44 protein-coding genes and 1 pseudogene are annotated in these 43,361 nt (G+C 58.9%); 27 read left to right on the top strand and 18 right to left on the bottom strand.

From position 1 onward, the window contains the following. Nucleotides 1-119 precede the first annotated feature (119 nt). The 5 genes from HMPREF3153_RS04985 to HMPREF3153_RS04965 all read left to right on the top strand — a co-directional run bounded on the left by HMPREF3153_RS04985 (nucleotide 120) and on the right by HMPREF3153_RS04965 (nucleotide 6,248). The gene (locus HMPREF3153_RS04985) at nucleotides 120-500 is read left to right on the top strand and encodes a zinc ribbon domain-containing protein YjdM (protein ID WP_034657306.1); all 381 of its coding nucleotides are present in this window, start codon (nucleotides 120-122) and stop codon (nucleotides 498-500) included. A gap of 57 nt (nucleotides 501-557) precedes the next feature. Continuing rightward, nucleotides 558-785 carry a FitA-like ribbon-helix-helix domain-containing protein gene (locus tag HMPREF3153_RS04980; protein ID WP_034657307.1) on the top strand — a complete coding sequence of 76 codons (228 nt, stop codon included), beginning with the start codon at nucleotides 558-560 and terminating at the stop codon, nucleotides 783-785. Beyond that, the gene (locus HMPREF3153_RS04975; protein WP_005530848.1) at nucleotides 782-1,186 is read left to right on the top strand and encodes a type II toxin-antitoxin system VapC family toxin; all 405 of its coding nucleotides are present in this window, start codon (nucleotides 782-784) and stop codon (nucleotides 1,184-1,186) included. The genes HMPREF3153_RS04980 and HMPREF3153_RS04975 overlap by 4 nt, the downstream gene beginning before the upstream one ends. Before the next feature lie 149 nt (nucleotides 1,187-1,335). Continuing rightward, complete coding sequence (leuS, locus tag HMPREF3153_RS04970) at nucleotides 1,336-4,191, top strand: leucine--tRNA ligase (protein WP_070420199.1); 2,856 nt, start codon at nucleotides 1,336-1,338, stop codon at nucleotides 4,189-4,191. Nucleotides 4,192-4,433: 242 nt separating this feature from the next. Continuing rightward, on the top strand, nucleotides 4,434-6,248 hold the full coding sequence (locus tag HMPREF3153_RS04965; protein ID WP_070420198.1) for a DUF2339 domain-containing protein: 1,815 nt from the start codon (nucleotides 4,434-4,436) through the stop codon (nucleotides 6,246-6,248). Here the strand turns inward: HMPREF3153_RS04965 and HMPREF3153_RS04960 are convergent. Further along, nucleotides 6,245-6,850 (bottom strand): hypothetical protein, encoded by a 606-nt coding sequence (locus tag HMPREF3153_RS04960; protein ID WP_070420197.1) that lies wholly within the window; start codon nucleotides 6,848-6,850, stop codon nucleotides 6,245-6,247. The two genes, HMPREF3153_RS04965 and HMPREF3153_RS04960, sit on opposite strands and share 4 nt — an antisense overlap. Before the next feature lie 35 nt (nucleotides 6,851-6,885). Further along, a pseudogene (locus HMPREF3153_RS04955) lies at nucleotides 6,886-7,180 on the bottom strand (phenylacetic acid degradation bifunctional protein PaaZ); the annotation flags it as partial. Between HMPREF3153_RS04955 and HMPREF3153_RS04950 the strand changes: the two are divergent. Next, a complete protein-coding gene (locus tag HMPREF3153_RS04950) occupies nucleotides 7,172-7,462 on the top strand; it encodes a hypothetical protein (RefSeq protein ID WP_070420195.1) in 291 nt (96 codons plus the stop codon). The pseudogene HMPREF3153_RS04955 and the gene HMPREF3153_RS04950 overlap by 9 nt on opposite strands. A 20-nt stretch (nucleotides 7,463-7,482) precedes the next feature. Here the strand turns inward: HMPREF3153_RS04950 and HMPREF3153_RS04945 are convergent, their stop codons facing one another. Both HMPREF3153_RS04945 and HMPREF3153_RS04940 read right to left on the bottom strand, forming a co-directional pair. Continuing rightward, a complete protein-coding gene (locus HMPREF3153_RS04945; RefSeq protein WP_070420194.1) occupies nucleotides 7,483-8,355 on the bottom strand; it encodes a hypothetical protein in 873 nt (290 codons plus the stop codon). Between the two features lie 59 nt (nucleotides 8,356-8,414). Beyond that, a complete protein-coding gene (locus HMPREF3153_RS04940; protein ID WP_070420202.1) occupies nucleotides 8,415-9,383 on the bottom strand; it encodes an acrylyl-CoA reductase family protein in 969 nt (322 codons plus the stop codon). A gap of 87 nt (nucleotides 9,384-9,470) precedes the next feature. Here HMPREF3153_RS04940 and HMPREF3153_RS04935 point away from each other — a divergent pair, with 87 nt between their 5' ends. Beyond that, a complete protein-coding gene (locus tag HMPREF3153_RS04935) occupies nucleotides 9,471-10,058 on the top strand; it encodes a VanZ family protein (protein WP_049146716.1) in 588 nt (195 codons plus the stop codon). Between the two features lie 18 nt (nucleotides 10,059-10,076). On the opposite strand, the gene HMPREF3153_RS04930 is transcribed toward HMPREF3153_RS04935, so the two are convergent. After that, the gene (locus HMPREF3153_RS04930) at nucleotides 10,077-11,090 is read right to left on the bottom strand and encodes an ABC transporter permease (protein WP_070420193.1); all 1,014 of its coding nucleotides are present in this window, start codon (nucleotides 11,088-11,090) and stop codon (nucleotides 10,077-10,079) included. Between the two features lie 110 nt (nucleotides 11,091-11,200). On the opposite strand from HMPREF3153_RS04930, the gene HMPREF3153_RS04925 reads away from it, so the two are divergent. Next, entirely contained in the window at nucleotides 11,201-11,857 is a 657-nt protein-coding gene (locus HMPREF3153_RS04925; protein WP_070420192.1) for a TetR/AcrR family transcriptional regulator, read from the top strand. On the opposite strand, the gene HMPREF3153_RS04920 is transcribed toward HMPREF3153_RS04925, so the two are convergent. Genes HMPREF3153_RS04920 through HMPREF3153_RS04910 form a run of 3 tightly spaced genes read right to left on the bottom strand, consistent with a single transcriptional unit; the run spans nucleotide 11,854 to nucleotide 14,617 of the window. Further along, nucleotides 11,854-12,852, bottom strand: a complete 999-nt coding sequence (locus tag HMPREF3153_RS04920; RefSeq protein WP_070420191.1) for an NAD(P)-binding domain-containing protein — start codon at nucleotides 12,850-12,852, stop codon at nucleotides 11,854-11,856. The genes HMPREF3153_RS04925 and HMPREF3153_RS04920 overlap by 4 nt on opposite strands. After that, nucleotides 12,853-13,470, bottom strand: coding sequence for a response regulator (locus HMPREF3153_RS04915; RefSeq protein ID WP_049146724.1), 618 nt, complete (start codon nucleotides 13,468-13,470; stop codon nucleotides 12,853-12,855). Next, nucleotides 13,463-14,617 carry a sensor histidine kinase gene (locus tag HMPREF3153_RS04910; protein WP_246817166.1) on the bottom strand — a complete coding sequence of 385 codons (1,155 nt, stop codon included), beginning with the start codon at nucleotides 14,615-14,617 and terminating at the stop codon, nucleotides 13,463-13,465. The genes HMPREF3153_RS04915 and HMPREF3153_RS04910 overlap by 8 nt, the downstream gene beginning before the upstream one ends. 121 nt (nucleotides 14,618-14,738) lie before the next feature. Here HMPREF3153_RS04910 and HMPREF3153_RS04905 point away from each other — a divergent pair, with 121 nt between their 5' ends. Genes HMPREF3153_RS04905 through HMPREF3153_RS12615 form a run of 3 tightly spaced genes read left to right on the top strand, consistent with a single transcriptional unit; the run spans nucleotide 14,739 to nucleotide 16,579 of the window. After that, nucleotides 14,739-15,734 (top strand): ABC transporter permease, encoded by a 996-nt coding sequence (locus tag HMPREF3153_RS04905; RefSeq protein WP_070420190.1) that lies wholly within the window; start codon nucleotides 14,739-14,741, stop codon nucleotides 15,732-15,734. Then, nucleotides 15,734-16,348 (top strand): ABC transporter ATP-binding protein, encoded by a 615-nt coding sequence (locus tag HMPREF3153_RS04900; protein ID WP_046646718.1) that lies wholly within the window; start codon nucleotides 15,734-15,736, stop codon nucleotides 16,346-16,348. Before HMPREF3153_RS04905 ends, HMPREF3153_RS04900 begins: the two co-directional genes overlap by 1 nt. Before the next feature lie 54 nt (nucleotides 16,349-16,402). Beyond that, nucleotides 16,403-16,579, top strand: coding sequence for a hypothetical protein (locus HMPREF3153_RS12615; protein WP_236081528.1), 177 nt, complete (start codon nucleotides 16,403-16,405; stop codon nucleotides 16,577-16,579). Here the strand turns inward: HMPREF3153_RS12615 and HMPREF3153_RS04895 are convergent. After that, complete coding sequence (locus HMPREF3153_RS04895; RefSeq protein ID WP_070420189.1) at nucleotides 16,576-18,192, bottom strand: bifunctional ADP-dependent NAD(P)H-hydrate dehydratase/NAD(P)H-hydrate epimerase; 1,617 nt, start codon at nucleotides 18,190-18,192, stop codon at nucleotides 16,576-16,578. The genes HMPREF3153_RS12615 and HMPREF3153_RS04895 overlap by 4 nt on opposite strands. A gap of 22 nt (nucleotides 18,193-18,214) precedes the next feature. Next, the gene (locus HMPREF3153_RS04890; protein WP_046646722.1) at nucleotides 18,215-19,033 is read right to left on the bottom strand and encodes an Fpg/Nei family DNA glycosylase; all 819 of its coding nucleotides are present in this window, start codon (nucleotides 19,031-19,033) and stop codon (nucleotides 18,215-18,217) included. 711 nt (nucleotides 19,034-19,744) lie between these two features. Between HMPREF3153_RS04890 and HMPREF3153_RS04885 the strand changes: the two genes are divergently transcribed. After that, nucleotides 19,745-21,241 (top strand): DUF1846 domain-containing protein, encoded by a 1,497-nt coding sequence (locus HMPREF3153_RS04885; protein WP_070420188.1) that lies wholly within the window; start codon nucleotides 19,745-19,747, stop codon nucleotides 21,239-21,241. Between the two features lie 58 nt (nucleotides 21,242-21,299). Next, nucleotides 21,300-22,235, top strand: coding sequence for an oxygen-dependent tRNA uridine(34) hydroxylase TrhO (locus tag HMPREF3153_RS04880; RefSeq protein ID WP_049146732.1), 936 nt, complete (start codon nucleotides 21,300-21,302; stop codon nucleotides 22,233-22,235). A gap of 78 nt (nucleotides 22,236-22,313) precedes the next feature. Here the strand turns inward: HMPREF3153_RS04880 and HMPREF3153_RS04875 are convergent, their stop codons facing one another. The 3 genes from HMPREF3153_RS04875 to HMPREF3153_RS04865 all read right to left on the bottom strand — a co-directional run bounded on the left by HMPREF3153_RS04875 (nucleotide 22,314) and on the right by HMPREF3153_RS04865 (nucleotide 24,401). After that, the gene (locus HMPREF3153_RS04875) at nucleotides 22,314-22,790 is read right to left on the bottom strand and encodes a hypothetical protein (protein ID WP_005530916.1); all 477 of its coding nucleotides are present in this window, start codon (nucleotides 22,788-22,790) and stop codon (nucleotides 22,314-22,316) included. Between the two features lie 10 nt (nucleotides 22,791-22,800). Further along, complete coding sequence (locus HMPREF3153_RS04870) at nucleotides 22,801-23,787, bottom strand: universal stress protein (RefSeq protein WP_049146734.1); 987 nt, start codon at nucleotides 23,785-23,787, stop codon at nucleotides 22,801-22,803. Between the two features lie 140 nt (nucleotides 23,788-23,927). Then, on the bottom strand, nucleotides 23,928-24,401 hold the full coding sequence (locus tag HMPREF3153_RS04865; RefSeq protein ID WP_046646728.1) for a MarR family winged helix-turn-helix transcriptional regulator: 474 nt from the start codon (nucleotides 24,399-24,401) through the stop codon (nucleotides 23,928-23,930). A 195-nt stretch (nucleotides 24,402-24,596) separates the two neighbouring features. On the opposite strand from HMPREF3153_RS04865, the gene HMPREF3153_RS12405 reads away from it, so the two are divergent. From HMPREF3153_RS12405 to HMPREF3153_RS04820, 9 genes are all read left to right on the top strand, one after another. After that, on the top strand, nucleotides 24,597-24,962 hold the full coding sequence (locus tag HMPREF3153_RS12405) for a DUF5318 family protein (RefSeq protein ID WP_049062545.1): 366 nt from the start codon (nucleotides 24,597-24,599) through the stop codon (nucleotides 24,960-24,962). Nucleotides 24,963-25,039: 77 nt separating this feature from the next. Continuing rightward, the gene (locus HMPREF3153_RS04855; RefSeq protein WP_070420187.1) at nucleotides 25,040-27,250 is read left to right on the top strand and encodes a transglycosylase domain-containing protein; all 2,211 of its coding nucleotides are present in this window, start codon (nucleotides 25,040-25,042) and stop codon (nucleotides 27,248-27,250) included. Between the two features lie 63 nt (nucleotides 27,251-27,313). Next, nucleotides 27,314-28,714 (top strand): glycosyltransferase family 87 protein, encoded by a 1,401-nt coding sequence (locus HMPREF3153_RS04850; protein WP_070420200.1) that lies wholly within the window; start codon nucleotides 27,314-27,316, stop codon nucleotides 28,712-28,714. Then, a complete protein-coding gene (locus tag HMPREF3153_RS04845) occupies nucleotides 28,714-28,902 on the top strand; it encodes a hypothetical protein (RefSeq protein WP_046646734.1) in 189 nt (62 codons plus the stop codon). Before HMPREF3153_RS04850 ends, HMPREF3153_RS04845 begins: the two co-directional genes overlap by 1 nt. A gap of 208 nt (nucleotides 28,903-29,110) precedes the next feature. Further along, nucleotides 29,111-29,401: a 30S ribosomal protein S6 gene (rpsF, locus tag HMPREF3153_RS04840; protein ID WP_115340964.1), complete on the top strand. Its 291-nt coding sequence runs from the start codon at nucleotides 29,111-29,113 to the stop codon at nucleotides 29,399-29,401. 55 nt (nucleotides 29,402-29,456) lie between these two features. Continuing rightward, nucleotides 29,457-30,032, top strand: a complete 576-nt coding sequence (locus HMPREF3153_RS04835; protein WP_070420186.1) for a single-stranded DNA-binding protein — start codon at nucleotides 29,457-29,459, stop codon at nucleotides 30,030-30,032. Nucleotides 30,033-30,079: 47 nt separating this feature from the next. Next, a complete protein-coding gene (gene rplI / locus HMPREF3153_RS04830) occupies nucleotides 30,080-30,532 on the top strand; it encodes a 50S ribosomal protein L9 (protein ID WP_005530934.1) in 453 nt (150 codons plus the stop codon). Between the two features lie 669 nt (nucleotides 30,533-31,201). Further along, complete coding sequence (dnaB, locus tag HMPREF3153_RS04825) at nucleotides 31,202-32,638, top strand: replicative DNA helicase (RefSeq protein WP_046646735.1); 1,437 nt, start codon at nucleotides 31,202-31,204, stop codon at nucleotides 32,636-32,638. Between the two features lie 13 nt (nucleotides 32,639-32,651). After that, entirely contained in the window at nucleotides 32,652-33,623 is a 972-nt protein-coding gene (locus HMPREF3153_RS04820; protein ID WP_083280950.1) for an alpha/beta hydrolase family protein, read from the top strand. Here the strand turns inward: HMPREF3153_RS04820 and HMPREF3153_RS04815 are convergent. The 4 genes from HMPREF3153_RS04815 to HMPREF3153_RS04800 are packed head-to-tail and all read right to left on the bottom strand — an operon-like array spanning nucleotide 33,613 to nucleotide 38,046. Further along, nucleotides 33,613-34,176, bottom strand: coding sequence for a VanZ family protein (locus HMPREF3153_RS04815; RefSeq protein WP_070420184.1), 564 nt, complete (start codon nucleotides 34,174-34,176; stop codon nucleotides 33,613-33,615). The two genes, HMPREF3153_RS04820 and HMPREF3153_RS04815, sit on opposite strands and share 11 nt — an antisense overlap. Beyond that, nucleotides 34,177-35,514, bottom strand: coding sequence for an MFS transporter (locus tag HMPREF3153_RS04810; protein ID WP_070420183.1), 1,338 nt, complete (start codon nucleotides 35,512-35,514; stop codon nucleotides 34,177-34,179). A gap of 42 nt (nucleotides 35,515-35,556) precedes the next feature. Further along, nucleotides 35,557-37,791: a heavy metal translocating P-type ATPase gene (locus HMPREF3153_RS04805; protein WP_070420182.1), complete on the bottom strand. Its 2,235-nt coding sequence runs from the start codon at nucleotides 37,789-37,791 to the stop codon at nucleotides 35,557-35,559. Between the two features lie 51 nt (nucleotides 37,792-37,842). Further along, nucleotides 37,843-38,046: a heavy-metal-associated domain-containing protein gene (locus HMPREF3153_RS04800; protein WP_070420181.1), complete on the bottom strand. Its 204-nt coding sequence runs from the start codon at nucleotides 38,044-38,046 to the stop codon at nucleotides 37,843-37,845. Nucleotides 38,047-38,176: 130 nt separating this feature from the next. Between HMPREF3153_RS04800 and trxA the strand changes: the two genes are divergently transcribed. Both trxA and HMPREF3153_RS04790 read left to right on the top strand, forming a co-directional pair. Continuing rightward, nucleotides 38,177-38,551 (top strand): thioredoxin, encoded by a 375-nt coding sequence (gene trxA, locus HMPREF3153_RS04795; protein ID WP_005532202.1) that lies wholly within the window; start codon nucleotides 38,177-38,179, stop codon nucleotides 38,549-38,551. A 107-nt stretch (nucleotides 38,552-38,658) separates the two neighbouring features. Further along, entirely contained in the window at nucleotides 38,659-39,402 is a 744-nt protein-coding gene (locus HMPREF3153_RS04790) for a PspA/IM30 family protein (protein ID WP_046646740.1), read from the top strand. A gap of 120 nt (nucleotides 39,403-39,522) precedes the next feature. Here HMPREF3153_RS04790 and HMPREF3153_RS04785 read toward each other — a convergent pair whose 3' ends face one another. Continuing rightward, nucleotides 39,523-40,788 carry an NYN domain-containing protein gene (locus tag HMPREF3153_RS04785; protein WP_070420180.1) on the bottom strand — a complete coding sequence of 422 codons (1,266 nt, stop codon included), beginning with the start codon at nucleotides 40,786-40,788 and terminating at the stop codon, nucleotides 39,523-39,525. Between the two features lie 214 nt (nucleotides 40,789-41,002). Between HMPREF3153_RS04785 and HMPREF3153_RS04780 the strand changes: the two genes are divergently transcribed. The 3 genes from HMPREF3153_RS04780 (at nucleotide 41,003) to HMPREF3153_RS04770 (ending at nucleotide 43,291) form a co-directional block, all read left to right on the top strand. Beyond that, nucleotides 41,003-41,377, top strand: coding sequence for a GntR family transcriptional regulator (locus tag HMPREF3153_RS04780; protein WP_062036714.1), 375 nt, complete (start codon nucleotides 41,003-41,005; stop codon nucleotides 41,375-41,377). A 79-nt stretch (nucleotides 41,378-41,456) separates the two neighbouring features. After that, nucleotides 41,457-42,293: an AAA family ATPase gene (locus tag HMPREF3153_RS04775; RefSeq protein ID WP_200896713.1), complete on the top strand. Its 837-nt coding sequence runs from the start codon at nucleotides 41,457-41,459 to the stop codon at nucleotides 42,291-42,293. Further along, nucleotides 42,290-43,291: a hypothetical protein gene (locus HMPREF3153_RS04770; RefSeq protein ID WP_070420179.1), complete on the top strand. Its 1,002-nt coding sequence runs from the start codon at nucleotides 42,290-42,292 to the stop codon at nucleotides 43,289-43,291. Before HMPREF3153_RS04775 ends, HMPREF3153_RS04770 begins: the two co-directional genes overlap by 4 nt. Nucleotides 43,292-43,361: the final 70 nt, after the last annotated feature.

The following is a 43,361-nucleotide window of genomic DNA, read 5'->3' as shown; positions in this document are numbered from 1 at the left end:
CATAGCTAACCCCCGACCTGTCCACTTTCCGGGGGTCAGGCCCGTCGGTGGTCAGGGCGGTAGTGGCTACTGCGGCCACGCTAACGCGCAGAGCGCGAGCACAGATTAGAATCCCTCTCATGACTGAAAATGCAGCTGCCACGTTGCCGCCATGCCCTGAATGTTCCTCCGAATACACCTACGAGATGCCGCCGCTCATCGTCTGCCCGGAGTGCGCGCACGAGTTCGAAGCCACCGCCGCTGGTGCGGACACCGACTCCGCTGAGCCCCAGGTAATCGTTGATTCTGTGGGCAACACGCTTGCCGACGGCGACACAGTCACCGTCACCAAGACCCTCAAGGTCAAGAGCGCGCAGCAGCCGCTGAAGTCCGGCACTAAGGTCCGCGGCATCCGTCTGAACTTTGATGCTGGAACGGGTCAGGAAGACCACAACATCGACTGCAAGATTGATGGCTTCGGTGCCATGACGTTGAAGCCGGCGGTGGTCAAGAAGGTCTAGAGGGGTTTGCCCGAAAGTGATATCGTTACTGATATCAACGGGAAGGTGGGCAGTGCGATGGCCTCATTGGTAGTAAGAAACCTTGACGACGCGATAAAAGAAGCGCTCGTGGCTCGTGCGCAGGAGAATGGCCGCTCAATGGAAGCGGAGGTGCGCGCAATTCTTATTGACGTTGTGCAACCGAAGAACATTGGGATTGCTCTTTATGAAGCAAGCAGAGATGCCGCGGTTGAATTGGAAACTCCACCACGTGATGACGAAGCGCGGGCGGTGCTTTTTAAATGATCGTACTGGACACAAATGTCGTATCTGAGGTGCTTAAACCGCGTCCGGATGACAAAGTGTTGAGTTGGATGAAAAGCATCGAGGTCCGCACATCTGTCACTGCCATGACTGTTTCGGAGCTTTATGCTGGCGTGGCTATCTTGCCAGAGGGAAAGAAGAAGGCCACGTTGCGCAAGGTCTTAGATCGCGTCCTGAGTATGTACCCAATTCTTTCCTTTGATTTTCTGGCTGCGCAGGAATACGCCGAAGTCGTTTCTAGGCGGAGACAGTCCGGGCAGCCAATTTCTACTGTCGATGCGCAGATAGCAGCGGTATGCCGAGCCAATAATGCTGTATGCGCCACCCGTAATGTCAAGGATTTTGAGAATACTGGAGTTCGACTCATTAACCCATGGGATTAGTCAAGGTGGCGCAGGCGATGTCAAAGCCAGATGATGAGGAAGCCCGCACCGCTATGTATTTCGCCCGCACCGCGGAGCGGCCGAATAAATTGAAGTTTTATCCGCCCTGACGTGCTCCGGAGCTTGTTAGGGCGCTAGACTGTGGAGCCATGACTAACCCGAGTGATTCCACCGCGCACCGCTATACCCCGGAGCTCGCGGCCCAGATCGAGTCGACCTGGCAGCAGTACTGGAAAGACAATGGCACGTTTAACGCGCCGAACCCCGTCGGCGACCTAGCCACGGAGGGCGAGGGCGCCCTTCCGAAGGAAAAGCTCAACATCCAGGACATGTTCCCGTACCCATCTGGTGCGGGCCTGCACGTGGGCCACCCGCTGGGCTATATCGCCACCGATACCTATGCCCGCTACAACCGCATGCTGGGCAAGAACGTCCTGCACACCCTGGGTTATGACGCCTTTGGCTTGCCGGCCGAGCAGTACGCCATCCAGACCGGAACCCACCCGCGCACCACCACGATGGCCAACATCGAGAACATGCGCCGCCAGCTGGGCCTGCTGGGCTTGGGTCACGATCCGCGCCGCTCCGTGGCGTCGACGGACCCAGAGTTTTATAAGTGGACTCAGTGGATCTTCCTGCAGATTTACAACTCCTGGTTCGACGAGGAGCAGCAGAAGGCGCGCCCAATCGCTGAGCTGGTAAAGGAGCTCGAGGTAGGCAAGCGCAAGACCAAGGATGGCCGTTACTACTCCGATCTGACTGCAGCCGAACAGGCCGCAGCCCTGGACGAGTTCCGCCTGGTCTACCTGTCTAACTCCACCGTCAACTGGTGCCCTGGCCTGGGTACCGTGCTGGCAAACGAGGAGGTCACGGCAGAGGGTAAGTCCGAACGCGGCAACTTCCCGGTCTTCCGCAAGAACCTGTCTCAGTGGATGATGCGCATTACCGCTTACTCCGATCGCCTGCTGGACGATCTGGAGCTTCTGGATTGGCCGGAGAAGGTCAAGTCCATGCAGCGCAATTGGATTGGTCGCTCCCGCGGCGCCGAGGTGGACTTCACCGCTGAGGGCCACAAGATCACCGTCTTCACCACTCGCCCTGACACCCTGTTCGGCGCTGAGTACGTGGTGCTGGCTCCAGAGCACGAGCTTGTCGACGCCCTGCTCTCCCCCGTCCCGTATGACGACGACGTCGACAGCCGCTGGACCTTTGGCCACGATGATCCAAAGGAGGCCGTGGAGGCCTACCGTGAGTCCATCGCCGCAAAGTCTGACCTGGAGCGCCAGGAGAACAAGGAAAAGACCGGCGTCTTCTTGGGCACCTATGCTGTTAACCCGGTCAACGGCAAGCAGGTTCCGATCTTTATTGCTGACTATGTTCTGACCGGCTACGGTACCGGCGCCATCATGGCGGTGCCGGCGCACGATACGCGTGACTACGAGTTCGCCACCGAATTTGGCCTGCCAATTACGGAGGTTGTCTCTGGTGGTGACATCAGCAAGGAGGCGTTTACTGAGTCCGGCAAGGCCGTTAACTCCGCTAATGATTCCATCGACCTGAACGGCAAGTCCAAGGAAGAGGCAATCGCGGCCATCATCCCGTGGCTGGAGGAGCAGGGCATCGGCCGCGAAAAGATCCAGTACAAGCTACGCGACTGGCTGTTTGCACGCCAGCGTTACTGGGGCGAGCCCTTCCCCATCGTCTATGACGCTGAAGGCCAGGCTCACCCGCTGCCAGAGTCCATGTTGCCGGTCGAGCTGCCGGAGGTAGAAGACTACAAGCCGGTCTCCTTCGACCCAGACGATTCCGATTCCTCCCCGCAGCCGCCGCTGGCCAAGGCCCGCGAATGGGTGGAGGTGGAACTCGACCTCGGCCAGGGCACCCAGACGTATTATCGTGACACCAACGTCATGCCGCAGTGGGCAGGTTCTTCCTGGTACCAGCTGCGCTACATCGATCCGCAGAATTCGGAAGAATTCTGCAGCTTGGAGAACGAGCGTTACTGGACGGGACCTCGTCCTGCGGACTTCGGTCCCGAAGATCCAGGAGGAGTTGACCTCTACGTCGGCGGCGTCGAGCACGCGGTGTTGCACCTGCTCTACGCCCGTTTCTGGCACAAGGTCCTCTTCGACCTCGGTCACGTTTCCTCCAAGGAGCCGTACCGCCGCCTGTTCAATCAGGGCTACATCCAGGCTTATGCCTACACCGATTCCCGTGGCGTTTACGTCCCGGCTGCCGAGGTAGAGGAAAAGGACGGCAAGTTCTACTACAACGGTGAAGAGGTTAACCAGGAGTACGGCAAGATGGGCAAGTCCCTGAAGAATGCCGTGGCTCCGGATGACATCTGCCGCGACTACGGTGCCGATACCCTGCGCGTTTATGAGATGTCCATGGGTCCGCTGGATACCTCCCGTCCGTGGGCAACCAAGGATGTCGTCGGTTCCCAGCGCTTCCTGCAGCGTCTGTGGCGCCTGGCCGTCGACGAGCAGACCGGCGAGCTTGCTACTAGCGATGCCGAGCTCACCGAGGATGATCTCAAGGCCCTGCACCGCGCCATCGCCGGTGTGCGTGATGATTACGAGAACCTGCGTCTGAACACCGTGGTGGCTAAGCTCATCGAGTACGTCAACTACCTGACGCGCACCTACGGCAACTCCGCCGAAGGCGCTCCGCGTGCTGCGGTCGAGCCGATTGCGCAGTTGGTCTCCCCGATTGCTCCGCACATCGCGGAGGAGCTGTGGAAGCGCTTCGGCCACACCGAGACCATCACCTACTCCTCCTTCCCCACCTTCGAGGAGAAGTACCTGGTAGATGACGAGATTGAGATTCCAGTCCAGATCAACGGCAAGGTTAAGGCACGCGTCAACGTGCCTGCCGACGCCGACGAGGACACCGTGGTTTCCGCCGCGCTTGCCGACGCCCGCATCGTCGAGCTGACCGAGGGCAAGAACGTGTTCAAGAAGATCTACGTCCCTGGCCGCATGGTCAACCTGGTGGTTAAGTAAGCGCTAAATCATCACAAACCGAGGGCCTGCGCCACGTCTAGGAGCAGGCCCTCTCCCCTATCTGTGCTGCTTGCCGAGGCCACGAGCTGCACGCTCGCAGGTGATCCTTTCCAGCTTCGGAGCCATGCTGCAGGGCATGCTCGCGCCATTGGGTGATATCCCAGCCGGTGAAAGGTTTCAAAGGCATAACGAAATACTAGGTGCGCTGGTGGACACGGGGGTTTAGCGGTAAGCCATAAAGCATGAATCCAAACCAAGAGCTGCTCAGGGACGCTTTGCGTCGGCTCGACATTGCCGAGCAAGCACTTAGCGACGCCCGCGCCCGCCTCCGTGATTTCGAACGTCAGACGGCCGACGTGCCCGAGGTGCAGCCAATTTCCACCCCACCCCAGCAGGCCCCTGCGCCACCTCCAGTGCAGCAGCAAGCGCAACCGTCGGCGCAGCCCCAGCCGCACGCGGCACCGCCTCCCTACCCGCGGCAGGCACCGCGGCCGCGTGCCCCGCGGGACCGCGAGAAGACGCTCATTGGTGCGGTGGCCGTGGGTGGCGCGCTTATCACGCTGGCGGGCGTGGCCTTCCTTGTGGGACTTGCCATTCAGGCGGGCCTCCTGGGGCCGGTGGGCCGCGTCGTTCTGGCTTACATCGTGGCGGGTGCGCTGCTCGGGGCCGGATGGTGGTTCCGCAACAAAGCTGCCCCGGCCGGTGTGACCGCCTTGGTGGCCACTTCCCTATTTGCGGCGCTGGCCACGACGTTCCTGGTGGTCATGTGGCTGGGCTGGTGGCCGGCATGGCTGGGAGCGGTGCTCATGGCTCTCATCTATGGCGGATTCGTGGGTTATGCCCATCGTTTCCGTCAGGGCTCATTCACGCAAGAGTGGATGGCCGCAGGCGCAAGCCTAGCCGCACTCTCCTACCCCAGCGCAGTGGCACCCGCGCACGTCGGCGGTGCCATGCTCGTGGTCGTGCTCCCTTTGGTTACCGCCACCTACAGCGTCTTGTGCCGCAGTGAGCGCATGGCCGAGGTGCTGCGCGCTATCGCCGGCATCGGGCTTGCCGTGGTCATGGTGGAAGTCGCCGCCCGCAGCACCCCTTTCAGTCTGCCCTCGTTGTGGATTGCCATCGCGTGCAGCTTGCTCGCCATCGCGGCTGTAGCCATAGTGGTCTACTTCCCCACCGTCAAGGCGGAATTTGGCTTTGCGTTCTTGGGGCTGCTCGCCCCGGGCTTCCTGCTGGTCACTGCCCTCCTTCGCGCGGACACCATCCTCGCAGAGTGGATGGCCGTTGCTGCCTTGGCTGTCATCGTGGGTATCGCCTGGCTTGGCAACTCCGTCATCAAGGATTGCGCACTTGGTGCTATCCCCGTGGTCTATGCCCTGGTCATGCTGGACACCATGGCGGGCTGGACTGGCACAGCCCCCACAGGGACCATGGCGGTAGTCCTGACGTTTGTCCTAAGCGGGCTCTTCTTCGCAGCATTCGTGCTGCTCCTCCATGCGATGAGCAATGCTTTCGTCCTGGCCGCCTGGTACCTGGGTTCGCTCATAGTGCTCACCCCGCTTCTCGGTGGTGTGCTCTTTGATCCGCCTGCCCTCGCTGGCATGGAGCCACTTGCCGAGGGCATCGTCCTCACCGTGGCTCTCATCGCGGGCTACCTGTTGCGCCAGCGTGTCCCCCACTACGAGCACCGCGGAGTTGCAGCCGCACTGTTACTCTTTGTACTCCTGCTCAGTCTTCTTGCCACGGTAGGCACAATCGCCTCGGCAGCCGCGATCGTGGCGGGAGCCGCGGGCCTCAAGACTGCCTACCTGGCTTCGCACGCCCTGGTTTCAGTGGCGTGGATGGTCCTTGCTGCCCGCCTGCTTCTTGCCGCGGAGCAGCGCTTTACCGCCGTCGGCGTGCTGCTTGCCATTGTGGCGGTGGCCAAGCTGACCTTCTTCGATCTCGCGGCCACAAGCGGAATCTTCCGCGCGCTCGCCTTCCTGCTCAGCGGCATTATCTTGCTGACCATCGCGGTGCGTCGCCGCGGCGTCGACAAGTCGCGCCGCGAACAGGTCTAGGCCTCGTCCCAGAAAGGAGTAGCGCAGACGGCCACGGCGTCGATTGCCGCGTGCGCGGGCGGATTCTCCTCGAAGACCACCGCAAACCCGGCCACGTGGCCCACCCAGAATTCATTTTCGGTGAGCTCATGCACGTGCTTCGCGACGTCCTTTACCTCACCCGTCACCCGCACCCGCGGCGTGAGCATGCTGGGCTTGTAATTGCTGTAGAAGCGTTCCGTGTCGGGGGCCTCGAAGTCCGCGGTAACGTGGTGACCTGCGGGTTCCACGTGCGTGGCCAAGAGTGCGGGGTACAGCGTGCCCTGCAAAGCCTCGCCACCGGCAGGGTTGCCGGCGGGGAGGGAAAAGGGGGCGTCGACAAGCGCGGCGAAGCGCTTACCTGCAGTTTCTACCACCCCGATGAAAGGCGTGGCCCTGTAGATGGTGCCCTGCTGGGCCGGGCCGCGGTAGGTGACCACGGCGGTCTGCTCATCTTCGTAGGTCATCGCAGTGATGCAGATGCCTGAAGGATCGCGGTGATAGAGGACCTCGTCAAACGCGGGGTCCTCATGGGAGCGCGCGACCTCGTGGAGCTCGTCGACGGTTTCCAAAAAGATGTCCATGGTCAGCCAGTTTAGCGGCGAACAAGGCCGCCTTCTTAGTGCTGCGCGTAGATGGTGTCGACCTTCTCCACCAGGGGCAGGACGTCGTAGGACGCAACCAGTTCGTCGTGCTGGTTGCAGAAGGCAGCATCCCAGCAGACCTCGCCATAGTCGTCGGTCACGCGCGGGGTGATTCGCTTCGCTGTGAGCCCGATGCGGATGGAATCAGCGTAGGTGACCGGGGTGATAAAGCGTAGGTTCTCCAAGCCGTAGTTGGCCAGGACTGGGCCCGGAGCAGGCTCGACGAAGGGGCCCGCTTGCCCAGGAAACCAGGAGGTAGCCGTGGGCTACTTCGTCATTCTCGGCTACATCGTCCTTGCGGCACTGTCTATCTCCTCGTGGATTGCCGTGGATTCTGGCCGTCTGCCACTGTTTGGCGCTTCGGTTCTCATCCTGGTCACGGTGCTGGGCACGACCTATGACCCGCAGTCTGCGCTATATGCGGAGATTCTTTTCAGCAAGTCCCAGACTTCGATGGCGGTCGCGGCCTACGCCATCGTTATTTTCGGCATCTCGCTTATCGGTGTTCTCCTGGTTCCGAAGAGAATCCAGGACCGTGACCCGCACGTTTAGAAGTATCTCGCTCCCGAAAACTAGGCGCATAAGTGCGAAGAGCCCGCCTGGGCGGCCAAGGCACAGAACTGTAGCTGGGCGTTAGCCACTGAATCTTCGGCACCGCGGATTGCCTGGCGGGCTGGGTCGTGGAACTGCACCGGCACGAAGTTAAGGATTTGCTGCTCCAGCGGGGAAGGCTGGCGGCCCGAATTGCGGATGCCGTCAGCGGTGATGCGAACGGCACCCAAGATGTCGCCGGTGAGCTGGGAGGCCGCGCCATAAGTATTCGCGGCGATGGTAAAACCATTGCCAAAGGAGGCGGTGGCATGGACGTTGCGGTTATCGTCCCAGCCGAACTTCGTGCCCACAACACCCGGCACGCGTGAGGTGCCAAAGTCTTGCTTATAGCCGTCAGCGGCAACGGGGGAAGCGGTGCGCATGCCATTGATAATTGGCGTGGCTAGTGGGTCGCCCACAATCGCGGAGGTAAAGCGCGCAAGGTCCTCAGTAGAGGTAGTGGTGTTGCCCCAGAATCCAGGGTAGTGGGTCTCATGCAGGCCAAACTGGCCGATGACCTCAGGGATTGCCTGCGGGTAGCGGCGGTCCAAGTCTGTGGCCGTGCCGTCCTCGCTCAAACGAATCATGTTCTCCACGCGGGCTTTGTCCGCCGGAGCACCGTGCTGCAGCACCCAATAGGCCAAGTAGAGCTTGACCAAGGAAAGCGCCGGGCGAGATTCGTGGGAATTAGCAGTAGAGACTACTGCGCCATTGCTGTAGCGCAGCGTGACCTGAGTACGCCCGGGCACAGCGTTAGGGTCGATGGTGATGCCAGCCTGGGCAACGGGCGTGACGAGGCCGGCGGCGAGGGTGCCAACCAGCGCGGCAGCAGAGATAGAGAGACGGGAACGCATAGGAAAATAGTAACAGCGCTGGGAAAACTAATCGTCCCCAGCGCTGCTAAATAGTTTGTCTAGATTTCTACGATCGTGCGGCCATGGTGGGTGCCGGCGAGCAGCTCCTTGGCGGCGTCTGCGACATCGTCGAGCGCAACGGTGCTGGAAATAGAATGCAGCATCTCAAGATCGAGATGCTCGTCCAGCAGCTTCCAGGCGTCCTCGCGGACCTTGAGCGGTGCGTCAACGGAGTTGCCGCCTGCCAGGACGATGCCGCGCAGGATGAATGGCAGTACCGAAGCCGGGAGGTCAGGACCAGCGGCCATGCCGGTTGCTGCTACGACGCCGCCCCACTTGATCTGCGCCAAGACGTTGGCCAGGACGGTGGAGCCAGCGGTGTCTACCGCGCCGTCGTAAAGCGCCTTCTGCAGCGGACGGCCGGTCTCCGAGAGCTCGGAACGATCAATGATGTGGTCTGCGCCCAGGGCCTGCAAGTACTCGCTTTCGCTATCAACGCGGCCGGTAACGGCGGTGACCTCGAAGCCCAGGGACTTGAGCAATTGGACGGCGATGGAGCCCACGCCGCCCGTGGCGCCAGTGACCAGCACATGGCCCTCGCGCGTGCCGTGGGTGAGCAGCTGGTTGACGCAGATGGCGGCGGTGTAGCCCGCGGTGCCGATTGCGGCGGCGTCGGCAGCAGTGAAGCGCTCTGGAACCACGAGGGTGGCGTTGGCATTCACGCGCTGCTTAGTGGTGTAGCCGCCGTGGCGGAATTCTCCCAAGCCGTCGCCGAAAGCGGCCACCAGGGCGCCCTCAGGTAGACGTTCATCGTTTGACTCCGCAACGTTGCCCACGACGTCGATGCCCGGCACCAGCGGGTTGATGCGCATGACGCCCTTGTTACCGTCGAGTGCCATTGCATCCTTGTAGTTCAACGAAGAATGGGAAACGTTAACCAGTACGTCGCCCTCGGCCAGAATCGGCTCATCCTCGAAAGCGTGAGAGATGGAACCGTCTTCGTTTCGCGTGACTTTGAGTGTGCTCATGCCCACGATGGTACGCCCATTATGAATCAGTGTTTTGCCAGCGAAGTACACGGCAAAAGTACAGCTTTTGTTGTTAGATTCTCGGACATGCTCGTTACCGAACAAACCACTCATTCGCGCAGCCGTATTCCGGCGGCCCCGCGCCGCCACCAAACGCTGCGCCGTGACTCACTTCTAGTCACGGCGCTCGTGCTGCTCGTTGTTGGTGTGGCGACGTTGGGTAAATCCTTCATTGAGATCCCCGGCGTGGTCAATGCCTCCGCGCATGCGGTGCGAAGCTTAGATCTGCAAATGTTCAACGGTTTTGATCATCCGACCATCTGGTACGGGCCTTGGACCAACACCATCGGCAATTTCTTGTTGTTTATGCCACTCGGCGCAAGCCTTATCGTGATGGGCCAGAATCTGCGCCGCGTGCGCTTTGGCCTCGGCGGAACCATCCTGGCCGGCTTGGCGCTGAGCTTGAGCATCGAAACCCTCCAGTACCTCTTCGCCCTCGGCTTCAGCGACGTTGATGACCTTGTGTTCAACACCTTGGGCACCGCCGTGGGCGCATTCTTTTTGGCCCGGATAAGCAAAGAGCTGCAGTCCAAAGTCCTACACCGTATGGGATTCATTGCAGCGACCGCGCTAACCGTTTTGGGCTGCGCGCTAGTCACGGGGTTTGTTGCTTAATCTTCTGCTCTGAGTTTTCTACGCGGCCTTCTTTGCGGAGCGCGACTCTCGCACAATTCCACTGCCGAGAAGGACTAGTCCGAAGGCTACCCATGCGAGCAGAGTCCATACCTGGGTGGCGATACTTGCTGCAGGGAAGTAGTTAACCAGGCGCAGCAGCGTAGCTGTGGCGCCGTTAGGCAGGAACTGGCCGAAGTATCCCCAGCTGCCGGACACGAATTCCTTGGGGGCCATGGTACCGGCCAGTGGGTTGCCCACCAGCATGATGGTCAGTGCGCCGAGACCAAAGCCGGGGGCGCCAAGCAGCGCCCTTAGGCCTAGGATGAAGCTGGAGACTGCGGCGATGCCTAGTGTGAATACGCCGGTCGATGCCCAGAAACTATCTGGCAGTAATCCGAATACTCCGCCGATTACTGCGGTGGTGAGCAGTCCGGCAATGGGGGCAAAGATTGCTAGGGCGAGGAGACGCTGCGAGTTTCGCTTCAGGAGGAAGGAAGGAATCGCTGCACCGAGCATGCCGCCGATGGCAACGGGGATAATAGCCATATTCATGGCGAGGCCCTGCGGGTCTTCGCTGCTGGTGGGCACAACGTCGGTGGTCTTGACGGTGACGTTAGGGAGTGCGTCAGCCGGGATGCCCTTCGCGGCAGCCATCGCCTGAGCTTGCTGGTTTGCCATTGCCTCTACTGGTTGCGCGAGGTTCTTCACGATGTTGCCTTGTGCGGCGCCGGCAGCGCTTGCGGTGAGGACCTCTGGTTCTTGGCCCAGCACGATGGCGCCGTAAGCCTCGTGTTCTTCGATGAGGGATACCGCGGCTGCGCGGTCTTCTACAGGTGTTATCTCGAAGAGTCTGGGTTGCTTCTGCTCAAAGGCTTCAGAAACCTTGCTCACTTGTTCTTGGGTTCCAACTACTGCGAGTGGGAGGTCTTTGGGGGTCATCGTGGCCATGGGCCACAAGAAGGCAGTTACGAAGAGGCACACTGCGAGAGGTGCCAAGAATCCAACGGCGATTGCCTTGGTCCAGTCTTTCATGTCGTTCCTTTGCTTGATTTTCAACGCTTGTTGAATAAGATATTTCAACAGTTGTTGAAAGTCAACACGTGATGAATTCTTCGAGGGTTCGAGGAAGTAAGGTTGAAGCCATGGCAGCTAAAGGCAAGGTCGAAGAATCCGGTGACGGTGCTCAGCCAGGGGCTGAGCATAAAAAGGCAGAGCGCAAGAAAGCTGGACGTCGTCCAGGCGCCCCAGAAGCGCGCGAGAAAATTCTGGAAGCCGCCTGCATGAGGTTTAGCGAGGTGGGCTTCGAAGCCACCACCATCCGCGCGGTCGCCAAAGAAGCCGACGTCGATCCCGCTCTCGTCATGCATTACTTCAAGAACAAGGACGGCTTGTTCGATGCGGTAATCGCGGACCTAAAAATGCTTCCGGCTCAGTTGGGGGCGTCTACTGACCTTCGAGGATTCATCGCGAACTATCTGCGCCTGTGGGAAAGCGAGGACATGGGTCCGCGTTTGCGTGCTGTGGTTCGCGGCGGCATTGGCTCTTCACATGCATCAGCTATCCTCCGTGAATCGATCATGGACAGCTTCGTAACGGACCTTTTAGAAACAGAGTTCGCCCAAAGTACGATTAGTGAAGGTAATCTCCTGGGCAAGATCGCGTATTTGGGTCCTATTCTCATTGGAACGGCGATTGCTCGCTACGTCGTGGAGGTTCCGCTGATGACGGAGAAGAGCATCGACGACATAGTGGAGGACATGTATCCCGCTATCGAGACGCTCCTATCTAACCAAGGCTAAGGCTTGAGGTTTTTCACGAACTCCGCGACATCGGTAGCCGCCTGCTTGGCAAAGGGGCTAACACCCGTGATGGTGGCTGAGCCCGGGCCAGTCCACGTGCCGTATCCCACGAGGAAGAGCCCCGGCACGGTGGGCTGGCGGTCTACCAGGAGGCGAGAAATGGGGCGAAGTGCGGGCCGGAAGCCGGTGGCCCAAATCAGGTGATCCGCGTCGATGTCGTCGAGGGAATCCGGCATCGGGGTGGCGCGCAGGAGCCCTTCATCACGCGCCTTGAGCACCGGCGGGACCATGACGATATCGCCCAGGTTCGTATCCGCGCCGGGGTCAGGCTCGCCACGATTGATGGCGTTGAGGCGCTCGCGGTTGCGCCGGAAGAGCACGCGTCCGTCGACGTCGTCAGGCATCCAGCGCGGCTCGCCCCTTGTTAGCCAGGTGGTGGTAATACCTTCAAGCAGCAGATCCGCCGCGATCTGTGCGCCGGAATTGGCCGCGCCCACCACTGCCACGCGGGAGCCGCTGAACTCCGCGACGCCGGGATAAAAGGCCGAATGCCATTGTGTCCCCGCAAACTTACCGGGGTAGTACGGGATGAAGGGCGCACGCCAGGTACCCGTGGCCGCCACCACGGTGCGGGCCATCAAGCGTTCCGTGCTCGAGTAGACGTGGAAGAACTCCCCATCGTGCTCCACGGACTCAACCATGAAGGGACGTCGCACCGGCAGCTCATAGCGCTCTTCGTAACGAGTTAGATAATCCACCACGTGGCTCGCCGGCGGGAAACCTTCATAAAAAGGCATGGGCCAGCCCGGTAGGTTGGAGGCGCTCGTGGTGCTAAATAAAGTCAGCGAGGGCCAGGTGTGCAGCCATGCACCACCGGGGCGTGATTCCGCATCCAAGATGGCGAAGTTCAAGCCCTTTCTGCGCAGGTAATAGCCCGTGGCCAGCCCTGCTTGGCCGCCACCTAAAACGAGGCAATCATAAACCTGCGCGGACACTTAAATGAGCTTCCTTTCTCGGGCCACGGTGACAGCCGCTGTGCGGGTATCCACGCCCAGCTTCTGATAGATGTGAATCAAGTGCGTCTTCACTGTAGCTTCCGAGATGAACAGGCGCTGGGCAAGCTCCTTATTCGATTTGCCCGTGGCCAGGGCTTCTAGGATCTCCAGCTCGCGGCCGGAAAGTGCCACCTCGGGGCGGGTGATGCGCTCGGCCAAAAGTGCTGCCACCTCGGGCGCTAGGGTGCGTTTGCCGGCGGCCGTGGCCAGGACGGCGTCGTGAAGCGCCTGCTCCGGCGCATCCTTTAGGAGATAGCCCAGGGCGCCTGCCTCCACGGCGGAAACGATGTCGGATTGGGTGTCATAGGTGGTGAGGATGAGCACCGGCGGGCCGCCAGCCTGGGCGAGCTGGGAAGTGGCCGCAATGCCATCGGTGCCGGGCATCTGGATATCGCAAATGACCACGTCAACATGTGGAGCATCGGGAGCTGCAAGCTTGGCGACGTCCGCCCCATCCGCGCCTTCTAACACCACATCGATGTCGGGGAAAGCGTTCAAAATGGCCCGCAGGCCGGCGCGCACCACGGGATGATCATCGATGAGCATGACGTTAAGCATCCTGGTCCTCCACTTTTTGCGGCATACGGATAGCAAGGGCGGTTCCCTGGCCCGGGGAAGATTCCACCGTGAGCGTACCGCCGTGGCTTTCCACGCGCTGGCGCAGGCCCCGCAGCCCGAAGCCACCCTGCGAAGGCGAAGCAGGGTCCATGCCTTCTCCGTCGTCGACGATGTCGAGCGTGGTCTCGCCTTCAAAACAGCCTAAAGTGACCACCGCGCGCCGGGCGCCAGAATGCTTGAGCATGTTGTTGAGCCCCTCTTGCGCCGCACGCAGCAGGTCCTGGCGGTGAGCTTCGGGCACCGTGCTTTCTCCCGAAACAACCAGGTCGATGACGGTATCTTTACCCAGCGCCGCGGCTTGCGCGGCAGCCGAATCTACTACCTGCTGGAGGGCCTCTTCCAAGGAGGCGGCGGGAGATGCTAGCTCGCTGACGAAGCGGCGGGCCTCGCTTAAGTTCTCGCTGGCCACCTTTTCAATCAGCGCCAGTGTCTCTGGGGAAGGATCTTTTTGAGCCGCGCGCGAGAGCAGAACGATGGAGGAAAGGCCTTGGGCCACGGTGTCGTGGATTTCCCGGGAGAGCCGTTCGCGCTCTTCCAGGCGGCCTGCTTGGTGCTCGCTCGCGGCAAGTTCGGCCTGGGTGGCGCGCAGCTGCCGGGCAACCTCAGCATGGTGCGCCGCCTCAGACTGCACCATGCGCCCGGCATGGAAGGAGCCGATGGCAAAGGCCGTGCCGATGAAGGGGCCGATGGCCGCCGCGATGGTCCATTCCGCCGGATGCTGCCAGGCGGGCAGGAAGGCCGCCAGTGCCCATAACAATCCGCTGCAGGCGATGCCCGGCCAGCGGGGAAGCGAGCTTAGAAAAGCAAAGACCAGCGGGAATTCCAGCCACATGAAGTCCTGGGCATGCACCATGAGCCCGCACCACAGCACGCACAGGCCCACCAGCCACAGGGCGCGGGGGAGTACGCGCCGCAGTGCGTAGACCACGGCCAATGCGACTGCCAGACCAAGAGCGCGGGCATCGAGGCGCCCGTCGATCCCGGCGCGCAGCAGGCCGAATAGCAACAAAAACGCGAACATCACGTGTAGCCCGGCGCGCCAGGGGCTAAGGCGCTTATGGAAGGTCTGCGGGGAGCGCTGTTTCACGTCATTCACAGCCTTTTACCCTAACCCGCAGGTGGGACACGGGGAATCAACCAGTTGGTTGACTCGAAGTTCAACTAGCGGCCCGATTACTAATCCGCGCGCGGTAGCGATGCTTGAAACTATGTTTCTTGGACTTAGAGAATTGCGCGCAGCCCGCGGGCGCTTTGCGCTGATTGGGTTGGTAGTCGCGCTCATTACCTTGCTTTTGGTCATGCTCTCTGGACTCACGGAGGGCCTTAGCAAACAAAACACCTCGGCTTTGGAGGCCTTGGGGCATGAGTATGAGCAGGCGAGCTTTAGCACCCAGAAGCCAACTTTTACGGAGTCAGAGATTTACGCGGACGACGTGGTGCCTGGCAGCGCGCCTTTGGGTACCGCGCAGACCAAGGTGGAGGGCTTCGGCGGCGTGGCTGTGCTGGGCCTGCCGGCGGGCGAGCCAATTCCGGGTACCAAGCAGCAGGTGCCAGCCACGGGAGTGGTGGCCTCGCAAGCGATTACGCAGGGAAATTCCGTGGTGATTGGGGATGAGACCTATGCCGTTCGCGGCACCGTGCCGGATCTGTACTATTCCCACTCACCGGTGCTGTGGGTTTCCACGCAGACTTGGGCGCAGTTGAGCCACGCGCCTTCCGACGTCGTGGGTACCGCCCTGCTGCACGCGAACAGCGTTACCACCGGGCTTCCCACGTCCGTCAGCATGCGCGAGGCCTTAAGCGGCCTGCCCTCCTACAACTCGGAGCGCGGCTCGCTTTTGACCATGCAGGGCTTCCTGTATGCAATCTCGGCGCTCGTGATGGTGGCTTTCTTGAGCATCTGGACCATGCAGCGCACCCGCGATCTTTCGATTCTGCGTGCGCTGGGGGCGCGGACGCGCTACCTGCTTGGCGACGCCCTGGCACAATCCGCACTCATCCTCGCCCTCGGAGTTGGTGTGGGTGCCGCAGTGGGCTGGGGCCTGGGCGCGCTCGCGCAATCGACGGTGCCTTTTGTGCTCTCGGCGCGCACGCTTGCTGCCCCGGCCGCCGGCATGTGGTTACTCGGCATGCTGGGCGCGGTGCTAGCTACCCGCCGAATCAGCAAAATCAACCCTTTGGATGCGTTGGGAGGACAAGGCTAATGCTAGAGATTGAAAACGTGACGGTTACCTTCCCCGATGGCCGCGATCGCGTGGTGGCGCTGGATGACGTCAGCCTGGCCATCAAGCCGGGCCAGCTCATGGCCGTCGTCGGCGAATCCGGCTCCGGCAAGTCCACCTTGCTCTCCGTGGCCGCAGGGCTAATCGAGCCCGATAGTGGGCGCGTGCGGGTAAGCGGTGAGCGCGGCATCATCTTCCAACAATCCAACTTGGTCAGCTCGCTCAATGCCCTGGATCAGCTGCTCATTGTGGACCACATGGCAGGCCGAAAACCTCGCCGTGAAAAGGCGCGGGAGCTGCTTGAGTATGTAGGCCTGCCTGGGATGGAGGCTCGCCGCATCACCCAGCTTTCTGGCGGTCAGCGCCAGCGCATCAATATCGCGCGCGCCTTGATGGCTGACCCCGAGGTGCTGCTTGCGGATGAGCCGACAGCGGCGCTGGATTCTTCACTCTCGCGCGACGTCGCCAAGCTGCTGCGTGACATCACCGATGAACAACAGACCGCAACGATGTTTGTGACCCATGACCGCAGCCTGCTGGAGTTTGCGGACAGTGTGGTGACCGTCAAGGACGGAAAGTTGGCGGCCGGTACCTAAAGCCCTGCAAGCGGGTGCAAACGGGGTACTACCAAGGAGATCTTCTATCGGCAGATGACTGGCTGGGTGATGCTGGTGCTCGGTGCGGCATGGACCATCATCAACCTGCTGGGGCCGTGGTACATCCTCGCCGAGATCGGCGCCGTGGCAGGTGCCTGGGCTGCGATGACGTGGCCATGGGAGACCCATAGGCTGCGCCGCTCCGTGCGCGCCGTAGCAAATAGGCTTTAGCGAGCCGCACGCAAAAGCTTGGCGACGGCCCGCGGGATCGCCGCGGCAATCTGCGAAGCCGAGCAGATGGCGTAGCCCTCCGGCGTTTTCGCCGCGATGGCTGCCGCATGGGCCTGAATGGCGCCGGCGTGGAGGACTTCTGTGATGATCTCGGTGAGCGTCGTGCGGCCTACCTGTGCTCTGTCCTCAAGATGTATCTGTGCGAGGACTGCGCCGAGGATGCCGGCCAGTACGTCTCCGGAACCAGGCGTTGCGGAATAAGAGTGACCGGCGTTGAAGGCATAGATGGGCTGGCCGGGTGCAGTAACCAGGGTATTTCTTCCCTTGAGCAGCACGATGCAGCCCAGCGCTGTGGCGAGCTCCTGCAGTGGCGCTGCTTTGCCTGATGACAGGTCGAGGTCCTTGTTGAAGGTCGCCTCGTAAAGCTCGGTGAACTCGCCCAGGTGAGGAGTGAGAACCGTGACGGGCAGGCTTCCCAGGCGGGCGCGCAACTCGGGGTGACGGGCAAGGAGTCGCAGCGCATCGGCATCGATGACGGCCGAGATGAACCCATCGAGCACCTCCGCGAGCTCCGCTTGGGCCGCAGCGTCAGTGCCGCGTCCTGGGCCCACGACGATGGCCTGGGCGTGACCCGCTGAGCCAAGATCTGGGTGAACCACGAGTTCCGGCAGGAGTGAGGTGATGGAGCGGTCTCCGATAAAGCGCACCATGGCCGGGCTGGTGCGCACTGCCGCGGTGGCTGCCAAGATGCCAGCTCCGGGATAGGTGTCGCTTCCGGCGGCAATAGTGACCACGCCGCCGGAATATTTGTCGGAGGAAATTCCTGGGGTGGGATCAACGATTGGTCCGGTACAGCCAACCGGGCGCGGGTGCGTTGCGATGCCATGGGCGGTCTCGATGTTGCCGGGGCGCCACGCATATGCGGATTCCAGGGTGGGCTCGTTGGCGATGTGCCCGGCCGGTTGCGCGAGCGATTCGAGCATCGCGCTAAACGATGTCGCGCCGGGCAGTGTTAAATCCGCCAGCACCACCTGGCCGCACTCCGCGGCGAGTACGTGGCCCATGCGCGCCCAACCGAAAGTTATGGTGACGTCAGCATGCACTGCGCCTTTGCAGGCGGCGATGCCAGTCTCTGCGTTGATGCCAGTGGGCATGTCGACCGCGAGCACCGGAATACCTGTTGCCTGCTCGTAGACCTCTAGCGCTTGGCCGCTGAGCCCGCGCCCGGAACCGAGGCCGGCCACGGCGTCGATAAGCAAGCTCGTGTCAGCTGGCAGGGAAGTGTTGGGATTAGGAGTGGACCCACTTTTTAGAACTTCGCCGCCGGCTTTCTCGAACGCAGCACGAGCGGCAGCGTGACAGGTCTCGGGTACGAGTGCTGTGACGGCGTGCCCCTGTTGGGCGAGAAGAGCGCCGACGAAAAGGCCGTCGCCGCCGTTGCCACCGCTGCCTGCCAGAATCATCACGTGGCCGGGGTGGGCGGCGAGCATTACCGCGGCGGCATCGGCCACCGCGTGGGCGGCCAATTGCATGAGCTGGTCTGGAGAGCTCTGCTGGGCAAGCAGGCGCTCCTCGGCAGCGCGGACGGCGTCGACGTGAAAGGCATATCGCATGCCGCCCAAAATACCCCCTTGCTTAGGCTGGAGCGTTCTGGCAGGTAGGGCACCAGAACAGGTTCCTGCCTTCGAGCTTCTTTTCTGCGATGGGCTCGCCGCAGATATAGCAAGGCATGCCGGCGCGGCGGTAGACATAAACCTCGCCGCCATGGTCATCCTTGCGTGGCGCGCGGCCCATGGCCTCTGGCGTGTGCTCCGGGCGGACCGTGTCGATGCGGGCGGTGGGCACGCCGGCGCGCATGAGTTCTACCAGGTCCTCCCAGATGACATCGAATTCGTGGCGGTCTAATTCATTGCCGGCAATAAAAGGCGAGATGTTCTGGCGGAATAAAACCTCGGCGCGGTAGATGTTGCCGACTCCGGCAAAGAGATGCTGATCCATCAGCAAGGAGCCGATGCTGCGGCTCGACCTGTGCACTCGCGGCCAAAGGTTAGCCGGTGATGCGTCCTCGCGGATGGGGTCGTGGCCAATCTTGGCGAGCGCGACGTCATACTCGGCATCCGTGATGAGCCGGCACCACTGTGGCCCGCGGAGGTTGGCAGCTAGGTCATCGCTTTCGATGCGCAGGCGAATCTGGCCCCAGACATCATCCAAAGGCTCAAAGCGCAAGCTGCCGATCAGCCCGAGGTGGATATAGATGATGTGCTCTGGCGCATCGGCGGAAAAGTGCAAAAAGAGATGTTTGCCGCGCGCTTCGGCGAAATCGAGCTGCGTCCCATCGAGCACGGCTGCTTCCGCCGCAAAGCGGCCCTGCGGACTCGTGACGCGCAGCGGCCCACCCCGGAATTCACGGTCGAGGCGCTGTGCAAGGTGATGAATGATGTGGCCTTCGGGCATGGGGATAAGTCTATTGCATGTGCTGCGAAGAAAGCTCAAGGATAAAACGGACATTTTTCCGTTTGGAGTGTGGGATTGAAGTGCGAAGACGAGGCTTAAGCGTTCATTTCCTGCTTTAAAGGTCTAGGTTAAATAGGTGAAAGTCAACATAATAAACATTTATCTATTTTGTTGTTTAGTCTATAGCGCGACCATATCTGATAAAGATTGGCCAAAATATATAGTGGTCCGTTTCACATTTATTTTTCTTCCGGATTAATTGGACTAGAAAGTGCCAGCGCATGGCGCTAAATTTTTATAAAGCTAGAATTGGTTAGTGAAATTCTTTATCGGATTTTTGTCCGATTGGCTTTGCAAACGTTGACTTTGAAACCGCCGTTGATATGCTTCGCATGGATGTATCTACTGGTGAGTGATAGATCCAACCGCTGCGCATGTAGGGGTGCGTGGCGGCTATAGCCAGGTGAGTGGGACTGCCTGGCTGTAGAGGGTGAGGGCTTGTTCCGCATCCTTAGAGAGACAGGTAACGCCTGGGCCCATCCTTTCCGGGGCCCAGGCGTTACTCGTATGTTTTAGGCGGCTTCGTCAGTGCGGTTTCTGGCGGTGTGGCGCCGTGGCAGGGCGTATGAGTAAACCCAGTTCTTTCGAGTAAAATCCAATCCAAAAGATCCAGCCCGGTTGCGGGGATTGTCTATGGCGGAAGGCCTTTAAATGACGCGTTTGCTTGGTTTTGACCGTGAGAAGTACATCGAGATGCAGTCGGAGCACATCCATGAACGGCGCCAAGCTATCGGCGGCAAGCTGTATCTGGAGATGGGCGGCAAGCTTTTCGACGATATGCACGCCTCCCGCGTGCTGCCCGGGTTCACTCCAGACAACAAGATCGCCATGCTTGAGCGCATCAAAGATGATGTCGAGATCCTCATCTGCATCAACGCTAAGGACATCGAGCGTCAAAAGATGCGCGCTGACCTCGGAATCCTCTACGAAGATGACGTTTTGCGCTTGGTCGACGTCTTCCGTGGCCGTGGCTTCCTAGTAAACAACATCGTCATGACCCAGCTGGAGGATGGCAACAGCCAAGCTGAGGCCTTCATTGACCGCCTGGAGCGCCTTGGCCTGAGCGTTGCACGCCATCGCGTTATCCCGGGTTATCCTTCCAACACAGACCTCATTGTTTCTGAGGAAGGCCTTGGCCGGAACGAGTACGCGGAAACCACGCGTGACCTGGTTGTCGTCACTGCGCCGGGGCCAGGCTCCGGCAAGCTGGCGACCGCCCTATCGCAGGTCTACCACGAGCACCAGCGCGGTGTGCAGGCTGGATACGCCAAGTTTGAGACCTTCCCGATCTGGAACCTGCCGCTCGATCACCCAGTGAACCTGGCTTACGAGGCCGCAACCGTTGACCTCAACGACGCAAACGTCATCGATCACTTCCACTTGAGCGCATACGGCGAATCCACGGTGAACTACAACCGCGATGTTGAGGCTTTCCCGCTGCTTAAGACCCTCCTGGAGAAGCTGACCGGCAACACCCCGTACCAGTCCCCGACGGACATGGGCGTCAACATGGCCGGCTTCTGCATCACCGATGACGAAGTCTGCCGTGAGGCCTCCAAGCAGGAGATTATTCGTCGCTACTTCAAGGCTTTGGTGGAAGAGGCGCGCCTCGGCCTAGATTCCACGCAGTCCGAGCGCGCGGCCGTCGTCATGGCGAAGGCCGGCATCAAGTCTGATGGCCGCCCAGTAGTAGCGCCGGCGCGCAAGCGTGCCGCCGAAACTGACGAGCCCGCCTCTGCGTTGCAGCTTGCCGACGGCACCATCATCACCGGCCGCACTTCTGCGCTTCTGGGCTGCTCCGCTGCGATGCTTCTCAATGCGCTTAAGCATCTCGCCGGCATTGACGATGAGATCCACCTGCTGAGTCCAGAGGCCATCGAACCGATCCAGAAGCTCAAGACCGAGTATCTGGGTTCGCGTAACCCGCGGTTGCATACGGACGAGGTTCTCATCGCGTTGTCTGCATCGGCGGCCAAGGATGAAAACGCCCGTAAGGCCATGGCTCAGCTGAAGAAGCTAGCTGGTTGCGATGTTCACACCACCACGATTTTGGGCTCGGTGGATGAGGGAATCTTCCGCAATCTTGGGGTGCTCGTCACATCCGATCCAGTGTTCGCCCGCAAGCAGGCGCTTTACCAAAAGCGCTAAGTACGGAGTTTTCGGAAGAATTTAGGAAAAGAAACAGCTCAAGCATAGAATTAGTGGCGTGAGCCTTAGCAAAATTCTTCTGTACTACTGCTTTACCCCAATTTCTGATCCCACGGCCGTCATGTTGTGGCAGCGCAATCTGTGCGAGAAGCTCGGACTGAAGGGTCGCATTCTCATCTCCGAACACGGTATCAATGGCACCGTGGGCGGCGACATGAATGCCTGCAAGCGCTACGTTCGTGAGACCCGCGAATACCCAGGATTTAAGAAGATGGAATTCAAATGGTCCGATGGCGGCGCTGATGACTTCCCGCGCCTGTCGGTCAAGGTCCGTGACGAAATCGTGGCCTTTGGCGCGCCTGGTGAGCTCAAGGTGGACGAGAACGGCGTCGTCGGTGGCGGCGTTCACCTCAAGCCAGAAGAGGTTAACAAGCTGGTAGAAGAGCGCGGTGACGAAGTCGTGTTCTTTGACGGCCGCAACGCCATGGAAGCGGAGATTGGCAAGTTTAAGAATGCCGTGGTGCCTGACGTCAAGACCACCCATGACTTCATCAAGGAAATCGAGTCCGGTAAGTATGACTGGATGAAGGACAAGCCGGTTGTCTCCTATTGCACCGGGGGTATCCGCTGCGAGATCCTCTCATCCCTGATGAAGAATCGCGGTTTCAAAGAGGTCTACCAAATTGACGGTGGCATCGTGCGCTACGGCGAGAAGTTTGGCAATGACGGCCTGTGGGAAGGCTCGATGTATGTCTTCGACAAACGCATGCACCATGAGTTTGGGCAAGGGCTGCAAGATCCTGGCTTTATTCAGCTGGGGCACTGTGTGCACTGTGGAAAAGCAACGAACACGTTCCACAATTGCATTAATGAGGACACGTGCCGTCAGCAGGTTCTAATTTGCGACGATTGCGTACAGCACGTTGAAACCCAGCACTGTGGGCGTCCAGAATGCGCGGAGGTCGCAGCTACAGCTGCAGCAACCAATGCTTAGCTCGAGCAGAAATTAGCTCGAGCAGAAAACGGTGCTCCTAGAGAAAGCTTTGGCTGAGGGAGCGCCGAAGGCGCTGGGTTATCCGAGAGGGACGAGCAGGATCTGGATATCGGTGATGCACCACAACATGAAGTTGCAGGCCATCACCCAAAAAATGGCCATCCACGAACGCCAACGTAAGTAGCGCTTGAGTTTGTGAATCATGATGAGCGCCGTGCCAATCATGCCGATGAACGGGATGATTATGGTAGTGAAGGCAAAGAAGCGGCGCTGGCCGTTGGTGCATAGCCAGGTGGCGAGGGAAGCGTCGCAAAGCGCCCCGCCCTGGGAACGCGTGATAAGGGCTAGGACCAGTGCGTAAAGCCCGGAGGCGGCGAGGATGCCCAGCATGAAGTAAATTGCCTGAATCGTCGAACGGCGATTGGCTTTTGCAACGGCAAGAGGATCAGGTGCATCAGCGAGTTCATCAAACGTTGCTGGCTCGGGGCGCCGCAGGTTGGCATAATCCGCATCAGTTGTCAGATCGTTTTCAGGATGCTCGTCAGTTGCACTCATACGCAGGAGTCTAGTCCTTAATCGGTGCCGAGTCGGAAGGCCGAACCATCACTGGTACCCGAATGTGCGGGAGAAGCTCCGTAGCGGCTGAGCCGATAAACACGCGCTCGATGGGCCCCATTGGGGAGGAACCCATGCACATGATGTCGCCCTTCTTCCATTTCAAGGAATCAACTGCTCCTGCCCACCCATGCCCGGTTCCAATATCGGTGGAAATTTCCAGGCCGGGGTAGTGGTGGTCAACAATGTCTTGCGCTCTGTCGAGCATTGCCAATGTATGTTCGTGCCAGCCCTTAGTGAGCTTGGAAGCGATGTCGACGGAGTCATGCAGAGGGGCATCAATAAGTCCCTCCGCATTGAAAGCCACGATGCGGAGGGGCAACTTCCATGTGTTTGCCAATCGGGCTGCATGAAGCAGCGCTGGGTCTTCAGAGTCGCCACGCTCGGTGAAGGCGAAGTTGATGCGTGTAACGCCATGCTTGGAAAGCTTGATGTCGCGCGGGGTGAGGCCGAGGGGAATGGGGGAAAAGTGCAAGAGCGCGTCTGCAGTAGAGCCAGCAAAGAACTTGCCCTTGGGAGCTGACTGATTTGCTCCCAACAAAATTGCGTCCGCGCAGAATTCAGTGGCCATCTCCGTGAGGAGTTGTGGCCGTGAAGGTCCAGCGAGGAGGACGGAAGGACGCTCATCTAGCTGTGAGTTATCGACTCCTGCTGCCTTGAGAGCGGCAAGCACGCTTTGCTCGCACTCAGCCTGTTCCTTTTTAAACCACTTCTTGTACTTGCCGCCGTGCTTGGTGAAAACTGTCGTGGCGCGTGGCACAGAAATAGTAGAGATCACTCTGATGCAAACCTTGGTGGACCTAGCCAACCAAGCTGCGTACTCGATCGCCTCCGTGCCCGTGGAGGACGGGCTCCACGAGACTAGAAGTCGAACAGGGTCGTTGGGGTCCTCTTTAGCGAGGGAAGCCCGCGACTCACAAGGGATATTCTTAGCCATGCACCAATCAGTCCGGTGATCTATCTTGGGACGTTGTTGGTGCCATTATTAGTCGCTTGAGCGTACAAAATGAAATCTGCGGCGGGGGATCGATCGCGGTGAAGAAGATTGGTCTATTTACGCCCTGGGGTTGCCAGAGTTTAGTCCATGGTGGGGCGGTAAACGTCTGCGAGCTTAGAAATTAAGGTGCTCATCTGGTGCGCTTTGTCTAAATCCGAGGGTTCTAGCCACTGGAGGATCTCAGCCAGGGCTGCGGCGCGTTGTCGAGAGACAATGTTGAGTTCTGACTCGCCTAGCTGGGTCAAAGCCACCAGGACGCCACGGCGATCCTTTTCATCGCGGCGTCGTTCCACGAAACCATTACGCTCTAATTGGTATAGGGCATTAGATGCCGTGGGCATTCGAATAAGTTCTGCCTGCGCAATGGTGCTTACTCGGGAAGGTCCCCGTAGGCGTAACTGATTCATGATCGACACCTGTGAGGTGGTGAGGGACGTACCTTCGGTTGTGCGCTGGAAGATAAGCATTAGCTTGTTCAACGCGGGTTGAATGTTGCGCGCGACGTTAAGAGCGTCCTCATAGTTGGAGGGGGAGGCGGCGGCTTGTTCACTCATAAAAAGTAATAATAGCGACCGTTTGCAGCCGACGGTAGTTAGGTGGCTAAAAAATTAGGTTTTGGGTTTGAAAATTTATTGAGGGGAGCGTAAGGGAACAATCTCGTTCATTAAAGTGTTTGAGAAGTCGGTGGAAGAAGGCCATCTCCGCAAAATTATTAGGAAGAGAAGCGAGAGAAAAGGAGGGCAGATGCTTTGAGCCTTTCTTTTAAGCACATTATTTCTCATGAATGGGAGCGGGCCCAGCATCTCAAGGAGTATCGAGCGGGCCGAGTAGATAGGAGCGAGCTTTGCGACGCCGACTTCCTTCTGCGTGCTGCGGCTGAACACCACGGCGTCGATATGGCGAAACGGTGCCCGATGTGTGAAGCGCCGATGTGCTTGACCACATGGGTATATGGCGAAGAGTTGGGGCGTCGCGCTGGAAGCGCACGAAATGCGGAAGAAATCGCAGAATTTGCAGCCGACGGTCTCGAATTTACGGTTCACTGGGTCGAAGTTTGTACGGCATGCCGTTGGAACCACCTATTGCGTGCGGCAACAGCCTATGATGAAGGTTAGTTTTGGCTCGGCCGTTGAGGCCGGTAAGCTGCATTTATTTAAGAAAATCCGCCCATGATTGATGAGGACACGAAGCAGTGACCGAAAAGGAATCTGCCCCTAAAAAAGCGGGGCGTCACGTTTATAAATCCACGAAGCAGCGCAAACGACGTCGCTGGCCGTGGATTGTGCTGATAATTGCCTTGGTATTGGTAGCTGTACCGGCAGGCCTTTTTGCCTATGCATACTCCCAATACAACGTTCCTGAGCCAAAGGAGCTTCAAGCAAATCAGGTTTCCACGATTGTGGCTGGGGACGGTACCACCCAATTGGCTAAGTTGGTTCCGCCAGAAGGCAACCGCACCCAGGTCAAACTCGATGAAGTCCCCGACTACGTCGAAGATTCTGTGCTTTCTGCTGAGGACCGTGAGTTTTGGACCAACTCCGGATTTTCCTTCACCGGTTTGGGACGCGCAGTCTTGGGCAAGCTGACTGGTGATTCAACCGCAGGCGGTGGTTCAACAATCACTCAGCAGTATGTCAAGAACACGCTGGTTGGTGACGAGTATTCCTATGTGCGTAAGATCCGCGAGCTTATCTATTCCATCAAGATGACTAACGAATGGTCCAAGGAAGACATTCTGCAGGCATACCTCAACACGGTCTACTTTGGTCGTAACGCCTACGGAATCCAGGCAGCTTCCAACGCATACTTCAATAAAGATGCCAAGGATCTGACGGTTGAGGAAGGCGCAATGCTCGCCGGCCTTATTCAGTCTCCTTCTGTCCTTGACCCGCGCGTGGACGAGGAAAGCTCGAAGGCTCGCTGGAACTATGTTCTTGACGGTTTGGTTGAGATGGGCGATCTGGACGCTACTCAGCGTGCGCAGATGCAGTTCCCGCAGACGCGTGATCCTGCCGAGTATTCCGCTTATACAGAGGCGCCAGGCGCCTACGGACATATTAAAAACCAGGTTATTGCCGAGCTGGAACGCGTTGGCATCACCGAGGATCAGGTCGCTACGGGCGGTCTGAAAATCACCACGACCATTGACATGAACGTGCAGAATGCTTCCACCGAGGCTGTTGATGGGCAGCTGCAGTCTTTGCAGGAGGATGCCCGCGCAGCAGCTGTGACCATTGACCCTGCTTCTGGTGCTGTGCGCGGCTACTTCGGTGGCCACGAGTCGACCGGCTGGGATTATGCCAACGCCGGCCTGCAGACGGGTTCGACGTTTAAGATCTTCGCCCTTGCGGCGGCCCTTCAGCAAGGCATCGGCCTGGACACGAATTACTCCTCTGCGCCGTACCAGCTCCCAGGTTCTCAGGTAGTCACAAACGTCGGTGGCGGCTGCGGTAACTGTTCCATCGCGGAGGCATTGAAGAACTCGTTCAATACCTCGTTCCTGCGTCTGCAGGCGGATCTAGAAAACGGCACTCAGGATACTGCCGACATGGCGCATGCGTTGGGCATTGCTAAGTCTCTGCCTGGCATTGAAAAGACATTGACTGAAAATGGTGGGGCTCCATACGAGGGCGTTGTTCTGGGTCAGTACCAGTCTCGCCCACTCGACATGGCAAGCGCTATGGCGACGCTGACAAACGGCGGCGTTTGGCATCAGCCTCACTTCGTGCAAAAGGTCGAAACTACCGGTGGCGAAGTTCTGTATGAATTCAACGACAACGGTGGTGAGCGTCGAGTTTCAGCCAACGTGGCTAACAATGTTCTTAAGGCAATGCTTCCTATTGCGGGTTGGTCTAACGGAGCTCTGGCCGGCGGCCGCGCATCTGCGTCCAAGACGGGTACTACTCAGTTGGGTAACACTGGAACCAACAAGGACGCGTGGATGATTGGTTCGACCCCGCAGCTGGCTACGGCAGTTTGGGTAGGTACCGCTGACAACACCTCCGCCATTTTCAATTCTTATGGCGGAATCATGTATGGCTCTGATGCGCCTACCCGTATCTGGAAGCAGATCTTGGATACTTCCTTGGTTAACTCGGAGTACCAATCCTTCCCAACGGCATACCCGATCCGTTATGGAAGCGGGAACTGGGGCAGCGGGTACACGGGCTCTTATGGTTCCTCAACGGAATACGGCAATCGTTACGGCAACAACGATGATGCTCCAGAGGAGACTGCAAACCCAGAATCCCCTGCTCCTGGCGAACAACCTGCGCCTTCCCCACACCAGCCTGCAGCGCCTCCGGCAGCGCCTGCTCAGCCGGAGGCACCAGCCCCAGACGTTCCTTCGCTGGAAGACATCATTAATGGTCAAGGTGACTTGGCTGAACTTTTAAGACCGTAGGAGAGGAACGTGACTGATGAGGCCCTCAAGACCGTGAAGACGGTTGGAAAGTCCCACTCGGCTGTGCGTGGCGCCTCTGCCGAAGGCCGCATTCCGCTTAATCGTGAACCTTTTGCACACGACATCATCGAGTTTTTCGGTGGCCCGCGTGGCCGTTTTGCCCGCACCTTACCTGGTCAATGGATATCGCCATTGCGCGCGATTATTGGTGTGTCCTGGATTTTCCTCGCACTGGGCTTTCTGAGTAAGGCCAACTGCGCAGGAAGCCGCACAGGGGAAGACGGAGTCATTTCCTTGAACTGGGATGGCAACCGTCAATACACGTCTTTCTGCTACAACGACATCGTCCCGCTCTATGGCGGCCGCGGCTTGGACCAAGGCGGATTTCCCTATGCGTATTCGTGGCAAGAAGGTGACCTGACTAGGTACATGGAATACCCGGTTCTGGCGGGTATGTTCCAAGGATTGATGGGTTGGACTTCACGAGTCACGTATCCAATTGGTGAGTTCTTCGGCGTAGCGGATGCCGGTTGGTATTTCGGAGTCACCGCGCTCGTGCTTTCCTGCATTTGGATCGGTACGGTCTACATGGTTTTCCAGCTCACTGGAAACCGTGCATGGGATACGATGCTCATGGCCGCGAGCCCCCTTGTTGTCATTCATGCCTTTACAAACTGGGACATCCCGTCCATTGCGTTTATGGTCGGTGCGCTCTTTGCGGTGACCCGCGGTAAGAATTGGCTTGCAGGTATTTTGATTGGCCTCGGAACTGCTTTCAAACTGTGGCCGTTGTTTATCTTGGGCGCGTTTTTTGTCCTCGCGGCGCGTAACAAGAGGTGGGCGCCATTCGGTGCGATGTTCGGCGGAACCGTGATCTCTTGGCTAGTCGTTAACGTTCCAGTGGCGTTGAAGTACCCGGATGCGTGGCGTGAGTTTTTCCGACTCAACGAAGAGCGCGGCGCTGAATGGACCACAATTTATGCGTTGATCAACCGCTATGCCGAAAATGGCCTCACCCCAGAATTCCTCAATAGCTTTACGCTGCCAGCATTCTTGCTGGGATGCGCAGCTATCGGCATCTTTGGTTTGCGCGCTCGCCGCGAGCCGCGTGTGGCTGAGCTCATTTACCTGATCGTGATGGCCTTCTTGCTCATCAATAAGGTTTGGTCGCCGCAGTATTCCATTTGGTTGGTTGTTCCAGCTTTGCTTGCTCTCCCGCGTTGGCGCCTGTTGCTGAGCTGGATGCTTGTCGACGCCATGGTATGGCCAGTCCTCATGTGGCACATGTTGGGCACGGAAAATAAAGGCATCGATCATGAACTGCTCGACCTCTTTGTGATTGGCCGTGACACCTTCATCGTTATTATCGGAATTCTTATCATCCGCCAAATGCTGGGCAAGTCTGTGGACAAGGTGCGTGCAGCACATGGTGGCCGTGATCCTCTTGCTGGAGACTTTGTCTAATGGTTATCACCGTCGTAGGAATAATTTCTATTTTTCTCGGATTCTGCTGCGTGATGGGTGCGTACTACCTATATCAACGCAGCGAGGATCGGCGCTGGCCCATCCTTTTGGGCCTGCTGGCCTTGATGTTTCTCACCGTAATTCCAGCAGGAAGTGCCATCTTCTTCGCCACCACGATGCGTAGTTAGTGTCAAAACGGTTCCGCGCTTGGCACTTGATGATTAAGTACAGCGCAAGCACTGATTCTCCCCAACGGCTTTCCCCGTTGGGGATTTCTTTTTGGCCGGTCAATGCGCTATTGTGATGGGGTTGCTTGACGCAACGTACCCTCCTGCCATGTCCGCAAAGGTGATATGGCCGAAAACAATTACTAGACCATAGGAGGTGATGAGGTCCGTGCGTCACTACGAAGTCATGATTATTCTGGATCCTAACCAGGATGAGCGCACCGTATCCCCGTCCCTAGACAAGTTCCTCGAAGTTGTCCGTAAGGATGGCGGCAAGGTTGAAAACGTCGATGTTTGGGGCAAGCGTCGTCTTGCTTACGCAATCGACAAGAAGGAAGAGGGCATCTACGCCGTCGTTAACCTGGAGTGCGAGTCCGCTTCGGTTCTCGAACTCGACCGCCGTCTGAACCTGAACGACACCATCCTGCGTACCAAGGTTCTGCGCACCGACAGCAAATAGCGGATACTGGTTTCAGAGTTTCGAGAACCCACGTAACCGATAAGGAGAACAGACCATGGCACAGGGAGACACCACAATCACGGTAGTTGGCAACGTTGTTGCTGACCCCGAGCTGCGCTTCACCCCAGCGGGTGCGGCTGTAGCAAACTTCCGCGTCGCTTCCACCCCTCGTCGTTTCAATTCGCAGACGAACCAGTGGGAAGATGGCGAGGCCATGTTCCTGACCTGCAACGTGTGGCGTCAAGCCGCAGAAAACGTTGCGGAAACCCTGACCAAGGGCATGCGAGTAATCGTCAATGGCCGTTTGCGCCAGCGTTCTTATCAGAACCGCGATGGCGAAAACCGCACTGTCTTTGAGATTGAGGTTGACGAAGTCGGCCCGTCCCTGCGCTACGCTTCCGCACGGGTCACCCGCAAGTCCGCTAATGGCGGTAACGGCGGTGGCAATTACGGCGGCGGTCAGCAGCAGAATCAGGGCGGCAACAACTTTGGCGGCGGCAACCAGGGCGGCTTTGGTGGAAACCAGAGCGCTCCGCAGCAGTCGCAGCAGTCAGCTCCTTCAAACGATCCGTGGAACTCCGCACCCCAAGCTGGAAGCTTCGGCGGTGCAGACGCTGAGCCACCGTTCTAAAACTGTCCCACGCAATTATTAACTAACTCAATTGAAAGGCAGGGATCATGAAGCTGATCCTCACCGCTGCCGTTGAGAACCTCGGCGCCCCAGGCGAAATTGTAGAGGTTAAGAACGGTTACGGACGTAACTACCTGCTTCCGCGCGGCCTGGCTATTGTTGCCACCCGTGGTGCTGAGAAGCAGATCGAGGGCATCAAGCGCGCCCAGGAAGCTCGCGCAATCCGCGACCTGGATCACGCACGTGAGGTCCGCAACCAACTCGAGCAGCTTTCTGGCGTACAGGTTGCAATGAAGACTTCTGAAAACGGCAAGCTATTCGGCTCCGTTTCTGCAGACGACATCGTTTCCGCAGTTGAGGCCGCTGGCGGCCCGAAGCTGGACAAGCGCATCGTCGTTCTGCCTAAGGGCCTGGTCAAGAAGACCGGCAACTACCAGGTCGAGCTCAAGCTGCATGCTGACGTTCTCGGCAAGGTGAACTTCTCGGTCGTCGCTGCCTAATAGGCGCTCGACGGTTCCCGCTTAAGAGTGGGAACACAATGACAACAGCAACGCTTAGGGCCTCGGGGCCCGCCATGTGAGGTGGCAGACCCCGAGGCCTTTCGCGCGTTTTCAGCGACGCTGCTTCTGCCGCACCGCTGAATCGTTTGATGAAGTTTTGTGTGCTCCCAGACAGTGCGCCGACACTGTGTGTCCGATCATCATGCAGGCTGTGGATAACTGTGGATAACTTTGAATAATTGTGGATAACTAACGTTGGAATCTCTTCCGATTTGCGTTTTGTTAACCCGCAGCTCACCTCGATAACACGCAGGTAAGTGGGATTCTTCACGGAAATTGTGCACATTTTCACACTTCCGGAAATAGCTGTTGACCTGCGGACACGATAAGTGCAGGTCACAGTGCTGCGATAGTTATCCACAGCCATATCCACAGGTTTGGGGGTCGAAAGTCGTTCTCACCTGGGAATTACACAGGGCCCTGTGGATAACTGTGGAATTTATACCCAGGGGGTGCGTGTCAGGGGGCTGCATTAGACTAAAAATCCAGAAGCCGAGCCCCCCATTTTGCGGTAACTTCTCGCAGATGTGTCACGCTGGGGCGCGGTGATAGTGTCCGAATTTGTGCTTCACGCCAGCCGGCGAAGCAGAAGATGGGGTGGATTGTTTTATGACAAACGCAAGCTTCGATGATGCAGACTACGTACCGCCAGAAGCACCTGACGTACCTGCCCAGGAGGAGCGTCCCTATCGCCGGAACCGGCAGGATGTTTCCAAGCGCTACGGAGAATTCCGTCAGCCGCCCTCGGACAGAGAAGCCGAGCAGGGCGTCCTCGGCGCAATGCTGCTGAGCCCGAACACCGTAATGGAGGTCATCGAGGAACTTGAGCCTGATGACTTCTACTACCCGGCACACGCGCTTATCTACCAGGCCATGGTTGATCTCTATGCCGCCGGCACTGACATCGACGCCGTCATCGTAGCCTCACGCCTCGACCGCTATAACAATTTGGAGCGCGTAGGCGGAGCGCCGTACCTGCACACGCTCCTAGCCACGGTGCCTACTGCTGCAAACGCGCGTTACTATGCGGAGATCGTCGCCGAGAAGGCGGTGCTTCGCAAGCTGGTCGACGCTGGCACGCGTGTTGTTCAGTTGGGTTTCGAAGGTGCAGAGGACGCCGAGATTGAGTCCGTGCTCGACCGTGCTCAGCAAGAGGTCTTTGCCGTGGCGCAAAAGAAGACAACCGAGGACTATCAGGTACTCGGAAAGCTGATTGACCCCACCATTGATGAGCTCGCCATGCTACAGCAGAACGGCATCGAGGCCGGCGTTCCCACGGGTTTTATCGATCTAGACAAGCTCACTAACGGCCTACGTGCCGGCCAGATGATCATTGTGGCAGCGCGTCCTGGTGTGGGTAAGTCCACCTTGGCCATGGACTTCATGCGCTCCGCGTCCCTGCAGCACGGCAAGACCTCCGTCATTTTCTCCTTGGAGATGTCAGCCTCAGAGATCGTCATGCGTCTGCTTTCTGCAGAAGCAGAAGTAAAGCTGACGGACATGCGCGGTGGCCGCGTCTCTACAGAGGACTGGGCCAAGATCGATCAGACCCTGAACCGCATCCAGGATGCACCACTGTTCATTGACGACTCACCCAACCTCACCATGATGGAGATTCGCTCGAAGGCTCGCCGCTTGAAGCAGCAGCATGGCCTCGACCTCATCGTCCTCGACTACATGCAGCTGATGTCTTCCGGTAAGAAGGTCGAGTCGCGTCAGCAAGAGGTCTCGGAGTTCTCTCGTCAACTCAAACTCTTGGCTAAAGAGCTTGAGGTTCCACTGATTGCTATTTCGCAGCTTAACCGTGGCCCTGAGTCGCGTACCGATAAGAAGCCGCAGCTGGCTGACCTCCGTGAGTCTGGCTCGCTGGAGCAGGACGCTGACATGGTTATGCTGCTCTACCGCCCTGACTCCCAGGACCGCGACGATCCGCGTGCGGGTGAGGCTGACATCATTTTGGCTAAGCACCGTGGTGGCCCTATCGATACGGTGCAGGTTGCCCACCAGCTGCACTACTCCAAGTTCGTCAACATGGCCCACGGCTAAGAGGGAGCGGTTAATGTCAAAGGGAATCCTTCGCAGTTGCACTCCTGCTATAGCCGCGGCGCTGACTCTGCTCGCGGGTTTATGTGTGTCCTGTGCTGATAACTCAGCTGGTTCCGGCGAATCTGGTATGGAGTATTCGGCGTCGCAGGCGCCGGCTACCCAGAAAACTAAGAAGCCGGAAGTTTCCGCCAAGAAGCTCGTCTACGCACATGAGCATGAGCGTCAACACGGATTCTTGGTCACACCCAAGAAGCCGCAGCCAGGTAAAAAGCTGCCCTTAGTTGTGTTTCTCCACGGTGGAGGATGGCAAGAGAAATCCACTGCCCAGTCAGCGGCGCCGGCTGTCAATGACCTCGTGGAGCATGGTGCCGCGGTGTGGAACGTGGAGTATCGCGGTGTATCCATCGACGGTGAAGATGCACCGGGCGGCTGGCCCATGACCTACCAGGACGTCGCTGCGGCAATTGACTTCATCCCGCAGCTTACAAACCACAGCGATGTTCCCCTCGACCTCAACAACGTTGTGGTTGCGGGCTACTCTGCGGGCGGCAATCTTGCTACGTGGACCTGTTCGCGTCCGGAGCTGGCTCCCGACGCCCCCGGTGCCCATCCGGCCTTCCACGTGGACAAGTGCGTGGGTATCGCTGGCGTTTATGACATGGAGCTCGCCTACCAGCAGCACGACAAATTTGTCCGCACCCTTCTAGGCGGTACACCGCAGGAAGTCCCCGCGCACTACTTCGATGCCTCCCCGGCATACAACGTCAACAAAAAGGCACGCGTCCTAGTGCTGCACGGAGAAAATGATGAGATGGTCAACGTCGATGAAGTCACCCGCTTCGCCGACTATGCCAAACAGCGTGGCCTCAACATCGATGCCATCATCTTCGACGACGCTAAGCACCTTTCATGGGCCAATCCCGCTGGCCTCCAGTGGCAGCAGGCACGGCGAACCATCCTTGAGCAGGTTGGAATCAGGTCTTAGGCATCGGGGCGTCGTCAAGCATCACTGCATCTGGCTTCGAGAGGTCCTTGACCTTATCGGGATCACCGAGGCGCGGGCCGAGGGCAACCAGCACCACGAAAACCACGGTCACAGCGATCGCCAGCCAGTGCCACACTGCATCGAATCTGCGGCCAAGGCGCTGTGCTAGCCAAGCACCAAACCACGCGCCAAGCGTGTTAAAGAACAAGTCATCAATGTCAGTGCGCCCCAACGCGAAGACATACTGGATGGTTTCCACCAACACCGAGAAAGTGAAACCCCAGAGCGTGGCCGCACGCTTGGACCGCAGCTGCACAAAAAGCAGAACGCCCAGCGGGACAAAGAATGCGAAGTTGCCGCCGTATTCAAACAGCGGCTTGAACCAGCTGCCGGAGAACAAGTCATCCAGCGGAATCCAGCGAATATCGCGGGCGCGCTGGTTTTCCGGCTTCCAAAGGTAGCCAATCTGGAAGAAGGCTTTGAGAGTGGTCAACGAAACAATGACGGCGCAATAGCCGCCAAGGGCTAGCGTCGAACGCACTCTGTGGGGCATCTACTTAAGTACCTTTCCGCGTTGCTCCGGTAGTACAAAGGCGGCGGCTGCCGCAATTGCGAACGCAGCGGCAAAGAGGATGAACAGCCAGTGTGCGCCCGCACCAGCCAGGATAACCGGAACGATAAGCGGCGCGATGATGGAGGCCAAGCGGCCAAAGCCCGCAGCGGCACCCGTGCCAGCTCCGCGCAGGTGGGTGGGGTAGAGCTCTGGGCCGATTGCGTAGAGTGCGCCCCACGCACCGAGGTTAAAGAAGGAAAGCAGGCAACCCGCAATCAAAATGAGCGCGGTGGAGTCCGCAAAGCCGTATAGGCCGGCGGCGCACGCGGAGCCCACGAGGAAAGCGGCCAGCGTAGGGCGGCGGCCCCAAGTCTCAATCAGCCAGGCCGCTGCCGCGTAGCCCGGAAGCTGCGCCAGCGTGATGATGAGCGTGAAGCTGAAGGACTTCACCAAGGTAAAACCATCGGCCACGAGCAGCGACGGAATCCAGATGAAGGCGCCGTAGTAGCTTAAGTTCACACAGAACCAGATGGTCCACAACGCCGCGGTACGCCCGCGCAGAGAGCGCGACCAAATGCTGCTGGAGGTGACATCTTCCTCGGCATAAGTGGGTGCCGCGGCGTTTTCTGGCAGTTCCTTGCCCTCGGCTTCGGCCTCAGCTTCGAAGGAGGCCACGATGTCCTCTGCCTCCGCGTGCTTGCCCTTGGATTCCAAGAATCGCACGGACTCCGGCAGCTTCATGCGCACGAAGAGAGCATAGAAGGCCGGGACCATGCCAAGTGCCAGCGCCCAACGCCAGCCGCTTGCCGATGCCCCGACTACAAAGGTTCCGATGACCGCTGCCAGGATCCAGCCCACGGCCCAGAATGCCTCCAGCAGCACAACCATGCGGCCGCGTACCTTGACCGGTGAGAATTCCGAAATCAGCGTCGATGCAACGGGCAGCTCCGCGCCCAGGCCCAGGCCCACGATGAAACGCAGAATCAAGAGCATAGCTAGTCCCGTCGCGAGCGCTGAGGCTCCCGTGGCCAGACCGTAGACCAGAAGGGTTAGCGCGAAGACGTGGCGACGGCCGAACTTATCGGCAAGCAAGCCGCCGAAAGTGGCGCCAAGCGCCATGCCGACGAATCCGATTGAGGCAAGCCAAGAGGATTGAGTCGGTGTGATTCCCCAATGCACCGCGAGTGCGGCCATGATGAAAGAGATGAGGCCGACGTCCATAGCGTCGAGCGCCCAACCGATTCCGGAGCCCACTAGCAGGCGTTTGTGCTTGCCGGTGACAGGAAGACGGTCTAGGCGCTCGTTTCGAGATAGCGTGTTTCTTTTGAGATCGGGCATGCTTTGGGATTGTAAGTCCAATTTCCCCAGTGCACTGCGTTTTTATGCAGTGGGCTGGAAAGCCCTTAGTCGCAGGGAGTTACTTACAACAAAAACCGAGCTAAAGGCCATCGCAATACCCGCAAACAGGGGGTTAAGTAGCCCGACTGCCGCGACTGGAATGAGTATGACATTGTAGGCGAATGCCCAGAATAGGTTGCCCTTGATGATGCGCAGAGTACGGCGCGAAAGTCGGATGGCGTCGGCAGCAGAGCGTAGATCATCGTTCATCAGCGTTATGTCGGAAGCCTCGATGGCCACGTCGGTACCTGCGCCCATGGCCAGGCCCAAATCTGCTTGGGCGAGTGCGGCGGCGTCATTCACGCCGTCACCCACCATGGCAACGTTGCAGCCCGAGCTTTGGAGCTGCTTGACGACGTCCACCTTTTCCTCCGGAAGCACGCCCGCAGTGACGTTTTCTGGGTCGATGCCCACGGCCTGCGCCACGGCCTGCGCGGCGCTTTCGTTGTCGCCGGTCAGCAGGTGTGGGACAAGCCCCAGCTCCTTCAGCTGGGCCACGGCCGCAGCGGAGGATTCCTTGACGGTGTCGCGGACATCGATGATGCCGATGAGGGCGTCGGCAGCGTAGACGGCAACCGGGGTTCCGCCCTCTGCTTCGGCAGCGCGGAATGCCTCGCTAAGGCTGCCCAGCTCGCCCTCGACGCGTCCGACACGGATGCGCTGCCCCTCGACCGTGCCCTCGACGCCACGGCCTGCCACGGAGGCAAAGTCGGAGGCGGGCGTTACGTCGCTAGCAGCATGCACGATGGCCTTGGCGATGGGGTGCTCGGATCCCGCTTCTACCGCCGCGGCGAGCTTGAGAACCTGAGTGGCGTCCTGGTCACTGGTTTGTGCGGCGTGCACGCCAGCAACCGACATCTTGCCTTCGGTGATGGTGCCGGTCTTGTCCATGACGATGGTGTCCACCTGCTTGGTGGATTCCAGGATCTCCGGGCCCTTGATGAGCAAGCCCAGCTGAGCGCCGCGGCCGGTGCCCACCAGGATCGCAGTAGGCGTGGCCAAACCCATTGCGCACGGGCAAGCAATGATCAGCACGGCGACAGCAGCGACGAAGGCCGGGGCGGTGGCGGCGGCGCCACCGATGATGAGGTGTGCGATGAGCGTGAGTACGGAGATCGCGATGACGATGGGGACGAAGACCTGCGCGATCTTGTCCACGAGGCGCTGCACGGGGGCCTTTGACGCCTGTGCCTCGGTGACTAGCTTGGCCATCTGAGCCAAGGTGGTGTCCGCACCTACCTTGGTGGCGCGGACCTCCAGGCGGCCGGAGGAATTGATGGTGGCGCCGGTGACATGGTCGCCTTCCTTGACCTCAACCGGCACGGATTCTCCGGTGAGCATCGATTCATCCACAGCCGAGGCGCCGGCATTGACGACGCCGTCCGTGGCAATCTTTTCACCTGGGCGGACGACAAACACGTCGCCTACCTTGAGGTCCTTGATGGGCACGCGCTTCTCTGCGCCGTCGACAAGCAGCGTAGCGTCCTTGGCTCCCATCCCCAGAAGTGTGCGCAGCGCCTCCGAAGACTGGCCCTTTGCCTTGACCTCAAACCAGCGGCCGAGCAGCAAGAACGTGATGACCATGCCTACCGACTCCAGGTAGATGTGGTCCATCTCAGCATTGTTGGAGACGAGCTCCATGTGCATCTTCATGCCCGGATGGCCGGCGTGGCCGAAGAACATGGCGTAGAGCGACCAGAAGTAGGCCGCGGTGGTGCCCATGGTGATGAGCGTGTCCATGGTAAACGAGCCGTGCTTGAGGTTCGCCCAGGTGGCCTCGTGGAAGGGGGCGCCGCCGAAGATGTAGACGATGGTGGCCAAAATAGCTGCAGCCCACTGCCAGTTGGTGAACTGGAGGGCCGGCAGCATGGAGACCACCATGATCGGCGTGGAAATCGCGGCAGAGACAATCGTGCGGCGCAGCAGGTCCTTGGCCTCCTGCGCGCGGGCCTCGTCCACCGGATTGGCAGTCTCTTCGGAATCCGCCTTTTGCTCTTCGGTCAGTGCGAAGGCGTCGTAGCCTGCGCCCCGCACGACCTCGATGAGGGAGTCAGGGGTGGAAGTGGAAGGGTCGTATTCAATTGAGGCGGATTCCGTGGCAAAGTTCACGGTGGCCTCAACTCCATCGACCTTGTTGAGCTTGCGTTCGACGCGGGACGAGCACGAGGTGCACGTCATGCCGGAAACACCGAGATCGAGGTGGACGAGGTTAGTCATGGGAAGTGATCGCTTCTTTACGCGAGTTGAGGTTTCGGATGGTTGTGGCGCTTATGCCTTGAGGGTGTAACCAGCCTCTTTAACGGCGGCGGCAACCTGCTCGTCGCTGAAGCCTTCGCCCTCAACGGTGACTGCGCCGGTGGTGTGGTCAGCGGTGACCTCGTGGACGCCGGTGATCTCGCCGACCTCTTCCTTGACGGACATCTCGCAGTGTCCGCAGGTCATGCCCTCGACGGTGTAGTTCTTGACTGCCATGATTCGTTCCTTTCTTTGGGTGCACCCCGAGCCTATACCCCCCTGGGGTATCGCGCAATGAATTGGCGAGGAATAACGCAGGCTCATGTACCGTTGATAGGAAAGACCCCGAAAAAGAGGAGTGATTTATATGGCAACGATCGACGTAACCGAAGAGACTTTTGAGCAGACCGTTAGCGGTGAGGGCATTACCCTCGTAGACGCTTGGGCCGACTGGTGCGGACCTTGTAAGCGTTTTGCCCCTGTTTATGAAAAGGCCTCTGAGCAGCATACGGATGCAACGTTTGCCAAGCTCGACACCGAAGCTAACCAGGGCCTGGCTGCTGCACTGCAGATCCAGTCCATCCCAACTCTGATGATTTTCCGCGACGGAATCATGGTCTTCCGTGAAGCTGGTGCACTACCGCCGGCAGCACTTGAGGATCTTATTACTCAGGTAAAGGGGCTCGACATGGATGATGTTCGCCGCCAGGTTGAGGAGCAGAACGCTCAGACCAACGGCTAAAGATTTTTCTTTCGCCCCCCGGCGCTTTCTAGTGACTCCCGCTAAACTCGCTAGAAAGCGTCTTTTTTATGGGACCACGTTACTTAAGCGAACAAGGAGTTAGTTCAATGGCGAATCCATTCAGTAAGGGCTGGAAGTACGTAATGTCCTCTTTCGACCAGAAGATCGACGAGAACGCGGATCCTAAGGTCCAAATTCAGCAGGCCGTGGAGGGCGCCAAGGAACAGCACCGCCAAATCTCCGAGCATGCTGCGGAGATTATTGGACGCAAGAACCAGCTCGAGCTACAGATTAACCGTCTCCTGAAGTCCCAAGAGGATTACCAAAACCAAACTCGCCGTGCCCTTGAGCTAGCGGATAAGGCGGAGGACCCGCAGGCCGCTTCTGAGTACAACCAAGCCGCTGAGGTCGTGGCCTCCCAACTTGTTGCTGTGGAGCAGGAGCTTGCAGATCTCAAGACCCAGCACGCGGCTGCTTCGCAGGCGGCTGAGCAGGCAAAGGTTCAGCAGCAGCAGTCCGAGGCTCGCCTCAAGGAGCAGTTGGCACAGGTCGATGAGCTGCTGGCACAGGCCGATCAGGCTGCGATGCAAGAGCAGAACGCCAAGGTTATGGACTCGATGAACGAGCTCAGGCCGGATGGCTCCACACCGACCCTCGATTCGGTGCGCGCCAAGATTGAAAAGCGCTACACCGACGCTCTCGGCGCGCAAGAGCTACATCAGGTCTCGGGCGGCGACCGCATCCAGGAAATCACTGCCGCTGGTAACGACTTGAAGGCCGCGTCCCGCCTGGACGAGATCCGTGCGGAGATGGCAAAGCAGAAGGAGCTCGGCTCCGGCGAGCAGAAGTAAGCTGCAGTAAAGCTAAGCTGCGCTAGTCAAAAGAAATAAGGAGGCAAGCCCCCCATGAGGGCCGGCCTCCTTTTGTCTGCCGCTTTGAGACTCGCTGCGCTCTTGTGGACTCTTGTGGCTCTAGCTTTCGTTGCGGTGAACGGTGATGAGGACACCGCGGATGCCGGAGTGGAAGCCGTCGCGCAGGTTGACGCGCTGGGATTCGGTCAGCGTGTACTCGTGCAGAGTCTCACAGGCGAATTGCAGCAGCGGACGGTCGATCTCAGGCGGAAGTCCACCGCCAGAGAGCAGGTGGGCCTGGTCGCGCTGTTCCGCGCTAGCCGCGTTCTCGAACCACCAGGACGCGTACTGCTGGCCGACGTCGAAAGGTGACTGGAACCCTGCAGAAGTCCAGACTTCCTCAGGAAGTGGCACGTACTTTGAGCGCAGCTTGCGACGAGGCGCCATCATCGACGGCTTTGGCGCGGCCGGCTTTGGGGAGCCAGACTCGGCTGCAGCGTCGGATGCACCTGACGAAGGCTTCTCGGGGGTCGACGTGCCGTTAGAGCCCTGCGTGTCACCTGCGGAAACGGGGGTGGGAGTCTTGGCGATCTCGGCTGAGCCGTTTTCAGTGGAATCGGCCCCGCCATCCTTGGATGCCTGCGGAGCGGTGCCTGCTGCAAGGTCGGCGGGAGATGGGGAGGAAGAGCCCGGTGATGCGGCTGGCTTCGGCTTTGGTGCGGAGGCGAATGCTGCCTCCGCTTCGGAGGGCTCGCCGCATTCGTCTTCGTCGTGCTCGGGCAGTTCTGGCAGCTCATCGTGGCCGTTGTGCGGTTCCCGAATGGTCGGCGGCAGTGGGCCTTCCAGAACCTGCAGCTCCATTGCGTCGGCAAAATCTTCGCGCGGATCGAGAATGGTCGTGGTGTCGCAAGCGTGGCGCAGTGCGGAGGACATGGAGTCCCAGCCAAAGCCATAGAGGTGCACGCGCACGCCCGCGTTTACGGCTTCTTGTACGCCCGGGATCATGTCGGCGTCACCAGAAACCAAAACAAAGTCGGTGACTTGCTGCTTCATTGCAGCGAGAATCATGTCGGCAACGAGGCGGGTATCGACTGCCTTTTGGGTGCGGCGCTCGCCCCACTCGATGAGCTGGCCGGTGCGAAGCTGTACGCCATCACAGGTGCGCAGTGCGCGCTGGTAGCGGTGTGGGCCAGTGTCTGGGATTCCGTCGTACCAGTACTGGCGGTGGATGCGGTTTCCGAGCTGGTTCTCCACCATGGAACCGAGATTATTCACGACCTCTGGGAGGTCTATTTCTAGTTGCGCGCGAGCTCCGGTTTCCCATGAGTTATAAAAGCTCGCAAGCAGGTAAGACGTGTCAACGAAGACAAGTGTTCGTTCAAGCATGGCTCCTAAGTTCCGTTTCTAATAGTTCTAACTAAAGTTGCTTTGGTTTCCAGTGTGCCCCATTAGTCACTAAACGTCGATGTCTTGGGGGAAAGTGGCAGGTCAGGCGGCCTAGAAAAGTTTTGCTCTTGCGTGAATCTAAAATCTGAGGTACTTGTTTGGTTAGTTAGTTGAGTAACTAACTCATCGAGTAAGCGAGGAGGTGCAGGCGTACATGGATAACTCAACGCAGCCGTTATTCAGACAGATCGCCGCGCTAATTGAGGACTCCATCGTGGAAGGTGGCCTGGAAGAAGGAGCGCAGGCGCCTTCGACGAATGAGCTAGCCGCCTTCCACAACATCAACCCCGCCACGGCGCGAAAGGGGATCACTTTGTTGACCGAACTCGGAATTCTAGAAAAACGCCGCGGCATCGGCATGTTCGTGGCGGCCGGCGCTACCGAAAGAATCCGCCAGCGGCGCCGCAATGACTTCGCCGCCGAATACGTCGCCCCCCTCGTCGATGAGGCCGTCCGCCTTGGGTATACGCGCGAGCAATTACAAGAACTCGTCCACCGTGTCGCAGAAAGCAGAGGACTCTACTCATGACCGCACACACCGCGAACACCGCGAATACCGCAAACGCTGTAATTACTGCAAACACCCAACGTATCCCGGAGTGGTCGAAATGATTAAAGCCGAAAACCTAGCTATGCAAAATGCTCCGGCGCTGTCTTTCGCGCTCGAAGATAACCTGACCCACGGCCTGGTGGGTCCCAATGGAGTGGGCAAGACGACGCTGCTGCGCATGATCGCAGGCCAGCTCAAGTCGGAGGGGTTGAAAGTCTTTGGGGAGCGTCCCTTTGACAACCAGAAGATCATGGATCGCATCATCCTGATGGGCATTGATAACCCGCTTTTCGATGGCTGGAACGTAGACAAGCTCTTCCGCATTGGCAAGGCGCGGTGGAAGACCTGGAACCAGGAGCGGGCTGAAGAGCTTGCCGCGCAATTTGCGCTCCCGAAGAAGAACTACTCCGGCTTGTCCCGCGGCCAGAAGTCCGCGATGGGTTTTATCTTCGCCGTAGCTTCCGGCTGCGAGTTGATGCTGCTGGATGAGCCCTACCTGGGCCTCGACGTCGATAAGCGTCAGCGCTTTCTTGAGGTCCTCCGGGAGGAACAGGGCAAACGCACGATTGTGGTGTCCACCCATCATCTCGATGAGATTGAGGGCTACCTCGACACGGTGCTTTTGCTTGGCGAAGCCCCCTTGTCTGGCCCCATTGAAAGCCTCGTCGACTGCATCGTGGCGGTGACGGGCCCTGCGGAACAAGTAGATAGGGCGTTGGGGCGCCTACAGTTGCCGGTATTGGCCCGCCATTCCTCGGTCCACGCAGAGCGTGTGCTTATCGACGCCCGCCCCAACTTCGCCGAGTGCGTCTTCGATCAGGCGGCAGAATTCGGGCTACGCGCGCAGGAAGTCACCCTGGAAGAGGCGGTGCTGGCGCTAGGGGGTACCCAGTGAAGCTTTTCTTCAACACGCTGAATTGGGGAAACTTGCTGCTGTCGATTTTCTTGCTTTGTGGAGTCTTCCTGGCGGGACGCGCCGGTAATGCGGTTATTGCGAGTTTCGTGCTCGTCGCTCTGTGGGCCGGTATTTTTGCTGCCGCCCCACACGAAAACAAAGCGCAGCCATTAGGGCTTAACACGGCCACTAAAACTCGATACGGTCGCATCGCAGCGCTTTTGCCAGCTGTGATCGCTGGCATTTTGGCCATCTATCTGCGTTGGTGGATTGCTCTCGCTATCACGGTGCTAATCCTCGCGTGGAAGCTGATCTGTTGGAAGGCCGAAGCCAAAACCATGACGGTCGAAGACCTTCTAACGGATACGCCAGGCAACGATAGCTTTGGGCGCTTCCCAGTAAGCCTTGAAGGTCAGTTGGTCTACCGCCCGTTGGTTCGCGGTTGGCTTATCGGCTGGGTGGTTCTGTGTATCGCAGCGGTGGCGAACGCCTTCATCAGCAACATATGGCCTGAGAACGGACCGAATATCGGAAACATGCTGATGACAATGGCCATCTTGGCCATGACGACGACCTGTGTGCAACACCTTGATTCTTTGGCCAACTTCGTCACGCTTGGCGGCAGCCAAAGTACATGGGCGCGACATGTCATCATCGCAAGCTTGGTCAGTCCGGCGGCGTGCCTCCTTGGCGTTGGGCTTAGCTGGCTGATTGTGGGTGAGCCTATTTGGTTCATTGCAGCATTCGGCTTCCTGGTGCCCGCACTCGTTGTCTCAGTTGAATTGTGTTCGTGGAAGACCGTCTACATGCCGGTGCTGATTGCCGCTGCAACGGTAGCCATCTTCGTGTTGCGAATGAAGGAGATGCTCGACGGGTTGCCGATGATGCTCGCGGCGGCCGTTACGTACGTGCTGTGGGCGGTGCTGCTGCCCGTTAACGTGCGACGAGTGAATCCATACGCTTCAGGACTGAAAAAGTGGTTAGGAATAAAGAGCTAAAAAGCGCAATCACCAGCGGATTTGTGAAGTTTCAAAGTGGTGTGTAACTTTATGTGAGTCAGCGCGACCG

Source organism: Corynebacterium sp. HMSC06C06 (genome assembly GCF_001807295.1).
Classification (GTDB): Bacteria; Actinomycetota; Actinomycetes; order Mycobacteriales; family Mycobacteriaceae; genus Corynebacterium; species Corynebacterium striatum.
The sequence above is the reverse complement of the archived record's forward strand: the minus strand, read 5'-3'. Positions and strand labels throughout refer to the sequence as shown.

Coding starts and splice junctions, on each gene's coding strand:
- HMPREF3153_RS04805 (WP_070420182.1), bottom strand. CDS start 37,791: ATGACTAACCTCGTCCACCTCGATCTCGGTGTTTCCGGCATGACGTGC.
- HMPREF3153_RS04915 (WP_049146724.1), bottom strand. CDS start 13,470: ATGCTTAACGTCATGCTCATCGATGATCATCCCGTGGTGCGCGCCGGC.
- HMPREF3153_RS04870 (WP_049146734.1), bottom strand. CDS start 23,787: ATGGCTAAGAATATCCCTTGTGAGTCGCGGGCTTCCCTCGCTAAAGAG.
- leuS (WP_070420199.1), top strand. CDS start 1,336: ATGACTAACCCGAGTGATTCCACCGCGCACCGCTATACCCCGGAGCTC.
- HMPREF3153_RS04985 (WP_034657306.1), top strand. CDS start 120: ATGACTGAAAATGCAGCTGCCACGTTGCCGCCATGCCCTGAATGTTCC.
- dnaB (WP_046646735.1), top strand. CDS start 31,202: ATGACAAACGCAAGCTTCGATGATGCAGACTACGTACCGCCAGAAGCA.
- HMPREF3153_RS04820 (WP_083280950.1), top strand. CDS start 32,652: ATGTCAAAGGGAATCCTTCGCAGTTGCACTCCTGCTATAGCCGCGGCG.
- HMPREF3153_RS04935 (WP_049146716.1), top strand. CDS start 9,471: ATGCTCGTTACCGAACAAACCACTCATTCGCGCAGCCGTATTCCGGCG.
- HMPREF3153_RS04780 (WP_062036714.1), top strand. CDS start 41,003: ATGGATAACTCAACGCAGCCGTTATTCAGACAGATCGCCGCGCTAATT.
- HMPREF3153_RS04940 (WP_070420202.1), bottom strand. CDS start 9,383: ATGAGCACACTCAAAGTCACGCGAAACGAAGACGGTTCCATCTCTCAC.
- trxA (WP_005532202.1), top strand. CDS start 38,177: ATGGCAACGATCGACGTAACCGAAGAGACTTTTGAGCAGACCGTTAGC.
- HMPREF3153_RS04835 (WP_070420186.1), top strand. CDS start 29,457: ATGGCACAGGGAGACACCACAATCACGGTAGTTGGCAACGTTGTTGCT.
- HMPREF3153_RS04980 (WP_034657307.1), top strand. CDS start 558: ATGGCCTCATTGGTAGTAAGAAACCTTGACGACGCGATAAAAGAAGCG.
- HMPREF3153_RS04900 (WP_046646718.1), top strand. CDS start 15,734: ATGCTAGAGATTGAAAACGTGACGGTTACCTTCCCCGATGGCCGCGAT.
- HMPREF3153_RS04930 (WP_070420193.1), bottom strand. CDS start 11,090: ATGAAAGACTGGACCAAGGCAATCGCCGTTGGATTCTTGGCACCTCTC.
- HMPREF3153_RS04875 (WP_005530916.1), bottom strand. CDS start 22,790: ATGAGTGCAACTGACGAGCATCCTGAAAACGATCTGACAACTGATGCG.
- HMPREF3153_RS04960 (WP_070420197.1), bottom strand. CDS start 6,850: ATGGACATCTTTTTGGAAACCGTCGACGAGCTCCACGAGGTCGCGCGC.
- HMPREF3153_RS04810 (WP_070420183.1), bottom strand. CDS start 35,514: ATGCCCGATCTCAAAAGAAACACGCTATCTCGAAACGAGCGCCTAGAC.
- HMPREF3153_RS04945 (WP_070420194.1), bottom strand. CDS start 8,355: ATGCGTTCCCGTCTCTCTATCTCTGCTGCCGCGCTGGTTGGCACCCTC.
- HMPREF3153_RS12615 (WP_236081528.1), top strand. CDS start 16,403: ATGACTGGCTGGGTGATGCTGGTGCTCGGTGCGGCATGGACCATCATC.
- HMPREF3153_RS04925 (WP_070420192.1), top strand. CDS start 11,201: ATGGCAGCTAAAGGCAAGGTCGAAGAATCCGGTGACGGTGCTCAGCCA.
- HMPREF3153_RS04785 (WP_070420180.1), bottom strand. CDS start 40,788: ATGCTTGAACGAACACTTGTCTTCGTTGACACGTCTTACCTGCTTGCG.
- HMPREF3153_RS04775 (WP_200896713.1), top strand. CDS start 41,457: ATGATTAAAGCCGAAAACCTAGCTATGCAAAATGCTCCGGCGCTGTCT.
- HMPREF3153_RS04975 (WP_005530848.1), top strand. CDS start 782: ATGATCGTACTGGACACAAATGTCGTATCTGAGGTGCTTAAACCGCGT.
- HMPREF3153_RS04885 (WP_070420188.1), top strand. CDS start 19,745: ATGACGCGTTTGCTTGGTTTTGACCGTGAGAAGTACATCGAGATGCAG.
- HMPREF3153_RS04845 (WP_046646734.1), top strand. CDS start 28,714: ATGGTTATCACCGTCGTAGGAATAATTTCTATTTTTCTCGGATTCTGC.
- HMPREF3153_RS04800 (WP_070420181.1), bottom strand. CDS start 38,046: ATGGCAGTCAAGAACTACACCGTCGAGGGCATGACCTGCGGACACTGC.
- HMPREF3153_RS04895 (WP_070420189.1), bottom strand. CDS start 18,192: ATGCGATATGCCTTTCACGTCGACGCCGTCCGCGCTGCCGAGGAGCGC.
- HMPREF3153_RS04865 (WP_046646728.1), bottom strand. CDS start 24,401: ATGAGTGAACAAGCCGCCGCCTCCCCCTCCAACTATGAGGACGCTCTT.
- HMPREF3153_RS04790 (WP_046646740.1), top strand. CDS start 38,659: ATGGCGAATCCATTCAGTAAGGGCTGGAAGTACGTAATGTCCTCTTTC.
- HMPREF3153_RS04815 (WP_070420184.1), bottom strand. CDS start 34,176: ATGCCCCACAGAGTGCGTTCGACGCTAGCCCTTGGCGGCTATTGCGCC.
- rplI (WP_005530934.1), top strand. CDS start 30,080: ATGAAGCTGATCCTCACCGCTGCCGTTGAGAACCTCGGCGCCCCAGGC.
- HMPREF3153_RS04905 (WP_070420190.1), top strand. CDS start 14,739: ATGTTTCTTGGACTTAGAGAATTGCGCGCAGCCCGCGGGCGCTTTGCG.
- HMPREF3153_RS04890 (WP_046646722.1), bottom strand. CDS start 19,033: ATGCCCGAAGGCCACATCATTCATCACCTTGCACAGCGCCTCGACCGT.
- HMPREF3153_RS04965 (WP_070420198.1), top strand. CDS start 4,434: ATGAATCCAAACCAAGAGCTGCTCAGGGACGCTTTGCGTCGGCTCGAC.